Source organism: Snuella lapsa (genome assembly GCF_039539345.1).
Classification (GTDB): domain Bacteria; phylum Bacteroidota; class Bacteroidia; order Flavobacteriales; family Flavobacteriaceae; genus Snuella; species Snuella lapsa.
Genome location: NZ_BAABCY010000053.1, coordinates 1 through 57671, shown reverse-complemented (window position 1 = coordinate 57671; position 57671 = coordinate 1). Strand labels below are relative to the sequence as shown.

Here is a 57671-nt window from a genome sequence, read left to right as displayed (position 1 = left end):
AGTGCTAAACGAATTACTATGGAATGTCGAAATTTCATTAGAATATGCTAATATAAAACATTGCCTACCACAAATATTTTTTTTTGAACTATTCACTACTACCAATTGTAGCTCCAGACAAAACATTTAAACAAATCTTTACCAGATTAATTCCAATTTATAGGCTATTCAAACCTTATAGCCTTAACAGGCGAAATTTTAGTAACGATGTACGATGGCACCAAAAGCATTAATAAACAAAGTATCAAGGTTCCTATGTTTAAAGTCATGATATACCCAAAACTTATGTACACAGGTGCTTCGGACACATAGTAAACATTTGGATCTAAAGGAAATAGCTTAAAATACTTTTGTGTAAACAACAGTCCTAACCCTATAAGGTTCCCCCAAAACAACCCCAAAAGAATTAGATAAGAAGCATTATATAAAAACACCTTTCGAACACTCCAGTTATTACTTCCTAATGCTTTTAAAATACCTATCATTTGCGTACGCTCAAGGATTAAAACCAATAAGGCGGTTATCATATTAATACCTGCCACAAGAATCATGATACCAATAATACCATATATGTTTTTATCAAAAATATTGATCCATTCAAAAATTGAGGCATATTTATCGACTACTGTAAAAGCATCCAATAACGACGGTATTTGTTTATAAACCTCGGGGCCTTTCTCCTCTAGATCGTCATAATTTTCAATAAACACTTCAAAACTCCCGATCTCATCACTTTTCCATTTGTTTAAACGTTGTAAATGACGAATATTCCCGATCAAATATTGTTTATCCAGGTCCTGAAACCCAGAATTATATATACCCACGACACGGCATTTAAGATAACTAGGCAATTTTTCGGGATCATCTTTAGCAAACACCATTTGAAATTCGTCCCCTACCTTAAATCTTAATCTCTTGGCAAGATATTCTGAAATTAGAACTTCTTCGCTCCACTTCTCTTTGAACAGCGGCAACCTGCCTTCAATAAGAAAATCGTTAAAGTAACTCCAGTCATAATCGTCTCCTACTCCTTTAAAAACAGGAGCTTCAAAATCGGTTTCGGTACGAATAACTCCAAACTTTGTCGCTACTGCCTGTATATGCGTAATGCCTTGAACCGACTTAAATTCTGGGTAAAAACTCTGGTTTTTTGAGACTGGAAAGATACTCTCCTGGGAATTATTGCTATCGTAATTGGTTATAGTTAAGTGCCCATTGAAAGCAACAACCTTATCACGTATTTTTTGCTGCAAACCAATTCCGGTAGCTATGGCAACCATCATTACTACCAACCCAATTGCGATTGCTGCAATGCCTATTTTTATTATTGGTGCCGATATACTACTTTTATATGCTTTACTACCAATAATACGTTTAGCTATAAAAAATTCGTAATTCAAATTATACCATGGGGTTTAAGATTTTCAAAAATACAGTTTTATTATTTGTTTTAATACTAATTTCTTGTGCAAACATTTCAAAATCCCAAGCGGACCATCAAAAACAAGAAGACCAAATAAACGAACCTCAAAAAACCAAACCATATGTTGGTGCCAATCAAACAGAAATCTATTTACCTCTATTACAAAATAAACGTGTTGGTATTGTTGCCAATCAAACAAGTGTTATTTTTAAAACGGAAAATACATTTACCCATTTGGTAGATTCCCTTTTACTATTAGATATAAATATTACTAAAGTGTTTGCTCCTGAACATGGATTTCGTGGAAAAGCAGATGCAGGGGAAGTAGTAAAAGACGGCATCGACACTAAAACAGGATTGCCTATTGTTTCCCTTTATGGCAGCAATAAAAAGCCAAAAGAGGAGCAACTTAAAGATCTTGACATTATTATTTTTGACATACAGGATGTAGGTGCGCGGTTTTACACATACATCTCCACCTTACACTATGTAATGGAAGCTTGTGCCGAACAGCAAATCCCTGTTATGATATTAGATCGGCCAAATCCAAATGGCCACTATATTGATGGCCCCGTTTTAGAAACATCCAACAAAAGTTTCGTTGGCATGCACCCCGTACCAATAGTCCATGGTATGACCATTGGAGAATATGCTCAAATGATCAATGGCGAAAAATGGTTAGCAAACGGCATACAATGCAACATAAAAATAATACCTGTTATGCACTACACACATAAGACGCCTTATGATTTACCTATAAAACCATCTCCAAATTTACCTAACCCAAAAGCTATTAACCTGTACCCCAGCTTGTGTTTTTTTGAGGGCACCAATGTTAGTGCGGGTAGAGGAACGAATTTACAATTTCAAATTTTTGGAAGCCCTTTCCTTAACTCCAATATTTATGAGTATCGATTCACACCGACACCCAATGAAGGTGCAAAATATCCCAAGCACCAAAACAAGCAGTGTTATGGCAAAAACTTGACAAAAACTCCTACGTTAAGTACTTTAAACCTTTCTTGGCTAATTGAAAGTTACAACCACACAACAAACAAATCAACCTTTTTTAATGCCTTTTTCACCAAATTAGCTGGCACTAAAAAATTACAACAACAAATTGAACAAGGTTTAAGTGAAGATGTTATCAAAACAAGTTGGCAAAAAGGGCTGGAATCGTTTAAAGCAACCCGATCTAAATATTTAATCTACGACTAATCTTTTTCGGGAATAATGGTTGGCTTTTTATATTTCTGAAATGGCTGCTTTAATAAATCTTTAATATTTCCATTCTCCACCGGATCGGGAAAAACATCTACGCCAAATACTATTTTCTCTCGATCTAATTCCATATAAGTCCCCAAAAGCCTGTCCCAAACAGAAAAAATATTTCCGTAGTTAGAATCCGTATAAGGCAACATATAATGGTGATGTACTTTATGCATATCGGGAGACACCAGTACATAACTTAAAATATGATTTACACCTTTTGGTAAATTTATATTAGCATGGGTAAACTGGGTAGCCACTATAGACATAGATTGATATAACATTACAATACCCATTGGTGCCCCAATTATAAAAACGCCCATCAAGGTAAACACAAATCGAATAACACTCTCTAACGGATGGTGCCTGTTAGCTGTAGTTGTATCGACTTCATGATCTGTATGATGTACTAAATGTACCATCCATAAAAACTTTACTTTATGCTCTACATAATGTGGCAAATAGGCTCCAAAAAAATCCATTAGGAATACGCCAAGGATAAGATACAGCCCCATAGGCATTTCTGGAAGCCAGTTAAGAATTCCAAAATCGTTTGCCATTACCGAGTCGGCCGATTGTAACAATAAAAAGGCCAATACAAAATTAATCACTACAGTAGTGAGCGTAAAGAAGATATTCGGAATGGCATGTCGCCATTTTTTATAATTGAATCTATATAAGGGTACAGCCCCTTCCAACATCCAAAAAAAAGTAAGCCCTCCAACTAAAATTATACTTCTGTGAAACGAAGGAATGGTTTCGAAATAGGTTAATATGGTTTCCAAAGCGTTAAAAATTTGATTTTAAAGATACTAAAAAATCGAAAACGCTATCACTTAGGAAAAGTAACTTTAATCAGTAGTGTATTATACTTTTAAACGTTTCTTCATGGTTTCAACTATATTGAAAGCGGCGGGACATATTGCTACATTCTTCAGGGTTAGATGCGATATTTGTTGAAACTTCTTTCTGTCGGTATGCGGAAACTCCCGGCAGGCTTTTGGGCGAACTTCGTAAATTGAACAATAATTGTCGGCTCCCAAAAACGTACAGGGTACACTTTGCAATACGTAATCATTATCCTCATCGATCCTTAAATACCGATCGATAAATTGCTGCGGTTTCAGTTTAAAAAACTTAGCAATCCTATCAATGTCCTTATCGGTAAACAACGGCCCTGTTGTTTTACAGCAATTGGCACACTCTAAACAATTGGTTTCCCTAAATTCCTCTTCGTGCAATTCCTGCATAACATAATCCAAATTCTTTGGCGGTTTCTTTTTTAATCTTGCAAAGAATTTTTTGTTCTCGTTATGTTTATCTTTGGCCTGTTTCGGAAGGTTATTTACAACATCTTGCATGGCGCAAAAATAATGATTTTGCTGCCTATGAAGTAAGAATTACTAAATAATTAAAGCACCTAACACACTACCGTAATGACTTTTAATAGTCTAAAATTGACATAAACAACTATGAAAGATCTATTTGGAACTGCTTTATTGGATTACCAAAAGGGCCATTATACTGAAGACATTATTACTTCCACCAGTATTTCTGATGATGATATTTTACCACTTCCCTACCTGTTTAGGGATTATAAAGACATGCCCAAACTGGAAAAAAAAGCCTTAAACTTAGCAAAAGGAACTATTTTAGACGTAGGTTGCGGTGCTGGCAGTCATAGTTTGTATTTACAAAAGCAAGGTCTTAAGGTAAAGGCTATTGACATTTCACAAGGTGCCATTGATGTTTGTGCGTTAAGGGGCATTAAAAATACAGAATTGAAACACCTCTTAGATGAAACGGACACCTTTGACACCATTTTATTACTGATGAACGGTACTGGTATTTTCCAAGAGTTATCACAGCTTTCCAAATATTTAATTCATTTAAAAAGCTTATTGAAACCAAACGGTCAGATCCTGATTGATTCTTCTGATATAAAATATATGTATGAAGATGAAGATGGCGGCTTTTGGATAGATACTAATACCAATTACTATGGGGAACTGGACTACTTTTTAAGCTATAAAGATGAAACCGAAATCCCCTTGAAATGGCTTTATCTTGATTTCAACACTCTAAAGTTTGCTAGTGAAACTGTTGGCCTACAATGCGAATTAGTTGTAGAGGGCGATCATTTTGATTATTTGGCTAGATTAAGCTAATTGTTTTTCTTGTGTAGTTAGAAATCCACCAAGTGTAATACATTTTAATTGAACGGATTCCTATCTCTGCAGGAATGACATTATCTTTTCACTGTAAACACCCATAATGTCCAATTATTTTAAAGTCAAATAAGCAATCTTCTAAAACTTGTCCTTTACCAATATTATGAACTATCAAATTTCGTTTTCCGTCTTTGGATTTTATATTAACTACGATCCCAATATGTGTTATTGCTCCACCCAAATTCCAACAAACGATATCACCAGGAAGGTAATCTGTTGGATCTTTGGTTATGCTCTTCTCTAGACCTTTACGTTTAAAGAACACCATTAAGTTAGGCACTCTCCTATGATCAATGTTTTTATCTGTAGTTTTCAACCCCCATATTTTAGGATATAAACTAAAGTTAGCTTTCATATCTTCATGCACTTCCTTTTGCAGATCTAAGCCTATTTTTCTATATGCTCGAATAACCACATCGGTACAAACGCCTTTGTTTTCAGGAACATCACCATTTGGATAATCAATTGAAAAATAGCTAGAATCATAAACAACCTGTTGTTTGGTTAACTGAATTGCTTTCTCTGAAAATACAGAGCACTTAGTAACATTTTGCGCAAGACAAAAATTTATAACTGCTAGAAAAAATAAGAAAAGGCTTTTTCTCATCGATTTATATCAAAAATCAAACTTATAAGTAGCCCCTGCTAAAAACTGAATGCTTTGTACTGGAAAATTCTGCCAACGTTGATAACTGTTATTGGCTATGTTATTAGCTTTAGCAAATACTGAAAACTGCTCGTTAATGTGATACCCTACATGGGCATTGGCATCAAAATAGCTATCGAGATTAACCGTAAACGGTGAAGTAATAGTCCCATCGTTTAAATAAAACTGATCTTTACGCTTTCCTACATAAAATATATTTGCACCGGTAAACCAATGTGCATTAATTTGGTAATCCAAAAATAAGGATCCTTCTATATCTGGTAAGTTCCATGCTTCGGTTTCTGTGTCTGCATTATATGTGTAATAAGCTGCTTTTATGGCCAATGTGAAATTCCTATTCATATCAAAGCTCAATTCGCCTGCAAGACTAAAGGTATCAACATCATCATATACAATTCCAAAAGAATTACCATAGGAATAATCTTGTGAGGTGTTGGTTATTTCATTATTTCTGAACAATGCTTTATTCCTGTCTGCCAAATAACGCCCACTAATATTATAACTCATATTACTGGAAACTTTTCCCTTCAAACCTATATAGGCATTATACAATTGATCGGTTGGCATAATAAACAGAGTCGGTGACACAAACGGATTCTCGTTTGCAAAGCTATAATAGGAGTTCTGAACCAAACCGCCTTCTATACCTCCGTAAGCAATAAGGATATCATTAACCAATCGGTACGAAGCCGTTACTTTTGGATAAATATAAAACTTACTTTCTTTTGCCTCCATATCGTTCAAATAATAAGCAGACACTCCCAAATTTACTGTAAGATCATCTTGTTTTAATTGAAAACTTGGCGCTATTCCTATCTGAAAATTTCCGTATTTCAATTCTTCATCAACACCATAAGCTCTTTCAAAACTCCCGCCTAAATAATCAAACGTTATCTCTGTTAATACTTCTTCCCTGTTGATAGGTACATCTACAATAGCTTTAATCTTAAACCTATTTTCTCCAGATCCCTGATTGTCACCAAAACGTCTAAATAACATATTACCTGAATTAACATAGGTATTCTCGAAAGCCAAGTCACCTCCTAAATAAGCATTATAAAAAGCATGACCAACATCGATATTTGCAGATGTAGCATCGTCTATTTGCGACTTAGCCACCCCATACCAATTATAAGTTTGATACTGAAAGCCTGCTTCGGCTGTCCATGACATATCTCTTAGTCTGGAAGTATAATTAATATTAAGTTTAGAATTTGAAAAATCATTATCAAATACTGCATCTTCCACATCGCCTTGCGATGAATGGTGACTTAGATAGCCTCCAACACTTTCTGTACGGCTAATAGCATTGTTTAAATATACCTCTCCTAAAATACTAGTGTAACTACCCACTCCCAAAGTAGCATAATTATCATATAACTTAGCTGGCTTTACTTTTTCAATCACTGCTGCTTTTCCTTTAGCAGGGGTAAAAGTAGAGGCAACTGGAAACGAGAATATATTATATTTTATTTCCTTTTTTGTTTCAGTTGCATCATCATCTAAAGTTGGTGTTTCTTTTACTTTAAAAGCATCTGATATGGACGGGGTATAGGGCTTAACTACATTTATTACTCCAGTTGTAATGGTGTCTTTACTTCTATCTTGAGAAAATGCCATTCCTACTGTAAATGTAAAAACGCCTATTAATATATTTTTGATGTGCTTTCGCATATGTTTTATATTTTTAAATGACTTCTTGCTGAATTTATTTTAATAAAGACATCTCGTGTTTAATTTCCTTCTTGAATGGATGCATTAGTTTTAGCCTCTTTGGACTTAATTTTGGTCAATTCCTCTTTGGCTTCTGAAACAACTTCCTCAAACTCCTTAAAGTTCTCTATAACGCTTTCCAAAATATAAGTTGCTTGAAACGCATCTTTCAGAGCATAGAAATTCTTAGCCATGAGCACCAATCCTTTTGCACTATAAAATTTATACCCTGAAAAATCCTTAGCTAATTCTTGAACCAATTCATTAGAGGCTTCATAACTCGCTTCCTTATTTTTAAAATACGCATTAAAGTACAAGGCTTCGGCTGCTGTTTCTCCTGTTGCTACTTTTTCAACCTTTTCATAGGCTAACTTTGCTTTATCTTCATCGCCAGTTTTCATAGCAGAACGTGCGATAATAACATGTGCATCACTTTTTATCTTATTATCGATCTTTGTATTGGCAAGTACTTTTTCTGCATAAGAGACTGCTTGGTTATAATTCTTTAACTGGTAATTTGCCTTCATTAAATTGGATTGCGCGAAAACCACATGCTGCGGATGGTTAGCTTCTTCTTCTAAGCGTACCAACAATGGCATAGCCTTGTTCCAATCTTTACTCTCCAAATAAAACTGAGACAAACGCGACAGGGCCTCTTCTGTGAACTCATTTTGAGACGCCTCAACCACATATTGGTAATGGGGAGCTGCATTTTCGGTTAGATTCTTTTTATAATACAGCTGTGCTACATAAAAATGGGATTGTAAAGCATGGATTCCATTAGAAAATTGGTTTAGGTAATTGTTAAATTGCTTAATGGCCTTATCGATATTATTGTCTAAATACTGTTTTTCGGCCGCTTCGTAAGCTGCATTATCCAAATCGGCATCACTCACTTCTACATAGTCTAAAGTCCGTACCCAGGCGGCATAATTATCTACTTGCCCCAAATCAATATAAATCAACCGAGCCGTGGCTACAGCCTGAACCGCTTCTGGAGACCCTGGATAGTCGCCCGCAACCTGTTTAAATTTAGTTAATGCCTGTTCATTTTTCCCTGTGTTGTAATACACTAGCCCATGTCTTAATTTTGCTTTAGGCACAAAAGAACTCATACGGTATTCGGATCCCAAACGATCATACAATTGTATTGCCTTTTCTGTCTCATTTATTTTAACATAGGTATTACCCAGCTCATACATGGCATCATCTCTTAATTTAGATTTTTGATAGGTATCGATAAAAGTCTTCAACTCTGATATCTTTCGCGATGTTTCGCCAATATAACCTGCACTTAAAGCTTTTTGAAAGAAGGCGTAATCGGCTTCAATCTCACCAATTTTTATTGCATTATTATAAGCTTTGATTGCATCATTATAATCGCTCGAAACAAAATAGGCGTCTCCCAACCGCAAGTAGGCATCATTCAATCTAACTTCATCTCCTCCATTTGTATCTATAAATCGATTAAAATGGTCAATAGCTTGCGAATAGTTCTTTAGTTTAAAATAGGTATAGGCCAAATTATAATCTATATTATCTATTTCTGTAATCGTTGAAACATTGGCCTGCTGTTGAAATTGTTTAAAACCAACTAATGCATCATCGTAATTTGTTAAATTGTAATCGGCTTCGGCTTTCCAGAAAGTTGCCCTAGCTGTGTAAATATCATCTCTAGGCTCGCTTAAGGATTGGTTAAAAAGTGAAGCAGCTTCTAAATATTTTCCTTCGTTGTAAAGTTCAATCCCCCTGTAAAATGCTACTTTTTGATAGGCTACTTTATTTTCAAAACTTCTTTTGCCTTCCAATAGTTTTAGTGCTTCTTTATAATTCTTGGAAGTAATATACGAGTCTATCAATAAGGTTTCTATTTCGTCCTTATACCCCGTATTGGGATAGCGATCCAGATATTCTGCTAAAACCTGAGGGGCTGACTGGTATGGGTTTCCTATTTCGTAACTAATCTTTGCATAATTGAGCCACGCATCCTCTTGTATCTTTAAGTCATAGGTCATTTGCGAAGCATTCCTAAAGGCATTTAAGGCTTCTTGCTTTTTATCAAGGTACACATAACTTTCCCCAAGATGGTAATAGGCGTTTTGGGCAATGGCATTATCACCCCCAATAATCTTGTTGAATTCTGAAACAGCTTTTTCGTAATCTTTTTGTTTGTAATAAGCATATCCTAGCTGGTAAAAATCGGTATTATTCCATTTTCCTCTATTACCTTGATACGCTTTTAAATAAGGAATCGCTTTCTCATACTCTTTTAGATTGAAATAACTCTCTCCTATTATCTTCGACAATTGTGATGCTTCGCCATCTTGTCTGCGATTGTTTAACTGATCTTTAGCCAACTCGATGGCCTTTTCAAAATTACCTAGCTTAAAATTGAGATCTGCCTGGTAATAAGACAGCCTTTCCTTGTAGCGTTCCTGATCACTTACCTGATCGAAATACTCGTTTGCCTTACTATAATCGTCCCCTTCGTAAGCCATAAAACCAATATAATACTTTGCCTGGGATCCATAGGTCTGAGAACTTTCAACACGACTTAAATACTTTTTGGCATCTTTATACTGCTTCGCCGAAAAGGCAGAATATCCATTGTTAAAATTAAATTTTTCTTTTTCACTTCTAGCTAGACTGGCTTCATCAACTTTATTATACCACTTTCTGGCATGAGCGTATTTCCCATTTGCAAAGTAATAATCGGCAACATCGACAAAGGCTGTATTGCGCTTTGTACTTGTAGGATAATCTTCCACAAAATCTTCTACCAACTGATCTGCATTTTGTTGGTTTAAACGCACCGCACAATTGGCTATATAATAGGCACAATCTGATTTTAAGACCGCTTCTTTGGTCGTTCTTTTTACATTAGAGAACATGCCCTGGGCCGCTAGATACTGTTGGTTATTATAAAGTGTCAATGCTTTTTGATAATCGACCAAACTATTGGTGTAAGCTGCCGATTGTTGTCCGATAATTTGAAAAGTAACACCAAGTGCTACAAGGAAGAAAACGATATTTTTTTTAATCATTAAGTGTCGTTTTTATTAGATTCAAAGATACTTTAATCTTATCCTTTAACGCAATAATCGTGCTATAATTATAAACTGAGTTATTAAATTTTGAAAAAGTTGACCGTATTTTATTAGCTGTATTCAATTTTATCGAAATTGGTTCGTTATTAACTTTTAATCTATAACCTTTAACTTTTAATCAATTAATAATACATTTACGTCAATAAAAAAATAATCGGCTTTCATTTATGTCAAATCCTATCTTACAATTAAAAAATGCTGCCATATATCAAGGTGACAACCTAGTACTTTCTAATGTTAATGTTGAAATGCACAAAGGGGATTTTGTGTATTTAATTGGAAAAACGGGCACAGGGAAAAGTAGTTTCATGAAAACACTTTATGGCGATTTGCCCCTAACAGAAGGTGAAGGCCAAATAGTAGATTACGACCTAAAACACCTTAAGGAAAAGGATATTCCTTTTTTAAGACGCAAACTAGGCGTTGTTTTTCAAGATTTTAAATTATTAACAGATAGAACGGTAAATGACAATCTTCTTTTTGTATTAAAAGCTACGGGCTGGAAGGATAAAGCAAAAATGAACGCGCGTGTGGAAGAGGTTCTTGCAAAAGTAGACATGAAGACAAAAGGGTTTAAATTTCCGCATGAACTGTCGGGTGGTGAACAGCAACGTGTAGCCATAGCCAGAGCCTTGCTAAACAACCCCGAACTGATCCTTGCAGACGAACCTACAGGCAACCTAGACCCGCAAACCAGTGTAGAAGTAATGGAGGTCTTACAAGATATTAATAAAAATGGCAACACCATCCTTATGGCTACGCACGATTATGCATTACTACTTAAATACCCTAGCAAAACGCTAAAGTGTGACGAAAATGAAGTTTATGAGGTGGTGCAGAGGAAGGGGTGATACAACTTCTTCTGTAAGAGACATAAAACTTATTTCTATTGAAGAACATGAAACGATTAGTAACAATAGACGACATAATTGACACTTATATCAAACTCAGATTAAGAGGTTCATCTTTTATTTTGTCAAAATTTAGTTTTAACAACCTAAAAAGAACAAAAAGTGCTTTTAATGACACCAATATAAAATCAGCAAATTGGTCAATAATCCCAATGGTTCATAAACGTTGGAACACCTTAATAACAGGGAATCCGAAATGTAGTTATGAGGAGTTTGTTGTTAAAAATTTTTTGGATTCTTCAACCAAAATAAAAATGCTTTCTATCGGTAGTGGAGTTTGTAAACACGAACTCAAATTTGCTTCTTTTAAGAATTTCGAAGAAATCTTATGCATTGATATAAGTGAGGCCTTATTAAATCAAGCAAAGCAAACAGCAAAACAAAACAATCTTAAAAACATTACTTTTAAGGCTGGAAACATCTATGATCATAAGTTTAAAGAAAACTATTTTGACATTGTCTTTTTTCACGCCTCATTACACCATTTTAAAGATATAGAGACACTCTTAGGAGACAAGCTAAAAAGCGCTCTTAAAAAAAATGGCAAATTAATTATAAACGAATATACCGGACCAAATAGACTTCAATTCCCTAAACACCAAATAAAATATATAAATAGAGCTTTAAAATTAATCCCAAAAAAATTCAGAAGACGGTATGGTGTAAATTTCCACAAAAACAAAGTTTATGGATCGGGCTTAATAAGAGTAATTCTTGCCGATCCATCTGAGTGTGTAGAATCTGAAACTATAATACCAGCTATTCACAAATATTACAACACAAAATATGAAGTGTTCTATGGTGGAAATTTACTAATGCCTGTTCTTAAAGACTTATCTCATCACTTTATTAATTTAACTGATGAAAAAGAGAAAACACTAGATAATTTATTTAAGTTAGAGGATGCATATTTAAAACGCTACAAAAGCGATTATGTCTTTGGAATATATGAGAAGAAAAGTTCCGTTTCATTAACTTATTAAAAAACTAAATGACTTCTTTTTAAAAAAGTTACACCAGGATAAATGAAAATTATTATCTAAACTTAATGAATATATTATGCATTGGATACTACGACAAGCATTCTCGGTTCTTTTTAGCCATAAAAAAAGAACTCAGTAATAAAGGGCTTTACTTAAATTTTAAAATAGGAAGCATCTATTTAAGTGGATTCCTTTATAATTGTTTTAGATTTAATCTTAATTATTGGTTACCTTTCAAAGCATGGCTAAGTGTAATAAAAAACAAAAAAAAGTATTTAAGAATAATTAATTCTAAAGATATCTACAAAAATGTTCCTTATAAAGAACTTTTCAATTTTCATGTTAAGCTAAACAATGAGATCCCAAAGGAACGTTTATTAATACAAACTTTAGCATATTTAGACCTTTTTGACAAGTATTTTGCAAAAAACAAACCAGATATTATTCTATTAATAGGTGATTCCAGACTATGCATTGAATCCTGTGTCGCCCTAAGCAAACTCAACCATATTAAAACATATTATATCGAGCAAGGACCCTTCGGCTCTACTATCTTAGATCCAAAAGGAGTTAATGCCAATGCTTCAACAAGGGATTTTGAACTTAAAAAAAATGAGAGGGTTACAGAGAAACAAAAAAAGAAAGTTTATGATTTTTTAAATAGTCCAAAATCAATAAAATACAGAAGATCCCCTCTTTATCGGGGATTGGACTTCATTTTTGATTTCTCTCTAAGCAAAACCTTTATATATCCACCCGATTTAAAACATACTGACACCTTTCCTTTCATTACTTTCCCTAAAAGATCTAAATCTAGTTATTTAAAAGTAGCTGATAAAAAGACCATAACATATCTATTGATTTTACAAGTACCCATGGATGTTAATATGATATATCACAGCCCCCATTTTAAAAATCACTATCAAATACTGAAAGCCATATATGAAAACTTACCTCAAGGTTCGCACTTATTAATTAGGGAACACCCTCTCTATAAAGGCAAATATGAACAAAATCTATATGAATACGCTCAAAGAAATAATATTCCTTTTGACAACATCCCGAACCTAAAAGCTTCATTAGACTTGGCAAGAGTAGTTGTTATAAACAATTCTACCGTTGGCATTGAGGCTATTGCCTTAAAAAAGTCAGTTGTAGTTTTAGGAAATTCTTATTACGACAATCCAAAACTATGCATTAAATACACTAACAATTCTAATTTAAAAACCATTTTAAAAGAGGCCGTGGATTTTTCTCCTTTAGAAAATGATATAAACACTTTTTTATATAATTTTATTGAAAGCAATTTAATAAAAGGCTCTATAACCGGCCAAAAATTAATTGCAGCCAAAACGATCTCTCAAAAAATAATGTCTGAATTCAACATGTGTTAGCCTAATGCCTTTTTTTTCTGTCATCATACCCTTATACAATAAAGAAGATTATATAGAAGCAACTATTAATAGTGTTCTTGAGCAGTCTTTTAAAGATTTTGAAGTTATTATTGTTGATGATGGGAGTACAGATAATAGCTACCAACTTGTTTCCCAATTTAAAGACCATAGGATATGTATAATTCAACAAAAAAACCAAGGCGTCTCTTTGACACGTAACCATGGGATTCATTATGCCAACTCCAAATATATTGCCTTACTGGATGCCGATGATCTTTGGAAACCAAACCATTTAGAAGTCTTTTATAAAAGCATTCAAGCTTTTCCAGACGTAGATCTTTATTGCAATAACTATGAAATTAATTATAATAAAAAAATCATAAAACCTGCTAACCACAACTTTAAAGACGAACAAATTCCTCTCATAATTGACGATTTTTTTAAATTGAATAAATCCGATTCATTAATCTATACTTCTTGTACTTGTTTAAGGAAAACTTCTTTAATTAATCTAGGAATGTTTAAAAAACAATATGATGGTGCTGAAGACCTCGATATATGGATAAAATTCGCTATTAATCATAAAATGGTCTATAATCCAACAGTTACGATGACATACAGCAGGTATATCTCAAATAGCCTTTCAAAATCAAATCTTAACTTAAACCAATTTAGATTATTTTATTCACTAAAACATAACGAAAAAAAGTATCCACATATGAAGTCCTTTGTAGATTTGAAACGTTATGGCTTAGCTTTAAGGTCTAAAATAAATGGTGATAACAACATTTACTTCAAGACGATTAAAGACATTGATTTCAATAATTTATCTTTTAAACAAAAAACACTCTTAAAACTCCCAGTATCAATACTTAAATTTTTAAACCACATGAGAACTTTGGTCTTAAATAATAGTATCTATTTAAGATTGTTTAAATGATAAAAAATCATCGTAATTTCTAATATAATCTTCCTCATTAAATTTAGAAGAGGCTAAAACCAAACATACTGCTCCTGATGAAAAATTATCAATTTCCCTCCATATACCAGGTACTATTAAAAGTCCTTTATTGGGCTTATTAAGCAATATCGTTTTTTCCTGAACGCCATCTTTTAAACATACTTCAAAACTCCCACTTAGAGGGATAATAAACTGATATAGTTCTTTGTGTGCATGCCCTCCTCGATAAGCATCGGATGGCACATCATACAAGAAGTAAACCCTTTCAATTTTAAAAGGAATTATATCCCCTTCTATAACAGCCAAAGCACCTCTTTTGTCATGTACCTTAGGAATGCTAATACTAACTATATCATGGATGGTTTTATTTTTCATCTATTCAGCAATTAATTTTCCCCATTCTTTAGCTACATGCTCTATATCATAAGAACGGACACTTGATTTCGCATTTTTTTTACATCTTTTATATAACTCCTCATCTGTAACAAATGTATTAAACGCATCTGCTAATGCTTTAACGTCATTATTTTTAACCAACAGTCCATTATAACCATGTTGAACTATTTTATTGTTTCCTTCATTATAATCTACGCTAACTACTGGAATTCCACAGGCTAGTGATTCTAAAATTGTCATAGGCAGTCCTTCGTACCTACTAGACAACGCAACAAAAATTGATTTATTGATATATGCAAAAGGATTTTTAGAAAATGGCAATAACACTATATTACCTTGTAAGCCTAAATTGAAAATTAATTCCTTTATTTTATTTTCATCCTTACCACTACCCATTATAATGAGTTTTATTCCTAACAATACTAAATCCGACTCTTTATAGGCTTCTATTAAAAGTTTTATATTTTTTTGTTCATCTTCCAGTCTACCGTACCAAAAGATATACTTATAATTAACCTTAAGCTTTTCACTCTTATTGCTATTTATAAAATCAAAATCTATTGGGTTATAAATTGTCCTTACATTTTTTAATCGATAGACATCTTTTACCTTTTGTTCTATCTGCGAAGAAACTGCTACAATACACTTTGCCTTTTTGTTGACAAATCTGGTTACTTGCTTAACTGACGGAAAATATAAATCAATCTTGTAATTATGAACTATATAAATAACTTCTGGCTTGTATACAAAAAAAGCTATCAATACCTCCAATAATGGCCTACTCCTAACTCGATGATCAATTATAACATCTATTTTATTGTTATTTATAAACTTCCTGAATACTAATAATCTTTTTATTTTCCCCAGAAAGTTATTATTGTTGTCCTTTAGTTCTCCTAGATTCAATAAAATTCCCTTATACGGATACTTAATGTAGTTACAAAAGGAAACCACATATACTTCATAACCTAAATCACTCAAAAAAATTGATTGTAATGAAGCCACTCGATCAGCCCCTCCTTCTCCTAATGAGCGGGCAACTATACAAATCCTTTTTTTATTATTATTTTGCATAAATATAAAATGACATGGTAAATATATATGAAAATTTTACTCTTTGGAGAATTTAACCGTACACATTGGAATATTAAAGAAGGGGTACGCCATTTAGGACATGAAGCTCATGTTGTAAGTACCAGGGACGGATTTAAAAAAGTAAATGTTGACATTGAAATAAAACATTATTTTGAAGGGTATCTTTTAAAAAAGCTGAGACGTCTTTTTATAAGATTCTTCAATATTGACATACACGCTATTTCTGTAAAACACCAAATACTAAAAAATAAAAATAAACTGTCGGGTCACGACATTGTACAATTTATTAATGAAGCTCCTTTCGACTTTTCCCGTCAAGATCAATTACACATTTTCAAACAAATATCTAGTTGGAACAAACACAGTTTTCTGCTTTCAGCTGGTTTAGATTATCCAAGTGTTAAATTTGCTTTTGACAAGCAATTCAGATATTCTATACTATCTCCTTATTTTGAAAAAAAAGGCTCTAAAAAAGACTTCTCTCCTGCATTAAGTTATTTGACTCCCCAGCACCTTATTCTCCATAATTACATTTTTAAGACAATAAAAGGTGTTATTTCTAACGATTTAGATTACCATATTCCTCTAAAGGGGCACAATAAGTATTTGGGAATGATTCCTCATGCCATAAACTGTAATGAAGTAACTTTTAACCTTATAGCTCCTACTAATAAAATAGTAATTTTTCACGGCATTAATAGGCAAAACTATTACAAAAAGGGGAACGATATTTTTGAAGCTGCCTTGGATATCGTTAAAGAAAAACATGGAAATCTTATCCGGATTAGTACGGTAGAAGACTTACCGTATCATGAATACATTACAAAATTCGATGAAGCTCATATTCTTTTAGACCAGGTCTACGCCTACGACCAAGGCTTCAATGCACTGGAAGCTATGGCCATGGGCAAAGTGGTTTTTACTGGAGCTGAACAAGAATGGTTGGACTATTATAATTTAAAAGAAGATACGGTTGCTATTAATGCACTTCCAGATACTAATGATATTGCCAATAAACTAGAGTGGTTGATTTTAAACCCAAAGAAAATTCAGGAAATTTCGCATAATGCTCGAGAATTTGTAGAAAAGCACCATAATTACATTGATATTGCCAAACAATATTTAGAGAAATGGCAATCACAACTTTAACCTTTTACTTTAGGGAATCGGAGCTCTAGCGAAACTCTAGTAAGGTCTTTATTTAAATTTGCAGCAGCACCATGAATTAAATATGGCGTAAAAACTAAAGCTTCTCCTTTTATGGGGTTTGGCCTTACCATTTTTATGACACCTTCTTTAGTCTCAAGAATACAAGGAACATAATAGGTATTTCCATTAATTTTTGCTCCCTTACTCGCTGTTCTTAAAATTTCGTTTTCAGGAATTAAATGGCTTCCAGGAAAAACAGGAAGCGATGATTTCTCATTACACCCGACTATTGGAATCCAAACATTAATAATATCATGCCAATAACTTAAATAACCGTCTCTATGAGGTGGATTAATATCTAAAGAGTTTGGTCTGCTAATCCTGATTTGTATATGAGTCTTTTGAAGTTCTTCGACCCAAGAAGTTAACTTGCACCCCAAAACGACACCTAAATTGTTTGCCAATAATTCTATGTCAAAATCAAAATCCGAATTTTCTAAGTTTCTGGTAACATTAATTACTTTATTATGTAAGTCGTCTGTTTTCACTACTTTATGATAATCCTCCAATAAAAATGTTCTTTCATTAAAGTCGACATCATTTAACTTTAAAGCGTTAATAACATTTTCCCTAATGGAATTTTTCAACTTTTCAAATTCATCTTCTGAAAATGCTTTAACAATATTAAAACCATCATCCTTCCATGGCATTTTGGAGATCACATTACCTTCTTCCTTAAACAACAATTCCTTCTGTCCCCAAAAAAAATCCCCTTCCACATTAAAGTTATAGACATCATCATCTATTATTAATGAGCATATTCTATCCATTGTAAAAACTATTCATATTAATTTTATAATATCTCCACACAGCAAACACTACAACTCCAAAGTAAACTATATATCTATAAAAATGGGCCATTACCACTCCTTCTGCCCCATAGACAAGCACTAGGCTTTTGGATAAAAAGTAAAATAAACCTAACGAAATTAGTTCAGTTACAATAAAACTTTTGGTCATTTTCTTTGCTAAAAATTGATGTGAGACCACTAAAGTAGCTAGCCTAATAAAATCTCCCAACAATTGCCATTTAAACAATGGTTCCATCCCTGTGAAATTAGGATAAACAATCGTTATAACAGTTTCTCTGAATATATACACCAATAACATCCCCAAACCAAAAATGGGGAGTAAGGTTTTATAGATATAAACAACTTCTTTCTTGAATCTACTACCATCATATATTTTTGCAAATCTTGGGATTACATAAAGTGTAAAAACTCCTGAAGAAAATACCATGTAATTTTTTGATATAAATCCTATAGCTGTCCAATAACCTGCTTCCTTTTCACTAATCTGATTAGTTATGGAAGTCCTGATATCAATCTCAATATAGTTAATAAGCACAGTCGACACAAACGACATAAGTGCAAATCCTAGTAATTGTTTATAGTAAGGTATTTTAAAACGAACACTATTAACCTTTACTATTCTCCTTAAACCAGCTCCAAAAATGCTCCCTATAACTCCAAGTTGTATAACAGGCGTTAAAATAATAGCCAGTAAAACACCCTTAAGACTGTAAAACTTAAGAAAAAGTAAAAGCAACAAGGTTGACATTACATAGGTAATTAAATCGATCTTGGCATATTTTTTATATTCGGAAAGTCCATTAATTATACCATTAAAAAAGCGTATTAAAACCAAAACGGGCATGAGTACTGCCAAAATAACAACAACATCGCTCATCTCTTCGGATCCAAATAATTTGATTGCCAAACTATTTGACACAAAAATTAATACCGTAGATGTTATAACTGATCCTATAACACCAAATACATAAGTGGTACTAAACACCCTGTCTAATTCCTCTCTACTATCCTTAAATTCAGAAACATACTTTATAATCCCATTGAAAGTCCCCAATGTAGAAACACTTTTTAATATTTCTACAAGATTTCGAAGCTGTCCTACTTTTGCAATTCCAGCTTCTCCTATGGTTAACGCCAAAATACGTTGGACAAATACAGAAATAACAAGTCTAAACCCTATCACGACCGCATTGACAGAGGTTATTTTTAGCAAAAGATTATTTCTTATATATCGGAATATCAAATTGGTTTATACCTGATTTAGCAATTAAAATATAAACGTCCTAATTTAAAACTCATTGACTACAGAGATCACTTTATCCACTTCTGTTTCCGTCATTACTGGACTTATCGGTAAACTTATAACCGTATCATGAATGGCTTCGGTAATTGGAAACCTTAAATAATTGAATCCAGAAAGTGCTTTCTGTTTATGAGGCGCTATGGGATAATGAATTAACCACCCTACACCATTTCCATCTAAATGTTTAATGAATTTTTCCCTTTCATCCACTCGAACTACAAATGTATAAAACACATGATTCTGAGAATTATTGTAATAAGGCAGTGTTATTTGTTCGTTGTTAATTTCATTAATATACCTAACTGCAATCTCTCGTCGTCTCACATTATCGGTATCCAAACTCTTTAACTTAACATTTAAAAAAACGGCTTGTATTTCGTCTAATCTACTATTGAAGCCAGGATTTTCATTTTCGTATTTCTTTAAACTCCCATAGTTTCTGAGCTTTTTAACACATTCTGCAAGCTCGACATTATTGGTCACAACAGCTCCTGCATCGCCTAAAGCTCCCAAGTTTTTAGTTGGGTAAAAACTGAAAGCAGCTGCATGTGACAAATTCCCAGCTTTATTGCCATTCTTATAAATAGCTCCATGGGCCTGTGCCGCATCTTCAATGACTAATAGTCCGTATTGACTGGCTATTTTATTTAAGGCATCCATATCACAAAGTTGTCCATAAAGATGCACAGCCATAATAGCTTTCGTTTTATCTGTAAAAACCTTAGAGACCTTGTTCGGAGCGATATTAAAAGTTCTTTCAACAGGTTCTACCAAAATAGGTTTTAAACCAGCATGTAAGACTGCCAACACAGAAGCTATAAATGTATTAGCTGGCAAAATTACCTCGTCCCCTTCTTTTAATTTTCCTAATTCTTTATAAGCTTCAAGAATTAAGCGCAAAGCATCCAGACCATTTCCTAAACCAATACAATGGCGTACACCACAATAATTAGAAAATTCATTTTCAAACTTTAATACTTCATTTCCCAAAATGTAATGTCCTGCTTCCAAAAACTGTTTGAATTTCTCCTGAAATTCCAAATCGAAACGAGCATTAACTTTTTTTAAATCTAAAAATGGTATCATTATAATTTTAGCCTGAAAAAATCTTGCGTGTAAATATCGCAACCTAACTCTTCCTTTTGTTTTAAAAGTCCTTGATTGAACTTCAATTCATTATCCTCGACAACTGTTCCCATTGAAAAAAACTTTTTACCTACTAGTTTATATTCTTTTATTAAATGTAAAAACAAATAATCAAGAGCTCTAAACCTTTCGCCTTCTTTAGTTGTTGCTCCATATTGGGATTTTACAACAGTAGCAGTTTCAAAAACAGTTAAACCAGCCAAAATACGGTCTTCGTAATAAATATTAAATTGTTTTATTTTATCGGGGAAACGACTATACAAAAGCTGTATTTCATTGATCGAGTGTACTGGCTTAGCATTGTGTTTAGTTAATAATCTTGGCTCTAAAACTTGACTCCAAAAACTATCGAATTTAGTTTCTTCTTTAATTGTCAAATTTAAATTCTCTGCTTTTTTATAGTGCTTTAATTTAGTTTTATGAATATTTAATGGCTTAGCGTAATCGATTGCCAAAACCATATCTCTCCTGTATAAATTTGCACTTTGACCTAACACATAAGCTATTTCGTTTGTGGCGCTTTTACAATAAATTTCAGGTATCTGCTTTATATGTATTTCTTCAATATGATTTACTTTCAAAAAACTAACAATAGCGTCAAAAATTGAAAACACATTAATTGCCGACAAGGCATAAGGTAAAATTAGCCCTCCATAGGTTAATCCTTGATGTGAATAAACAGTATTACCTTCCTTGTTGGCAGGCAGCAAGGCTACAAGTTTTTCTTTCTTATAAACTAATAATGAATAATCTTCAAATCTATCGGAGTGGTATTCCATAAAACTACGATGGAAAAGAAACGTCCCATTTTTTGATGCTGAAACAAAGTTGTTCCAATCATCCAATAAATTTAAATTGTATTTTAAAACATTAAACAAAGATTATACTTAAAAAATAATTAGTCCTTTGGTGTTGCTGGCTTAAAGATAATATTATAATCCTTATCAATACATTTATAAAAACTATAATTACCGTTTTCAAAATAAGGAATGAAACTAGTGTCTTCTAACGTCTTTTTTTCTAAGTTTTTATTCTCTGTTAGACTATAAAATACATTTCTAAATAAATTCACATTACTTTTAAATTTCAAACCTTTAGAATTAATTTTTTGCGGCCATTTTATACTCAACATACTACTAAAAGCAGATTTTATTTCAGTAGGATTCAACTTTCTATTAACTGCTTCTAGAGTATATTCTAGTCCAACATAGCCGCCATGGTCTGCGACAATAACAACAAATGCTTCTTCATCAAACTTCTTAATCTTTTCAAACAGCCTTTTAATCCACTCATTTGCTAATTCTAATCTATCCAAATATTCAATGCGTTCTTGGCTTATGCCTTTTGACAAACGCTTACTATACATAACATGACTAGGTAGCGTTTTTTCTATAAAAAAGAAATTTTTATTCTTTGACAATGTATCAATGATACTCTCAAAATCAGAAATAATATCAACCCCTTTAACATTACCGGTATCATAATAAGATACCTTATTTAAAGGTACATTACAATAATCATAAACCAACGGAGTCCTGTTTATAAGAAAATATGTATTGTCTGTAATCAAATGAGTTTTATAATTATTATTCTTTAAAATTTTAAGTGTATTGTTATCTTTTCCAACTATGGCCTCCAAGGCATTAAAAGTTTTCAAATTACTCCTATTCGTATTAGAATAATAATGATGTTTCATTGCGAACATTGACGCATTTGAAGTCAATGTCGAATAATAATTACTCCTAAAATTGGGATAATTTATAAAGCCGTTTTCAGATAACCAGCCATAAAATGTTGAGTTATCAAAGTTGTACGGTGGCAAATTAATTTCTGAAATATTAACATAACCATCAGGTTGTATAACAAAAATATTTGGAGTTTTATCGAGTTTTACACTTATTAATTCATTAGAAAGCTTTGTCCAAGTATCATTATCCTGGTTAACAGCAAAATACAAACTAGGCATTAAAACAAAACAACTTGTTATTGCCAAAATGAACTGTATTATAATTACTTTTTTTAAATGATTATAAATCAGCATTGACACACATACACATAGAATCGCAATGACCAACGAGATCCATTTATTAAGATGAAAAATCAATATAATTAAAAGTGATATGAATATACCTATATTCAACACGCTAAGCCTAAACTTTTCAAGAAACTGAAGCCTAAGAAATTTTAACACGGACGGGCTAATTGCAAAAATTATCTGTGGAAGTATAAAACATAGTAATACTAAAAACAATAATTGAGAAAAGGAATCAGCAATAGACAAATTACTACTATAATAATGCAAGAAGGGATATAATCCTGATGCAAAAGCAGATATTTTAGGATAATCTTTGGTACTGTTTAAGAATTCCTTTATTCTAGACATCATGAGTTTTTAATTTTAAAAAATACAATACTCTTTCTGAATTATGTATAGGCTGTTTCTCAACAACATCAAAATAATTAGTATAATGCTTTTCAAAGTTTTGAATATTATAAAACTCAAAATGCGCTTCAAATGCCCCTTTTGTTTTAAGTAATCTTTGTACCCAAGAATCTTCCCTTTTTGGAAACTCTATAATTAAATACTTAGAAAATGACGCAAAAAAATTAGCTGACATATCAAAAGTTACATTTCCCGAAAGAGACATATGATGTATCAAAGCTAGCGCTAGCGTAACATCGGGAGCGAACTTTTTTATACGTTCAATGAAAGACTGTCGTTCTTCATTATTAAAACCAATGGCTGCAGAGGGGTTTAACACGTCTAAAACAAAAGGTAAAATGTGACGTTCCTTATTATCTCTAACTATCGTATAATTAAAATCTACCGCATTATTATCAACATCGCACACTAAAGCTTGTTCAATTTTTGAGTCAATCCCCCTGGTAAATGTACCATCATTACCTCCTATATCAATTAAAGTCTTTGCTTTTAAAATAGACACCCATTTATTAATTAAATTACTTTTTAATTTAAAAGCATCTTCCGTATAATTCGTTTTGTTATAATAATCTTGCCATTCACTAGTCTCTTTTAATGAAAGCTCCTTAATATAATTATAAAGGCTCTCTATCATGTTAAGCTGTCCTTTTTTGGACAGAAAAGACTTTTGAGCATTTCCTGAATACGAATCACTATGCTTATCTTCAAACTTAGCTAGCAGATGAATATTGGAATACAATACTGGATTTAATTTGGTTTTAAATGGAAGCATGGAAGCTAACATTTTTACTGGAATACCATCTATAAAATTACTCATCAACTTTAAAGCCTGAGCTCCATGATAATGTGCTAAGACCAATGGCCCTAAAAAATGCATAATGAACTGCCTAAATCCTCTCCAAGGCTCATTATCATTATAAAAATCGAATGACAAAGTATCTATAAAAATAGCTATTCCCTTATGAAAAGCAACATTAAATGCGGAGGCATCTTTAAGGCTAAAATTATGTTTTAAACAGTAAGCTTGGAGTTTTAATGTTAATAATGCTGCTTCCTTATATTGATTAAAACTCCATTCATAAGGATACGTTATAAATGAAATTCGCTCAGGTTGTATTATAATTTCTGTTTCCGCCTCTAAAAGCTCCTTATGGGGTATCAATAATTTTGACTCGAAGAGCTTGGTATAAAAACCAGAAGCTTTTAAAGCTTTGTATTGTTTAAAATAGATAGCATTAACAACACGTTTTAAAACATTTTTGTCCCAAAAAATATAACCAGAAGGGTCTCTAAATGAAGATGTATGAAACCGTCTATTATTTATCCCGAACATCCTTGCTTTTTACATCAGAATCTTTAACGTTAATATCATAAAACAGACTATCCCTCTTTACTATTCCAAAAAATGATTTGACTTTATACATTAATTTTTTTGAAAACAACACAATACCGGCTATAGCTGCGACAATAGCCTGAACTACCATCGCTCCTAATCCTGGATCAAAATACAAAAAACAGATATTCATATTAAATTATTAAGTTATTAAACTTCTGTCGCTTACTTTTAAAAAGCAAAAAAATTAGCTCTTTTCTTCTATACCGTGCTTATCGTCCCCCTCCACCCCAAAAAGCGAACTTCCAAATATCAACAAAATAATGCCATAATACATTAAATAACTTACAAAATGTGCAATAACAGCACCTTTTACACCAAATACATCTATGAAATAGATACTTGTTAGGTATAAAATGGCAATCAAAAATGATTCAGTTAAGATGTAATGCCAAAACATTTTTTTAGCTAAAAACTGATATGCAATTACAATGGAGAGAACTTTAACGAAGTCCCCCAACAACTGCCATAAAAACAGATCTTCTACAGGATCAAACGCGCTTGAAAAAACAATTCTTACAATATATGATCTCAAAAAATAGATAACCAGCAGACCTACCAACAAAACTGGTATAATCGTTTTATAAAAGCCAAAAACTTCCTTTCTAAAAGCTTTTACGCCTTCTATTTCTGAAAATCGCGGCAAAATATAGAGCGTCATTAAAGAACTCACCAACATTAAATAATATTTGGAAATCCTTGTCATAGCTTCCCAAAATCCAGCATGCTTAATTCCTACATGTTCAATAATATAAGAACGGATAGCGATTGCTACAAACGGCAAAATAATGGCTGTAACAAGTGCCATTAAAGAATATGTTCCCATATTTTTTAAAACACTTAAACGAACCCGCCCCACTTTAATAAGCGGCACTAAACTTCGTCTGTTTATAATCCCTACCAGTGTAATTAAAAATATAAGTGCTTCAGCTATCACAACAGATATTAAAGCTCCATCTATCCTATTTTGATATATTAAAAGTAGCGTAATAGATAGTCCTAAAACCTGACCAATAATATTGATAATAATTAGAATTTTATACTTTGAAAATCCGTTCATTATTGAAATCGAAAACATATTCAACGCATAAAATGGCAATACGGCTGCAAAAACTTTAATTACATAAGCATAATACCCCCAATTAGGGAACAGCATATTGTTTATGGCTTCTGCGTTAAAATAACATACAAACGAAACTAGAATCGTTGTCACAAAACCTACGTAAAATACTGTAGACAGTGTTTTACTCAAAGCTACCACTTCTTCCTTAAAGTTAGACACATACTTAACCATACCATTATAAAAACCTCCTATGGCAATGGTTTGCATGGCACTAACAAAATTCCGTAAGTTCCCTATTAAGGCTAAGCCTTCTGCTCCTATAAAAACTGCTATAGCCTTAGACGTTAATAATCCTGCAATAATTTTTGTAAATACCGAAGCGGCTTGGAGTGAAGCGATCTTAACTAAAACGTTCTTATTTATGTAATCTAATAGTCTTTTCAATCGATATGGGCTTCGCCTTACTTAACAAGAAAAATTAAGGCCTGGGTTCAAATTCCATGAACATGTCTTGCTTCTGCATGTCCATCAAATATAATAAAATCATCTTATAATACCATTAAACTTTCCCTTGTCGCCTCTTTTGAAACAAATAGTAAAGATTAATACAAAGTATCGCTATATTGGTAATAATAATTGGCAAGGAAATTGGCTGTAACAAAACCCCATAAAGCACAAATAGCAAACAGCCCAAGCTGTTTACTATTCGCAGTTTAACTATCGATTTCATTAAGAATGACACCAGAACTGTGGCCATGGCCAGATAACCAACCCATTCTGTATATGAAACTCCTAACGATTCCACTTTTATATGGATTTATTACGCTTTCTATCTACTTCTTTTAAAAATATTTTACGCAAACGCAAATGATTTGGTGTTACCTCAACATACTCATCTTTTTGAATATACTCTAAGGCCTCTTCTAACGAAAACTTAATTGCAGGAACAATTTTTGCTTTATCATCGGCACCAGCAGAACGTACGTTACTTAACTTTTTTGTTTTGGTTACATTAACCGTCATATCATCACCACGAGAATTTTCCCCAATAACCTGGCCTTCATAAATATCTTCTCCCGGATCGATAAAAAACTTACCACGTTCTTGTAATTTATCAATAGAGTAAGGAATGGCTTGACCATTTTCCATAGAAACCAAACTTCCATTTTGTCTTTCTGGAATACCTCCCTTTAATGGTTGAAACTCTTTAAAGCGGTGTGCCATAATAGCCTCACCCGCTGTCGCTGTTAGCAACTGGTTACGTAATCCTATAATACCCCTTGAAGGCACAATAAATTCGCATACCATTCTATCTCCCTTAGCTTCCATGCTTAGCATTTCACCTTTACGCATAGTAACCAACTCAATAGCCTTACCTGAAACCTCTTCAGGTAAATCGATGGTCATTTCTTCAACTGGCTCACATTTTACACCATCAATTTCCTTGATGATTACTTGTGGCTGTCCAATTTGCAATTCATAACCTTCACGACGCATCGTTTCAATTAAAACCGATAAATGCAATACGCCTCGTCCATAAACCATAAATTTATCAGCACTATCGGTTTCTTCAACTCTAAGTGCTAAATTCTTTTCTAATTCCTTGGCTAAACGTTCTTTTATATGACGTGATGTGACAAATTTTCCGTCCTTACCAAAAAACGGTGAATCGTTAATGGTAAATAACATACTCATTGTCGGCTCATCAATGGCTATTGTTTTTAAGCCTTCAGGAGCTTCAAAATCTGCAACCGTATCACCAATTTCAAAACCTTCAAGACCAACTAAGGCACAAATATCACCTGCTTGAACAGCATCAACTTTTTTACGTCCCAAGCCTTCAAACACATGAAGTTCTTTTATTCTGGACTTAACAATACTCCCATCTCTTTTCACTAATGAGATATTCTGCCCTATTTTAAGTTCGCCTCGCGTTAAGCGTCCAATAGCAATTCGTCCCGTAAATGATGAAAAGTCTAACGAGGTTATTAACATTTGAGTTGTTCCTGCTTCAATTTTTGGTTCAGGAATATGTTCGATTACCATCTCCAACAAAGGTTCAATATTTTCGGTCTCTACTTTCCAGTCATCACTCATCCAATTGTTCTTTGCCGAACCATATACTGTTGGAAAATCTAACTGCCACTCCTCTGCTCCCAGTTCAAACATTAAATCAAACACCTTTTCGTGTACTTCATCGGGTGTACAATTTTCCTTATCTACCTTATTAATAACCACGCAAGGTTTCAGACCCAAATCGATCGCTTTTTGCAACACAAAACGCGTTTGGGGCATTGGCCCTTCAAAAGCATCCACTAACAACAAAACACCATCGGCCATATTTAACACACGCTCTACTTCTCCTCCAAAGTCGGCGTGACCAGGTGTATCAATAATATTAATCTTTGTATCCTTATATATAACCGAAACATTTTTAGACGTAATAGTGATACCTCTTTCTCGTTCCAAGTCATTATTATCCAAGATTAGATCTCCTGTGTTTTCGTTTTCACGAAATAACTGGCAATGGTACATAATTTTGTCTACCAAGGTTGTCTTACCGTGGTCTACGTGAGCAATAATTGCAATGTTTTTAATATTAGCCATAATTGTGCCTTATTTTAAGCGTGCAAATGTACTCATAATTAATGGATAAATTATATAATAATATTTTTTTGACCAACTACCTGTATGCAAATCCATTAAACACCATTAACGCACACTCTATTATACTCATTTTCAAATACAAAACAAAAAAAACAAACACTTTATAAACTTTCTATTTTTAGCTCCTTACAACAATTACCAACAAAAGCAACATCTAAATTGAATACAACTCTGATAGATAAATATTCAGTATAAATAGTATCTTTGCAGCCTATAATTTTTCGAAACTAAACCGTCATGAATCTTCAGGATATTCCAAAAATAAAGCACACAAATTCTAACAACTTCTTTCTTTTAGCTGGCCCTTGTGCCATTGAAGGGGAAGAGATGGCTTTACGAATTGCAGAAAAAGTAGTTACTATAACCAATAAGTTGGAGATTCCTTATGTTTTTAAAGGAAGCTTTAAAAAGGCCAATCGAAGTAGAATAGACAGCTTTACGGGAATAGGCGATGAAAAAGCCCTGAAAATACTCAAAAAAGTTTCTGAAACATTTGATGTCCCTACTGTTACCGACATACACGAAGTCTCTGATGCTGCCTTTGCTGCAGAATATGTTGATGTGTTGCAAATTCCTGCTTTTTTAGTGCGCCAAACCGATTTAGTTGTTGCTGCAGCTAAAACCGGAAAGGTAATAAACTTAAAAAAGGGACAATTTATGAGCCCTGAAGCCATGAAGCATGCCGTTCAAAAAGTAAAGGATGCAGGTAACGACAAAGCTTGGATAACAGACAGAGGCACTATGTTTGGCTATCAAGATATGATTGTGGACTTTAGGGGCATCCCAACTATGAAAAACTATGCCCCAACTGTTTTGGACGTTACCCATTCATTACAACAGCCTAATCAGAGTAGTGGTGTTACTGGTGGACGTCCAGATATGATAGAAACTATTGCAAGAGCAGGAGTAGTAAATAATGTGGATGGTTTATTTATTGAAACACATTTCGACCCATCGAATGCTAAAAGTGACGGTGCCAATATGCTACATTTGGATTACTTGGAAAAACTGCTCACCAACTTAGTCGCTATTAGAAAAACGGTTAATGGCTTAAACTAAATAAACCAAGCCTTTTTACTTTGCCTTATTTGTTCTGCTGCAACACACAAGAGCTCCTGAAAATGTTCGTGGTCTAAATCTTCTATGGACTTTAATTGGATGGAACGTACTTGTTTACGTTTATTGTCATTTTTTAAGATAGGAAAATCTTTTTCCAATAAAACACCTTGCACAAAAGCTACATCAACATAGTCCCTTCCTTTTAAAATATTTAAATACAACATTGGTTTTTTGCCAATATTATAAAATGGAATGTTATAGCTATAACGCTCCACTACATCTGGCAAAGTATTTAAAATAACCTCCCTAACATAAAGCATAATAGATTGATAGGGTTCTTTTTGATTAAGAAAATAATTGTCTACAGGTTTCATAGCAATAATTTAATCCGTTTAAACAGTTTTACAAGTTTAGTAAATACTTCATTCTTTTTGCCGAATTCAAGTTTAAAATTTATTGGTATAATTCTTGTAGCAAAATTACTATAATCAATTCCGAATTTTAACCTTTAAATCAATCAAAAAATGAAAAAATCCACAATTTATTTAGCACTAGTAATAGTGTTGGCTCTTTCTTCCTGTAAGAAAGAAACTAAAAGTACAGACTTGACTATTGGCAATTTAACAATAAGTCCCTCTCATTTACGTGCAGGTGAAATGGCTACTATTAATTACACAGGAAAAGACAGTCTAACTGAATCTATTTTCTACTATATGGTAAACAACAAGACCTATCCTGTAGACATCAATTTCTCTGAAGAAAAAGCAGCTACAGTGCATATTCCAGATTCTGCTCAGGCGCTTGCCTTTCAATTTCAAAAACATGAAGGCTTCGACAATAACAAAGAGCAAGGTTATTTGGTTACCCTACTTAATGCTCAAAACAATGAAATACCCGGCAGCAAAGCAGCTTTGGCAAACTTTTGCTTATCGTATTGGGGGACAAGACAAGACATAAAAAAAGATAAGGACTCCTTAATATTAGATATAAAACAAGCTATTGAAAAACATCCAGAACTAAAAGACACCTGGTATACTACTTATCTATCCTATAATTATAGAAATAATCCAGAAAGCGGTAAAGCCCTTATTGATGAGCAGATAAACACTATTTTACAAAAAACCGATGCTACCGAAGTAGATTTAAAACAAGCCATTTCTTTAAGTGGCACCATAAAAAACAAAGCTTTATCTGATTCTATTACAGAAATTACTATTTCTAAATTCCCTAATAGTGAACTAGCAAATATAAAGTTGTCCAATTCCTTCTTTACAGAAAGAGATCCCGACAAACAATTAAAAATATTTGAGGAATCTGGACATAACTTCGACAATCGATATAAAGATTATGCATTATCTACAATAACCAGAAACATGGTGAATAAAAGAGATTATGGAGGGTTCACAAAATATGCTTCTCAAATTTCAAACAAACAGTCACTCGCCATGACCTATAACAATTTTGCTTGGGACTTGGTACAAAAAGATGAAAATTTAGAGTTCGCCGAAAGCATATCGAAAAAATCAATCGACATCATACAAAACCTTAAAAACGATTACAGCTCAAAACCTGAGTACCAAACCAAGAACCAATACAAAAAAAGCCTCCAAGGCAATTATGTCATGTTTGCCGACACTTATGCCTGGATACTATTTAAATTAGGAAAAGTAAAAGAAGCTATTACCTATCAAGATGAGATTACCCAAAATTTGGAAATTGGAAAAAATGACCCCCATAATCTAAAACAAAGGCTCATTGAATTTTTGGTGGCCGACAAACAATTTGAAAAAGCCCAAAAAAAAGCTGAACTGTTCATTAAAAATGCTGCTTCAAACGACAAAATGTTACCTTTTTACAAGGAAGCTTATGTAAATAACAATGGATCTGAAGATGGGTATGAAACGCATTTGAAAGGTCTTAAAAATGAAGCTGAAAGCATTGTTTTAGATAAATACAAAAAAGAAATGCTCGACGAAGAAGCGCCCAACTTTAAATTAAAGAATTTAGAAGGGAAAGAAATTGCATTAAGCAACTTAAAGGACAAAGTTGTTGTATTGGATTTTTGGGCAACATGGTGTGGCCCATGCAAAGCATCGTTCCCGGGTATGCAAACCGCAGTAAACAAATACAAAGACAATCCTAATGTGGTTTTCTTATTTGTAGATACAAGGGAACGGGGCACTCCAGAAGAAATGCTTAAAAATGCTCAAGACTTTATAACAAAAAACAAGTATACTTTTAATGTTGTTTTAGATACAAAGACAGAAGCTACGGATGCCGATTTTGAGGTTGTTTCCAATTACAAGGTTAATGGAATCCCTACCAAAATTATTATCGGTCCCGATGGCAGAATTAAATTCAAATCGGTTGGATATAATGGCAGTCCAGAAAAATTGGTGAACGAATTGGATATAATGATCGGGCTGGCACAATCTTAATTAAACTCATGATATATTAAAAAGGCAACTTTCTTTGTTGCCTTTTTAATTGTATTGACTCGATAATCAAAATTTAAATGCACCGAGGTAGTTTAACTTATGATTTATATCAGAATTTATAATTAAATCCATATGTCCCATAAATTAATTGTTATTATAATTACTCTCATTTCTCTTCATTTATCTTCTCAGGGGTATAATGATATAGATGAAGTTGTTTCGAACTTCCCAACTAAATTTAAATCGATACAAGATTTTGCTACTAAAATAAATGAAAGTTTCTCAACAGACCTTGAAAAAACCAGAGCTGTCTACTACTGGATTTCCAACAATATAGCTTATGATTTTGAAGCACTTAAAAACAAAAAAAACTACTTTTCTTATGATTCAGAAGACGAATTAATTAATAAAATGAAAATATTATCTGAAAAAGTCTTGAAAAGGAAAAAAGCTGTTTGTGAAGGCTACTCTCAATTATTAAAATTCACATTGAAAGAATTAAATATTGAATGTGAGGTCATTAATGGGTATGCAAAAAAATACACCACAGATATAGGCAGAAAAAGAAATGGCTCAAACCACGCTTGGAATTGTGTGAAATTAAATGGGAAATGGCAACTCATTGATGCCACTTGGTCAACTGGGTTTTCAGATGAAAACAACAAACACTTTAAGTTCAACGACATGTATTTCTTGATAGACCCAGAAAAATTAATTCTAACCCACCTTCCAAACAATCCAGAAAGACAGTTCTTAAATACACCTATCAAGAAAGAAAGCTTTTTTTCACTACCCGTGTTTTTTTCTGAATATTACAATTCTGGATTAAAAATAAACCATAAAACAATGGGGTTAATTAAAGCAAAGGAAAATGACACAATAAAGTTAATTTTTGATAAAGCAGATGAAAATAGATTCTATAGATACGCCCTCAAAAACAATTCTTTCACAACTCCTTTTTTATTTGAACGAGAACAAGATGGTTATACAGCATTTATTCCTATAGAATCAAAAAGAAGTACATCTCTTACCTTATATAATGATAATGGATTTGCTATTTTAGAATTTAAAATTCTAATTGAAAAATAATTGTATAGAAAAATTTATTTTACTTACTTTGTAATTCAAAGCACTTTATTATGAGCAACGAAGATTATTTAAAAAATATAAGCGAGATAAAGCATTTGATGAACAAATCATCCCGCTTTATTTCCCTAAGTGGTTTATCAGGAATACTAGCTGGTGTCTATGCTTTAATTGGAGCTGCAATTGCTTACTGGCTGGTAATGGAATACAGTAATGGCACGCTCATTTTAGACGGAACAATTTACCAGTTAGTTATGCTCGATCTATTTTTAATAGCGCTCCTAAGTATTATCACCGGTATTTTTCTTACTACCAGAAAAGCTAAAAAACATGGAGAAAAAATTTGGGATGCTACTTCTAAAAGACTTGTTGTAAATTTTTTAATTCCTCTAATAGTTGGAGGCCTGTACATTCTTATCATATTAGGTCAACAGAAGTATGGACAAACAGGTGCATTAATGCTTATTTTTTACGGTCTGGCTTTAATAAATGCTTCCAAATACAGTATTGGGGATATTCGTTATTTGGGCTTTGTACAACTAATTTTAGGATTAATTTGTGCCTGGTTTCCAGGTTATGGATTTTGGCTATGGGTGTTAGGTTTTGGGATTATGCATATTATTTATGGCACCTGGATGCATTTTAAATATGACGTTCAAGGTTAATAGATGCTTATATTTACAGCTATATATAAATGCATCAACTTTTAAATAGTTAACTTGAGTATAATTAACAATATAAATAAGGTTTTTGACCACAGAATCAGATTGGGTATCATGTCTATTTTGATGGTAAACGAGTTTGCCGATTTTAAAATGCTAAAAGAATTACTTGAAGTAACAGACGGTAATCTGGCTAGTCACGCCAAAGCTTTAGAAGCTGCAAAATATATAAAAGTAGAGAAACAATTTATTGGCAGAAAGCCCAATACACGCTACAGTACAACAAAACTGGGAGCCCTTGAGTTTAAAAAGCATATAGAAGCGCTTGAAAAATTAATTAATAAACAATAATATTTTTTTACACATTTACTTTGTATTTCAAAGTACTTTTAAATCTATTAAATCATGGAGAACTTAAACGTACAACAGCAAAACAAATTTGGACATTGGCTTAAAACATCCATCACAGCAAGAATGCTTATGGTTGGTTTCTTAATTATTATACTCTTAATCCCCCTTTCGTATATAAACAGTCTTATTAAAGAACGTTCTTTTCGACAACAAGACGTTGTTAATGAAATAAATGACAAATGGGGCAATAATGTTCTGGTCTATGGGCCTATTCTAAAAATTCCTTATAAAACCTACACAGAAACCACCACCTTTAACGAAAAGACAAAAACCTATTTAAAAGAGACCAAAGCACACATAAATTACGCATATGTATTCCCCGAGGAGCTAAACACCAATGTTGATGTTAACTCGAAAACCTTAAAAAGAGGCAACTTTGAATCGGCTGTTTTCACAACAGACATGCAACTTTCAGGGTATTTCACCCCTACAGACCTCAGCTCCAAAGACATAAAACCAGAAGATATCATTTGGGAAAAGACCTCTGTGATTATACAAACTTCTAACCTTAAGGGTATAAAAAGTGAAGTCCTTTTAAAACTTAACGCTAACACTTACCCTTTTCAGACCAACTATAACGACAACTCTAAAAATAACGGAAACCATCTGGACGTATTGGAAAGCAACTTTATCAATGCAGATGCTATTTCAAAACAGGAAAATGCCAGTTTTAACATCTTAATTACATTTAACGGTAGTAAACAAATAGAAATTGTACCAATAGGCAGAACAACCACAATGAATATGTCCTCAAATTGGGCAGACCCCAGTTTTATAGGTAATTATCTCCCTAACGACGAAACAAAAAACATAACAAAGGATGGCTTTACAGCCGATTGGAAAGTACTCCATATTAACAGGGCATTTTCGCAACAACACTTAAATAAGATTCCAAACCTTAAAGAATTTGCCTTTGGTACAAAGTTCATGGTTATGGTAGACGAATACCAGAAAAGTGAACGTTCGGCAAAGTATGGTTTCTTGGTAATCGCCCTTACCTTTCTCATTTTCTTTTTAATTCAAACCCTTAGTAAAATAAACATCCATCCTTTTCAATACTTAATGATAGGACTAGCCTTAACCATGTTTTATACCTTGCTAGTATCTATTTCTGAACACAGTAACTTTTTAAATGCATATTTAATTGCTGGTTTGTCGGTAATATTACTTATTACACTTTACTCAAAATCTGTTTTAAAAACCTTTAAATTCCCTGTATTTATTGGCACCTCATTAACAGCGCTTTATGCCTTTATATATGTAATTATTCAGTTGGAAAACTACGCCCTCTTAGTTGGAAGTATTGGTCTTTTTGCAATACTGGCCATTATCATGTTCGTTTCAAGGAAAATAGATTGGAACAATGGTTAATTTTATTAGTAGTAACGCATTGGTGCTACCCTGAATTTAAGGTAGCACTAAGCGTTCCAATCTTTAACTTTTAGCCATACTACAATTGCTAACATTAATACAACACAATGAAAGATTTAATACTTTTAGGAAAAGGCTTTGCTCTTTTAAGTTTCATTATGGGAACCTCTTTATTATCTCTTTACTTATATTTCGACAAATCTTCTACTATCAGTTCTATAGGCTTTTATTTTGTTATAGCTGCATTTTTAATTAATAGCTTATTGTTTATCATTAATGTTGTGGGTATTCTAACAAGTCCGAAACACCAACTGGAACTAATCAAAACCTGCGGTATTATGTTGCTTAACGTTCCTGTTGCCATTTTGTATCTCTACATAGTTATATCTATAGAAGTACCTTCAAATTTTTAAACAAAAACCCTTAAATTAATGTCAACCATTAAACAATACTTCTTTAATAGATTCTCTAGCTTTTCGTTGGTAGGCACGTCTATGCTTTTTAGCCTGATACTGCTTATGATAAGAATGAAACTCACACATTCCTTTTTTTATCTGTTTTTGGTTTGGAATTTGTTTTTAGCAACAATCCCGTTCTTAATTACTAGCTATTTAGCAAGCTTAAAAAAACTCTATAAATTTGGTTTTGCTTTAGCGTTCTTCACTTGGTTAGCTTTTTTACCCAATGCCCCTTACATCATAACTGACTTAATGCACTTAAGGTTAAAAACCAACTCTTATTTATGGTTAGACATTTTGGTAGTAACATCTTTTGCTCTTAATGGTATGCTCTTATTGTATTTATCTGTTTTAGATATCACAATCCTTCTCAAACCATATGTAAACAACCGATTTATTAAGTATGGAACTGGTGCCATTTTCTTTTTATGTGGCCTTGGTATTTATTTAGGCCGTTTTTTACGATATAACTCTTGGGAAATTGCATTAAACCCTAAACCTATTATACACGACTTATTTCACATGTTATCTGCCCCTAACCAAAATAAAGAGGCTTGGTTATTTACGCTCCTGTTTGGTGCCTTTTTAAATATTGGGTTTTGGATGTTTAATACCATACATAGAGTAACACTTAAATGATTAAACTTTCACCTAAGGTCGGGCTACAACAAACTAATTCCTATTCTTCTCCTGTATTTTCCTAACAATTGTAGCGGCAGCATTTCTAGATACCAATCTTGGTAAGATTGCCAAAAACTTATTAAATCTACCCGGAATAGCATAAGCTTTCCCTTTTAGCATGGCTTTATAACCATAAGCTGCCACCGTTTTAGCAGAAGCCATATTAAAGGTTATCTTATTATCACTAGCATCGGCTGAAACGGTTTCTTGAAATGCTGTTTTAGTTGGCCCGGGACAAAGGGCTGTTACTGTTACACCAGTGCCAGCCAGTTCATTTGCTATCGCTTCAGAAAATGATAGCATGTAACCTTTAGAGGCATAATAAATAGCCATTAAGGGACCTGGTTGGAAAGCAGCTAAAGAAGACATATTCAATATTTTCCCTTGACCACGTTTTACCATACCTTCCAAAACCAACTTTGTTAAATGGGTTGTTGTTAAAATATGTACATGCAACATTTCGGACTCGCGTTCCCAATCTGTATCTACAAATGAACCAAACAACCCAAAGCCTGCATTATTTATTAAAATATCGATAGGCTCATCGCCAATAGCATTCATAATTTCTTTTGCAACGTTTTGAACACCCAGATCTTTAACTAACGTTACAATATCTACATTGAAGGTTTTCTTTAATTCTGTTTTTGCATGAGACAGGCTTTCTGCATCAATATCTACCAAAATTAATTTGCACCCGTCTTTTGCCAATAAGGTTGCCAATTCATAGCCCAATCCAGATGCTGCTCCAGTAACTAAAGCTGTTTTATTCATAAAATTTACTGCGGTAAGGATGTAAGAAACACAAATCTATTCCTTTTCATCCACATAATCCTGCAAATAGGCAAAACGTTTGGTAAGTTTTCCATTTTTAGTAATCCTGGCGCGTTCAAGAACACCACCTTTATCACCATTAAAGAGAGCAGGAATAACGTGTTGCAAAAACTGATCTCCAAACCCTTCACTAGCATCTTTAGGAAGTTCGCAAGGCAGATTATCTACTGCCATCACTACAATGGCATTTTGGTCTTTGTAATCAACTTCCACCTCACGTTCCGGATCATACCCATAAACAGGATCTGCAATAGTAGAAGCCCTTAAAGTAGACGCTACAGGTCCATCCACATCGCAACTTACATCGGCTACAACCTTAATATTAAAATCGTTCGATTTTGCATCTTCCCTTGTGTATAGATAAGGTGCACCATCACCATAAAAATGGCCAGCAATATAGAAATCGGTTACCTTAGCAAAACGCATAAAATCCGATTCGTATGCGTCAGGATTATTGAAAAAATCAAAATTATCTATAATACGACCATCTTTACGTTTATTATAATCTAGTACATCAATAAGGCAATACACGGGCTCATTAAATGTATTGTTTAGATAGTCGTTTACCGAAACACATTTAATCTGCATCGCATCTAACATTTCCTTTGCCCCCCTGGCAACCTTACCACTTCCACTCAACAAAATCTTTATATTGGGCACTGTAATATTCCTTAATTCATTAATCAAAGCAGCTTGATCGGTCAATGTTTCTGCTTTTGGCAACTGCCATGTATCGAACTTTAGCCCCCAGGCCCTAAAACCATTATAGGCCCCTACAATACCAGCATACCTTCCAAAACCTATTAATCGAAACCCTTGCGAATTGATCACCGTTTCATGATCATATAGTTCAATATTCTTTTCTAATATCGCTTTCAACAACTTACGGTTATAGGGCTGCTTTTTTATTGTATGGGAAAAGAAAAAATATTTTTTATTAGGAACTAAAGCTTCAATGGGAACTTCTTTCACCCCTAACATCACATCACAATCGCTAATATCGGTTACAACATCAAACCCCGCCGCTTCATATGCCGCATCCGGGAATACGCGTATATCACTAGACTCTACCTTAAAAATGGCTTCTGGAAATGCACCTTTAGCTTCTTGTAATTTTAATGGAGAAAACACAACACGACGATCGGGTGGGTTTTTGCGTTCTTTTATAATGGCTAATTTTATGTTCATCTTTTTAATTATTGATTTGTTTACTGACATTCAGCAAACTTGGTATAAATTTTGAACTAATGTAATAGGAATTGTAGGGGTATGCAAACTTTTTGATAACTTTGCCTTTGCATTGGTATTTGATCTACATGTTAGTTTTTTTTTCAACTAGCTATATTTAGGAAAACACCAAAAATTAATACTGGGGTCGACTGGTTTTGACAGCGAGATTAATTGAACGGTAAGCACGTCGTGTAATGACTTTGAAACACGTAAAAGGCTAGGTCGAACTTTAAACGGCGAGAATAACTACGCTTTAGCTGCTTAATCTGAATTATAGTAAGATTTGCCTAGGTACACAAGGTGTACAAGCTAAATGTCTCCGGAAAGCCTTGGTTAATGGCGTTCCTTTTAGAGGCATCGTAAATATTAACTAAGATAGTACAGCGCTTTGATGTGCTTTCGAGATTTAAAAGCTAAGTTATAAGTAGGTTGTCTTTAACCAGCTTATAATCGAAAAACCAAGAAAAGAATAAACGTGTAGAAAGCCCTTTGGTTACTTGTTTGGACGAGAGTTCGATTCTCTCCGACTCCACTTACACACCCTGTAAAACACTGATTTTACAGGGTTTTACTTTTATTCTAGTCAACATATAGTCAGTAAATTTAATTTCCTAACCTAAATGTTCTTTGTAGGGCTGAACAATTGAATCAGTGTCACGTATCCAATAAAAAAAGTAAGAATAGCACTTATATATGAAAAATATGCAATTCTAAAATCAGTTAGCATCTTCAAAATCCCATAACCTTCAAAGCAAAATGGTAACAACACAAATATAACAAACATCAATGCGGTTGGAATTTTCAGGAAACCCTTAACCCTTTTATTAGAGAGTTGATAATAAGACACATGTTGAACCATTGAAAAAGGTTTAAGTATATGAACAGAATCAGTTTTAAATCCTAACCCATACAACTCTTTACTTATGTTACTAAAAACACTATACAGATTTATATTGTGATTCCAAATAGTAATATTTTTAAAAAAGAAAAAAGAAAAAAAAACAGGAATAAAATTAAAAAGCAGATTATTATCATTAATGGTGCCAAAGGGCAAATTAATCCTTGATATGGAGTTTCCATTAGTTAAGATTAATATTTTTCAAAATGAGATTTCTAAAGAATATGAGTTGAGAGTAACAGTTGTCAATGGAAAGATCTTTGCTGCCAAAATAGATTCTCAATCAAACGACAATACAAAACTCGATTGGAGAAAAGGAAGATTAAAGTTTTCTAGATATAGATTACCTCAACACATAGAAGAAATGTGTTTAAGAATCACTTCAAAATTGAATCTAAATTTTGGGGCAATTGATCTAATAAAAACAAAAAATAATTATGTCTTTTTAGAAATAAACCCCAACGGCCAATGGGTTTGGATTGAAAATGATACAGGACTAAATATATCAGATGAAATAATTAATTTTTTAACCAATTAGATATGTCTGAAAAAAACAAAAAAAAGGAAACTCATCAAAAAAATCAATTACTTGATGATAAAATCAGTTACTTACTTAGACTTTTTGAAAATGAAGACAAGAGGTTGACAATTATAGAAAATAAAATAACCCACTTAATAGGTCAATCTGGTTTAATAATTTCAATAATAGCATTCATTATCCCCTTATTCTACGACAAACTCAACAACATTAATATTTGCACAAAAATAGGTCTAGGTTTAATCTTCATATTAACCATTATTTTGCTCGGTCTTTCAATTTATAAAGCCAGTGAAATATTTAAAATAAACAAATTCCAATATGCCGATTGCTCCCCAGAAACAGTAAACAAAGAATTTAGGAAAATTAAAGATTTTAAAATAGAATACATATCTGATTTAGATTATTGTATAAATAAAAACAAAGGTCTGAATAATAGAAAAGGAAGTATTTTGATTGAAGCCAATCATTTATTCATATATGGCATATACACCCTGACATTATTAGCTATATTGCTAACATTCACCTATTTATTTACCTCTTAGAATAACACTATATTAAATACATTTGACACATACAGTGTAAGATGGTCTATCTCATTTTGCAAGCTTCACAAAATTAAGATGCAGCTAAATCTTGATCTCCGTCACCATTAAGAACCTTAAAAAAATAAAAATCTACTCATTTCACTATATACGACAAACCCATGTATCATAAGGACACATGGGTTTATTTTTTTACAGAAATAAAAAACGTTTATTCCTCCATCATTTCTTCTTCAGCGGCATCATTATGATGTAAGTGCATCATCAAACCTGTAAAGTCTCCATAGATCTGTTGGTAAACAATTTTACCTTCTTCATTAAAATCGAAAGACTCATACAATTTGATAACTCCCGATTTTGCTTCGGTAGAATCTGTTGCTGGCAACGTTACTTCCCATTCGCTGTAATGACGCACAGAACCATCTGGTTCTTTTGTATCTACATTTACACCTGGCAACAGGACAGGAGGGTTGGTAAGCATCTTAAAATCATAATTTGCCCATAAAGCCTTATCCGATTCCTTCATCTCCTGAAGACTTAAAGAATCTTTAGCGGCTCCAAATCCGGTTTCCTTCATCACAAAATCTTCTGCATACTGGGAATAATCCAAGCTTTCGTTTTGCCAGGCTTCTAAATTGGCTAACACTGTTTTTGAATTTTTTTCGAAAGCCTCTTTGGCAGAATTGTCCGGCTTTGGTTGGCAGCTTACAACAAGTAAACACGCACAGAAAAGAGAATACATTGTTTTCATAATACTGTTTTTGAATTAGTTAAAACAATTAAATTTACAAAAAAACGCTTACAGCATAACGAATCATCTATAATATTTGTTATTTAATAAATTATACTACAATAAAAAACACAAAACCAAATAATACTATATTTGGATAATGGCTTTGAACATGTTTTTTCTTAAGCAAAACAAAATGCTCCCTATTTTGGTTGTGGTGAGCGTTATGTGTTATGTCATTTTTGCATACAATTTGGCTCGTACAGAGTACACTAAGCTTGTTATTCTTTATACCGCATTGTTTGCTTTGTTTTATAAAATCCTTACGCTATTAAGACATAATACATTATTACTAACATGGCTAGCTTTTGGTTTTCGGGGGTTGTTCATTTTAGCAATACCCAACTTATCACAGGACTTTTATCGCTTTATTTGGGATGGACGTATGATTCTAGAAGGTTTTAACCCATACTTATATACTGTTGAATCATTTATAAGTAATGGGGAGTTTCCGATTCTTCAAGCTCAAGAATTATTTGAAGGTATGGGAACACTTAATGCTAGTCATTTTACCAATTACCCTCCTATAAATCAGCTTTGTTTTGTAATTGCCGGACTCTTTGCTGGTAAAAGTATTTTAGGGTCGGTTGTCGTTATGCGTTTATTAATTATTGCTGCCGATTTTGGTACTTTATTTTTTGGTAAAAAACTTTTAGACAATCTCAATATCCCAACATATACTATCTTTTGGTATTTATTAAATCCCTTTATTATTATTGAACTAAGTGGAAACCTTCATTTTGAAGGCGTGATGATTTTTTTCCTTGTGTGGAGCCTCTATTTAATCCACAAAGGCAAATGGGTAATTGGTGGTGTTGTATTTGCACTATCTGTTTCGGTAAAACTCATTCCCTTGATCTTCCTTCCCTTATTTTACCAATGTTTTTTAAAGCGTTACAGATTTCAAAACAACAAATCTTCCAAACTAGTAAACGCCAGTGAAACTGCTACGCTGGACCTTCCTTCCATATTCAAATTAATCGTATTTTATGCCATTATAGGCGTAACAACATTATTTCTTTTTGCTCCTTTTTATGCTTCGCAATTTATAGATAACTATGCGCAAACCGTTGGTTTATGGTTTCAGAATTTTGAGTTTAACGCGAGCATCTATTATATCGCCAGAGCCATAGGCTATTATTTTAGAGGGTGGAATGAAATTGCAATTATTGGAAAACTAATAGCCATTACAGTACTTATATTTGTATTGATTATGGCTTTTTTAAAAAAACAAAAAACCTTTACCGACTTGTTAACTGCCATGCTTTTTGTGTTAACATTTTATTACTTTACAGCTACAACAGTTCACCCTTGGTACATTGCAACGCTTTTAATACTATCGGTATTTACTGGCTATAAATTCCCATTGGTATGGAGCCTTGTTATCATTTTAAGCTATTTGGCCTATGCCAATGCTAACAATACCGAAAACTTATGGGTCATCGGACTGGAATATGTTATTGTTTACGGAGTATTTATCTGGGAAGTGTTCTTAAAAAAACAAACGCGTTATAAACACATCGATCACTTCGATTACAATTAAGATAATAATGATCCACTCAAGGCGACTGCTTTCCTTATGGTCCATTATATCTTTGAAAAGCTCCAGATTTTCTTTAATAATATCAACCCTGTCCCTAATTAATTTGTAACGGTCCTTAAGATCGAAAGTCGCTTTTAAATCGCTATTTAGTTTATTAAGTTGTTCGTCTTCCCAAACAATATCGGGGGAATCAAAAATATATAGGTTTTCCGATATCTTATTCTTTATGTTTAAAACCTTACCTATAAACCGCTTTAATTTATATCCCGAAATATCCAGACGCCCTTTCTTCTCCAGATACAAAGTATGCTGATTGGTTTCGGTTAACAGTTGCTCGGTAATTTCTGAATACAGGTTTAACGCTACCGATTGCGACGCATTTAGCATCACAAGCCGTATCATTTCCTCACTAATACTAGGTAAAATAATCTTATCAAATTCTACCTTTAAGGTATTTGCAACAACATTAACCTGAACCTCCTCTGATATCTGCTCTGAAATATAGTTAGCACAAAACGGTTTTATGTAGGCCAATGCTTCGTCAATTTCATTTTTGGTAAGGTTAAAAAAGCTGACCATGCCATAATGAAATATGTAAATAAATTTATTGGGAGCACTTGAATAGTACAGTTCGTCACTATCCTGAAACAACAATAACCATTTTGATTGTTGTTTTATCTCTTTTATGTTAATAGTACTAGCAACCTGATAAGCAAAAGCAGTATACATAGCTTAATTATTTAGTAGTTCTCTTTATCAACCACATTTTAATAAACCACCTCGCGGATTTGCCGCGAGGCATTTATAGGGAAAAACATTTGAATTTTGACTTGTGATAGCCCGGATGTATCGCGGTGATTTTAAAAGTATCTACCTCAACATATGCTTATTGGAATTATAGTATTTAATCTGAATCCTCCTCATTAGACAAATCAGGTTCTTGAATCGCATCGGAATCGTTCCCTTCATAGTCTTCGTAATCATCCTCATCGTAATTCTCCATGGTCATAGCCAGTTTCTTACTCACTTTAACAAGATACTTGGTGTCACTGGTCGATACTTCTACAGCTTCAATAATTTCATTACTGGCATTTCTAAATGAGATAATTTGATCTTCATCGTATCCATCGGGATATTTTTCAACAAGTAACGCTAAAATCTCTGGTGTTAGTTTTTTAAAATCTACAATGACTCTTTTTAAATGGCTGTCTCTGTTTTTCATTTGTTTGGTTTGAATGCTGTTTAAAAATCACATGCCTAAGATATAAGCAAATATTAAAGGCGCAACGATAGTCGCATCACTTTCAACAATAAATTTTGGAGTATCAATATCTAATTTACCCCAGGTTATTTTTTCGTTAGGAACTGCTCCGGAATAGGAACCATAACTGGTAGTCGAATCACTAATCTGACAAAAATAACTCCAGAACGGGGTATCCACACGTTCCATATCCTGATATAGCATAGGGACTACACAAATAGGAAAATCGCCAGCAATACCGCCTCCTATTTGAAAGAATCCAATACCCCTTTCTGAATTTTCGGTATACCAGTCGGCTAAAAAGGTCATATACTCGATACCCGATTTCATGGTACTAGCCTTTAATTCGCCTTTAAGCACATAACTTGCAAAAATGTTCCCCATAGTACTGTCTTCCCATCCTGGAACCACTATAGGTAAGTTTTTTTCGGCTGCAGCAAACATCCATGAGTCTTTCAAATCGATTTCATAGTATTCTTCCAGCACTCCAGACAACAACATTTTATACATATATTCATGCGGGAAATAGCGTTCTCCCTTAGCTTCGGCATCTTTCCAAATTTCAAAAATGTGCTTTTGCAATCTCCTAAAGGCTTCTTCCTCAGGAATACAGGTATCGGTTACCCTATTAAGGCCTTTCTCTAATAAATTCCACTCTTCTTGAGGGGTCAAATCACGATAATTTGGCACTCTTTTGTAGTGTGAGTGTGCCACTAAATTCATAATATCTTCCTCAAGATTAGCACCTGTACAGGATATGATTTGTACTTTATCCTGACGTATCATTTCTGCAAAACTCTTACCTAGCTCAGCCGTACTCATTGCTCCTGCTAAAGACACCAACATTTTTGCACCAGCATGCAACTGATCCTCATAGCCTTTTGCAGCATCTACCAATGCCGCAGCATTGAAGTGCAGGTAATGATGTTCTATAAAATTTGAAATAGGTCCTTTAGTACTCATCGTTATCACTGAATTTTGAAACGTTATTTTTTTGTTCTGCTTTGCTATAGGTATTATCGTAATCTTCGTCGATAGCTTCGTTCATAAATTTATAACTAAGCATTTTATAATACAACTTGGCTGCTAAAAAATCTGAAGATTTCTCCTTGTCATTAGGGCACAATTCAACTATATCGAAACCAACCACATTCTTTTCGGCAAACACCTGTTTTAAAAAGTCTAAGGTCTCATACCAAAACAACCCTCCCGGCTCAGGTGTTCCTGTAGATGGCATAATAGAAGGATCTAAGGCATCCAGATCGAATGTAATAAATACATTATCGGTCATTTGATCTATTGCCGAATCCATCCAGGAATCATCTATCGCCATCTCATGAGCAAAATAGGTTTTCTCTTGATCCATAACGGTTTTTTCTTTCACATCCATGGAACGAATCCCTACCTGAATTAAATTGGTTGTTTGACTTGCTTCATATACAGCACAGGCATGGTTACAGGTAGAACCTTCGTAGGTTTTTCGTAAATCGGCATGTGCATCGATATGCAACACTGTTAAGTTGTTAAAAGTTTCGTTAAACGCACGTATGGTTCCTATAGAAACCGAATGCTCTCCTCCAAAAATGGTAACAAACTTATTCTTTTTAATATACTTTTTAGTCACTTCATGAACCGCTTGCACCATTGTTTCTGGTGATGCATTTTCTGTAACAGGTTCCGCTAAAAAAACGCCCTGCTGGTATACTTCCGTATCGGTTTCGATATCGTAAAGCTCCATATTCTCTGAAGCATTTAAAAAGGCTTCAGGCCCTTTATCAGCTCCTTTTTGCCATGTACTTGTACCATCATAAGGTACGGGTATTAGAACTATTTTTGCTTGCTCTAATTTTGCAAATTCTTCTGGTATCCCAGCATATGTTTTAGTTTGCATAACCTAAAATTTTAAGTAAGTCTTCACTTTTTTGTTGTTCACTAAATAATTTTGTTGTGATATTACCATCGGCATCCCTATCTATCAGGATATGCTTAGGAGATGGTATTAAACAGTGTTGAAGCCCTCCAAAACCTCCAATAGTTTCCTGATAGGCTCCCACATTAAAGAAACCTATATATAAGGGTTTATCTTTATTATACTTAGGCAAATAAACAGCATTCATGTGCTGTTCGCTATTGTAATAATCGTCGCTGTCGCAAGTCAAACCGCCAAGCAAAACACGCTCGTAAGTATCATGCCATCTATTTACGGGCAACATAACAAAGCGCTTATTGATAGCCCATGTGTCTGGCAATGTTGTAATAAACGACGAGTTAATCATATTCCATTTTTCGCGATCGTTCTGTTGTTTTTGGTATAATACCTCGTAAATGGCACCGCCACTTTCACCTACTGTAAAACTACCAAACTCTGTAAAAATATTTGGAACATCTACTTCCTCTTCTTCACAAGCCAGTTTTATTTGATTAATGATCTCATCGACCATATACTCGTAATCGAATTCGAAAGCCAACGAATTTTTAATGGGAAATCCACCACCTATATTTAAACTATCCAATGAAGGGCATATTTTCTTTAGATTGGTATAAACCTTTAGACACTTGGACAATTCATTCCAATAGTAGGCATTATCCCTAATACCCGTATTAATAAAAAAGTGCAACATTTTAAGTGTCACTTTTTTATTGTCCTTGATCTGATTTTTATAGAAAGGCACTATATTTTTATAACCAATACCTAATCGCGATGTATAAAACTCGAACTTAGGCTCTTCTTCTGAAGCAATACGGATACCTATATTATAATTACCTTTAATTTCTTGAGACAACAAATCGATTTCTTCATAATTATCAATGATTGGAATGCAATTGTTATGACCGTTGTTAATTAAACGCGCAATGTTAGTCACATACTGTGCCCGTTTAAAACCATTACTAATAACGTAAGTATCGTCAGTTATTTTTCCTTCTTTTTTTAAGTTTTCCACAATATCAATATCAAAAGCCGAGGATGTTTCAATATGAATATCGTTCTTTAAAGCTTCATGTAACACATGTTTAAAATGAGAACTTTTTGTACAATAACAATAATTGTAATTCCCTTTATAAGCGTTATTCTTTAAAGCGCTATCAAACCACCCTTTTGCCCGTTGTATGTTGTTGGATATTTGAGGTAAATAAGTAAACTTTAAAGGAGCCCCATAAGCTTCGACCAACTCCATAAGATCGATATCATGGAACATCAATTCTTTGCCTTCCAATTTAAACTCCGGTTGCGGAAAATCGAAAGTCTGATTGATTAAATCAATGTATTTAGTATTCATTATTATTTTTAGAAATATAAATTATTTAAATAGAAAAACAGGGATGTATGTTTTAATACAAACAATAATGAACAGGTATCAAATCTGGATTTGGTTTTGTGTAGTAGGTACAAAACCATATATATGCTGACTGCAATAAATTGTATTAACGGAAGTTAGCTCTAAAATTCGGTTACTTAATCTAAAAGCTGCTTTTGAATTTGACTTCCTAATCCCCAAAAGCCCGAACATAAAAACACTTTTCATAATGTTCAGCTAAATGCTGATACAAATGAAATACAAAAATTTTAATTTCAAAGATTTTTGAGTTTTTTTTTAAGTTATTTTTTTGAAGTATCTTAAATTAACTACAAAAAACTCCGCAAACGTGCAGGAATACAACATTTTCGCAACCAAACGGCTAACCTTAAAGCATTTTGAGGCCGTTGACCTCCTGCTCGGTCAAGTGTTTCCAGTGTCCTCGTGGAATATCTTTTTTGGTAAGCGATCCAATGGCCACACAATCAAGACTTACAATATCGTATCTTAAATGTTCAAAAATAGTACGGATAATACCATTACCTGTATTCTTGATCTTTAAACCTATCTCTTTCTTTGACGCACCATCTATATAGCTTACCTCCTCAACTGTTACAAGCCTATCATCTACTTTAAACCCATTTTCAATTTTCTTTAAATCTTCATGCTTTAAGTTTTTATCCAACTCAATATGGAATAAACGGGAAACGCCTCGTTTTGAATTGGTAAATTTTTCTATGATAGTTTCATCGTTAGTAAACAACAACAATCCTTTAGAGTTTCTTCCCAATCGTCCAATAGGCTTAATACGGGAGTTTGTTGCATTGGCAACCAGATCCATTACCGTACGGCCTTTCCCTTCACTTGTAGTTGTTGCAAATCCTTTTGGTTTATTAAGCAAAACATAAGCCTTCTTCTCTGGGTTAACGCGCGCACCGTCATAACGTACTTCATCTTCTAACTTTACCTTATATCCCATCTCCGTTACCACTTTACCATTAACGGTAACCAAGCCCATAGCAATATACGTATCGGCTTCACGACGTGAACAAATCCCAGAATTCGCAACATATTTATTGAGCCTAATCTCTCCTGAATTAGCTTTATTGGCAGAGGTTCCATTTGATGAAATTCCTGATCTTGATCCTCCAACTTGCTTTTTTACAGGCGCATTACCCCTTGCGTAACTTTTAGCACGCGAGTTGTTACTTCCTCGTCCTGATGGTTTTCCTTTTCCGTTCCTCCCTTGTTGCCTACTCATGATTAATATTTTTATGCAAAGATATGCTTATATCATTTATTATTTGAAATTACGATTGTAGATTTTTGATATTGTACTTTTTAAGGCGCAACTATTTCTGGGGTAATCTTAAGATTATTTATTAAAAACGCCATTATAATAACTTCCCATGTATGATCCCCATTTAATTTCACTACTAACAGGAAAGGTCGTGTCAATTCTGTTAACACGCAGTCCGTCAAAAGTATAGGTTTCTTTTACATTGGTTCCATGAATATAAACTATATCCAGATAACCATTATTGTCAAGATCTCCAATCCATGGCGTTGATGAAATATTGCTCCCCTCGTTGTGAAGATCTAACTCGACAGCTACATTTTCCGAGAACCCAATAGCCATTATATTATTATGAAAAAACTTCATATGAAATTCATTACGAACCACATAGTTTATAGGCATTAAAACATCATCTTGTCCATCACTATTCAAATCGGCGACAACTGCTGAACTCATTTGATAAAACCCCAGTGTGTCTTCGAATTCTATTTTTCCGTTACTTCCGTTTACCATAACCTGTTTGGACCATTCAAAATCAGGCCAGGATCCCTGTCCGTAAGAAACAAAAAAGTCAGGAATCTTATCCTTGTTAAAATGTCCGATTGCTACTGAGCTATAGGCCTCGGTTCCAGAAACTTCAACCTTCCAAATAGACCGATGGGTTTTGCCATCGAAAGCCAACAACCTACCATCGGCGGCATTGGCAACAATATCATGAATACCATCATCATTTATGTCGACCCATGCTGGCGGTCCTACAAAGCCATTTGTAGTACTGCTATCAAGCTTCACAGCCCGAGATAAATCTCCGGACTTTATTTCAGAAATCGAAGTAACAAAAAGATTCCCACCCAAAGTTTCTCCGCCGGTACCAAATATCACATTCTTAAACGTGAGTGGCTTATCGGGTAATACGGCCACAGACATATAGGTCTCTTTGCCATCTGGCATTGGCGCTCTTGATATTACCTTACCATTCTGACCATTTAAAATTACCAAATGTCCAACGGCTCTATTAGAATCGTAAGGCTTTGCCAGTACATCGCCACCGTTAGAAACCAAAATATCATCTCTTCCATCCTGATTCTGATCTGGTATAAATTGTGGGTTGTAAAAGTTGAACCATTCTTTTTTCTCTCCCTCGGGTACGGCAAACCGCCAAATGACTTCTCCCAATTTTCCATCAATGGCAATTAACTCAGCGGATCGTCCATTAATAAAAACATCTGGAACACCGTCGCCAGTAATATCCTTGAGGGTTGCCGATCCAAATATTTGATCTTTAGCAGAAACTTTCCAAAGCATCTTGCCCGTTTTTCCATCAAGTGCAACTACTGCAGAATCGCATGCATGAAATTCCTCCCTACCTGTACCAAGTATGATATCCCCAATATTGTCATTATTCAAATCGGCTACTCTGGGAGACGAAAAAGAACCTATACTGGGCAATACCTTAGTCCATGATTCTTGCGAGAAAAGATTACCAGAAGCAACTAATCAAGGCCAGAAAAATTAAATGCTTTATTGGTCTACAAATAATAGCCATTCAATGCCTAATTTAAAAATCATTTCCTACAACTACCTCGTCTGCTTTCACCAAGGCAGTTTACAGTTAAATACAAATGTAATGATATTTAAGAACAGATTAGAAAGGACAACTAAATGCATGATAGAAAGAACTAAAGCGCAAGTTAAATCCGATTTAAAACCACATCAACATTTATCAATACAATACTAAACACTCCTACTACAATAATAAATTTTAGCATGTTATGGAGTATCAGGTAATGGGTTTTGGTTTGGGACTTCCAAAGCAAAATTAAAAACAAAAAGAGCATGAACAAACTCAGATAAAAGAACAGATACATATATCCTATCTCAAATGTATATAACAGCAAATAGGTAGGCACTAATGCCAAAACACTCAATATGGTAAGCATAAGTTTAGACACCTTTTCCCCATAAACCACGGGAATAGTTTTGTAACCAAGTGCCAAATCTCCTTTTATATTTTCCAAATCTTTGGTGAGTTCCCGCATTGAAATCATTAAAAACAAAAAGACAGCATGTACAAAAATGACCGTTTCGAAATTTTTATAATACATAAATATGGCAAAGAAGGGTGCTATGGTTAATATTGAAGCTGTTAAATTCCCAATAAAAGGCAACTTTTTCAATTTGTGCGAATAAAACCAAATACAAAAAATGTACACCGAAAAGAACACTACAGCACGAAACGATACATAGCTAGCCATTATAGCTGCTATAAAATTCAACACAAAATAAAATGAAAGCTTGGTATTTTGGCTTACTAGTCTATCCAATCGTGACTTAATAGGTTTATTGATAAGGTCTTTTTCTGAGTCGTAAAAACTATTAATAATATACCCGCCAGCAATGGTAGCCGCTGATGCTAAAACGATCATCAATAGGTTCAGATCAAAAACAACCTCTTTTAAAGGCTTATTGTGTGCTAAAATGTAAATAGAAGTTAAATATTGGGCAATAACTACAACTAAAATATTGTAGCCACGAACAACAGAAAACATACTAAAAAACTTAAGTAGGATATGTTTCTGTTTTCTGGATAACATCTAAAAAAAATTGAAGGTTTCCTAACTATATTTAGAGGGAACCCTATTTGGGATTTAGAAATTGTAAACCACTTCCAACTTATACTCCGAAAGGGCTTGTTTTGCTTTCTCAATATCCTGGGCAAAGCCTAAAATATAACCTCCACCACCTGAACCACATAACTTCAAGTAATAATCGTTGGTTTCAATACCTTTTTTCCAAAGCTCATGAAACTGCCTTGGAATCATTGGCTTAAAATGGTTCAAGACCACTTTAGACAGCTTCTTAGTGTTATGGAACAACGATTTTATATCGCCTTTTAAGAAATCGTCCACACAGGCATCTGTATGCTTTATAAATTGCTCTTTAAGCATGTTACGAAAGCCTTCCTGCTTCATGTTTTCCATAAAAATACTTACCATAGGCGCTGTTTCTCCAACACTTCCGGAATCCAATAAAAATACCGCGCCCTTACCTTCACTTTGCTGTGCTGGTATACCCGTGGCTTCAATATTGTCTTTAGAATTGATAAGAATAGGAATGCTCAAATAGCTATTTAACGGATCTAAACCTGAAGACTTTCCATGAAAAAACGATTCCATCTCTGAAAAAATAGTTTTTAGCTTTAATAGCTTTTCACGGGTTAGATTTTCTAAGACCGTAATCTTATCGAAAGCATATTTATCGTAAATAGCCGCTACCAAAGCACCACTACTCCCCACACCGTAACCTTGGGGAATGGAAGAATCAAAATACATTCCGTCCTCTACATCATGACGCAACAGTGAAATATCGAACCTTACTAAAGCATTATCTATATTTTGCAAATGACCAACAAACTTTTTAAGGCTTTCATTTGAAATCCTAGCATTTTCCGAAAGTGCCTCATCCTTCTTCAAGGCACCGTTATAAAAGTTATATGGAATCGACAATCCTTTGGAATCTTTTATGATTCCATATTCACCGAAGAGTAATATTTTTGAATAAAAAAGCGGTCCTTTCACTGTCCTAAATGAAAATTAATAGTGCAAAATTACTAATTATTACTTTTAGAACTCTTAATTATACTAATTAAAAGTTCTAAAATTTAAGCGCCATCCTTAATAACAGCAAGATAATGAGAATTTTTGAAATAATCACCAAACATTCACCGCACATCATTCATTACCAACAGGTTTCGCTCCAAAACCAATACTATCGCAAATATATTGCCCATTTTGGCAGTGCACAGCCAACTCATTCTTTACAAACTCGATAACCTGATCCGACACCTTATCGGGATACAACACATGTACATTGGCTCCGGCATCCAAAGTAAAGCAAACGGGGATCCCGGTATGGTTCCGGAAGGCCCATATTTTATTGATGATCTCAAGCGTATTGGGCTTCATCAAAATAAAATATGGTGTACTGGTCATCATCATGGCATGCAAGGTTAAGGCTTCGCTTTCTACTATTTCAATAAACGTATTGAGGTCTCCCGATTCAAAAACAGCAATTAATCGCGATAGGTTGCTACCCGCCTGATTAAATCGCTCCTGAGCAAAAGGATGATTGTACATCAGGTTATGACCTACGGTACTACTCACCTGCTTTTCTCCTTTATCGACCAGTAAAATGGTGTCATGATAGTCTTTGAAATTATCGTGTACCTTATAAGGATATTTTATACCATACAGATCCGAACTTCCTTCAATAGAGGGATGTGCTCCCCAAACCACCAGACTACCTTCAATGCTTCTACAGGCACTTCCAGATCCCAAACGGGCTAAAAAAGATGCTTTTTGAATACGATAATTATTCTTTAGAAAGGTTTCATCAGTACCAGAAACCGGGGTAAGCAGTTCTTGTTCAACACTCATTAAACACATGGCCAAGGCACTCATCCCTGAAGCTGAAGAGGCGATCCCAGAACTATGGGGAAAGGTGTTAGCCGTTTCGATCTTAAAATGATAGTCCTTTAAAAAAGGCATATACAATTCTATACGTTCAAAAAATGTTTGGATCTTTGGTTTAAAATCATCTTGTCTTTTACCTTCCAGATAAACGTCAAAAGAAAACATACCATCATTTTTCTTTTTGGTAAAGCTTAAGGTTGTTACCGTTTTACAAGCATCTAGGGTAAAACTAACCGATGGATTTTCTGGGATTTGATATGCTTTTTTTCCCCAATATTTTACCAGCGCAATATTACTGGGTGAAGCCCAAGTGTAATTACCGCTTTCAACGGTATTGGAATAGGGTTTGGAAATAAAATCTTGTACCGTCATGAATGAATGTTCTGCTAACAAAGAAAAGACTCCAAAAAGTGTTATCCTAGATGAAATGAAGAATCTATATTAAACAACAAAATAAGAATCTTCGCTTCGCCCTGAATGACAAAATAAATCACTTTTTAGACTTCCTCATTTTTGTATAACTGCTAATATTTTTTTGCAAAAGTAAACAAAATCTAATGGGCTTTTTATTTTTCAAAAGACATTGCAATCAACTTCTGCATTGTTTTATAGTTTCTGGTGGTGGCAACGACTTTTAATTTTCGTTCAAAAAAATTATTGTTACACTTGGCACGTCCGTAACCGTTTTTTGAATAAAAATAAACACACTGCTCCTTTATTACAAAGGTCTCATCTGGATAACGCTCTTTGGATATAGTCTCTATGAGTTCTTCCTTTGGTATATCGTGTAGCAACGTAAAATAACTGCCTAACATCTCTTCTTCCTGAAAGGGACATTGGTCTAGAACTTTTAGTAAACTGTTTGCGCTGTGTATCAAAACTGCTACTTCAAACCCAAAAGTGCTTTTAAGCTTATCAAAAATAATCTGTTTCAAAGTATCTCTGTTCGTTTCTAAAGACTGGAACACTACGTTTCCACTTTGTATATAGGTTTTAACTTCCTTAAAGCCGAGATTGAAAAGCACCTCCCGCAGTGTATCCATAGGCACTTTCTTTTGTCCGCTGACATTGATTCCTCTTAGTAATGCTATATAGGTGTTCATCTCTTTAGAATTGCTTGTGCCGCTAGGTAAGCACCCGTCCAGGCATTCTGAAAATTAAAACCGCCGGTAATAGCATCCACATTCAATACTTCGCCTGCAAAATACAAACGGTCATGCAGTTTACTTTCAAAAGTTTTAAAATTCACTTCCCTTAAATCCACGCCTCCTGCCGTAACGAATTCTTCCTTAAAAGTACTTTTCCCTTCTACTTGAAACCTGGCTTGTGTAAGCTGGGTCGCCAACCCTTCGATGTGTTGCCTACTCACATCTGCCCAGCGTATTTCAGCCGTCAAACCAGAAGCCAAAACCATTTGCTGCCAAAGTCTTTTGGGTAAACTAAACTGTGCCTGTTTAAGCACAGTTTTTCTAGCCAAAGTTTGTTTTAATGCTTTTAATGTGTTTATACAGTCTTCGAAGGGCTTCTTTATAAAGTTAACTTCTATCAGGAACTTATACTGTCGCTTTGCCAGTTCTAATGCTCCAAAAGCTGATAGTTTTAAGATCGCAGGAGCACTCATTCCCCAATGCGTAATAAGTAATGGACCTTCGGAATGTAAATTAGTTCCTAAAACGGTTACGGTCACATCGGGCACGACAACACCAGGAATATCTCGAATCCTAGCATCGTTAATATTAAAAGTAAACAATGAAGGAACTGCAGGTATTATGTTATGTCCAAGACTTTTTATAAGCGTCCACATCTTCGGACTACTTCCTGTTGCTATTACAACCTGTTTCGATTTAAAATACCCCTGGTTCGTTTCCAACAGCCACGTATCATCCTGATCTTTATCAATAGCTTTAAGCGTATGGTTGTATAAAATAGTAACGTTATTTTTATGAGCTTCCCTTAAAAAGCAATCAATAATGGTTTGTGACGAATCTGTTTCGGGGAATATCCTACCATCCTCCTCTATCTTTAATGCAACGCCCCGGGTTTCAAACCATGCCATGGTATCGCCCGTCATAAACTGATGAAAGGGGCCTAATAATTCCTTTTCTCCACGCGGATAGTTTTTGGTTAACTCCGACGGTATAAACTCTGCATGGGTTACATTACAACGCCCGCCTCCGGAAACTTTCACCTTGGAAAGTCCTTCTTTACCTCGTTCGAGAATAGCAACTTTTAACTTCGGGTCGTGTTCAGCTATATTGATCGCTGCAAAAAAGCCAGCTGCACCACCTCCAACAATAATTACGTCTTTTTCTATCATACTTTATCAGGCGTATCGGAAATAATACCATCAACACCATAGCGTTTCATACGTACTATAGTTTCGGGGTTGTTGACGGTCCATGTGTTTACTTTATAGCCTTTGCTTTGTGCCTGTTTCACATTTTCTTTGGTTAGTAGCGCAAAATTAGGATGAATAATCTTAGCACTTATGGTTTCAGCAAATTCGATTGCCTCTGCCACACTTGCTTTTGTTAAAACAGCTATAGGTATGCTTTTATTAATTCGAAAAACGTCCTCTAATTCATGATGCTGAAAACTGGACACAATAAAATCGCTGTAATTCCATCCTTTGTTCTCAACACAATCTTTAATGACTTCACATGTTTTTTCGGCCGTGTAACGCCCCTTTAACTCAATATTCAGTATACATTTTTTATCGATAAGATCTATAACTTCTTGAAGTGTTGGAATGCTATAGTGATTATCTACTTTAAGTTTTTTTAATTCTGAAAGTGTGCATTTAGAAAGTTCTCCTATTCCATTGGTTACGCGATCTAAAGTAAAATCATGAAAGACCACTAATTCTCCAGAGGCACAAGTATGCACGTCTATTTCAATACCATCAACCCCAAAATCTAAGGCTTTTTGAATGGATGGCAACGTATTTTCCGCCATATATGCTTTAGCTCCACGATGTCCCATAACCAAACAGGCTTTGTTCATAAAAACTATTTAATCAAAAATATATCCGTAAATTTAAACTATAAATTATGAAAGTCTGCATGCACAAAGCCCTTTTCCTATTCATTTTTCTTTTTAACTCCACCTGTAACACTGGCAATCTAACGATTATTGCTGACCTATCAGGCACTTTAAAGGAAGTCTCCGGCACCGAAACCACCCCCAGTTCGGACTTGATCTGGATGCTTAACGACAGTGGTAATGCGCCTGTATTATTTGGAACAGATCATAAAGGCACCATAGTAAAAGAACTTAAGATCAATGCAAAAAACAAAGACTGGGAAGAGCTGACTTCGGATCCTGAAGGCAATCTTTACATCGGGGACTTTGGCAATAATAGTAATAAACGAAAAGACCTGCATATTTTAATTGTACGTAGTGACTCCTTGAATAACGCCCAAAAAACTGATGTGGAGCGTATTCGCTTTCGGTATCCGGATCAAAAGAAGTTCCCTCCAAAAAACAAAAACTTCTTTTATGATTGCGAAGCTATGATCCATTTTAAAGACAGTTTATACCTTTTTACAAAGAGCCATGCCAAGGGCAATGCCGGACATACCAGCTTGTACAGTTTACCCGCTAAAACAGGCGAATATGTAGCTCGTTTAAAAGGCTCTTTTAACACGGGACAAGACACCGACTGTAAAGTCACTGCTGCCGATATATCATCCGATGGAAAACAAATGATCCTGCTTACCGAATCGGCCGTTTGGCTATTTACCAATTTTAAAGACGCCGATTTTTTTGATGGCTCCGTTACCAAATTACCTTTCCACCACACCTCTCAAAAAGAAGGCGCCTGTTTTAAAGATGACAATACCCTCTATATAACGGACGAAAAAGCACACGGTACCGGGGGGTATTTGTATGCGTTTAAATTAAGATAGCAAGTATTCGATATAGGTTAAGAACACCAAATAGCATGTCGCTTCTCATTCTTATCAAAACGAAATACCTTCTTAATTAATCTTAATCAGCTGCAAATAATCATTATTCTTTGCCAATAAAATTGCCTTAGTACCTCCAACATTTATAAAAGCCGCATCTTTTATATCTCCGCCTGCCCATAAATTCACCTTGTAATTTTCAAGAAGCTCGTAATCGTCATCTCCTTCACCTACAAGCAACATTCCATAACTTGCATCGTTTCGAGGTGTTTCAACCTCAGAACCGTACAAATTCCCAATCATGAACACATCCAATGTATTGTCTTTATCGAATTCGTTAACCAATATATCATTAACCGATGAGGTCTGCACTTCATTACTCAGTGGATGCACGCTAAACGCTTTATTATCTACATTTTCAAATAGGTCGCCGCAAAGGTATTAGCCCTGCACTGAGCCCGCAGGAGGGATCAGACACATAGACCATATCCTTTTTAATTTTATAGACCACCACAAAATGTCTTTTGTTCCAATGGACAATGAGGGGCAAAGGAGCTTCCTTTAATTTGTTAAAATCAATTTTAACCCCTATGCTCTTAAAGCCAATAGCCTCTGTAGCATCGCTTAGTTTCATTAAACTACTACCGACCCTTGTAGTCTCAGATAGATCGCGTATATCCTGTAACGAGATAAGCTTACCATAGTACTTA

At 34.1% G+C, this 57671-nt stretch carries 56 protein-coding genes and 1 other RNA gene (1 of these 57 running past the window's edge); 20 read left to right on the top strand and 37 right to left on the bottom strand.

Going from position 1 to position 57671, the window contains the following annotated elements; all coding sequences use genetic code 11:
- Nucleotides 1–38, bottom strand: the 5' end (the start) of a protein-coding gene (locus tag ABD792_RS09965) for a hybrid sensor histidine kinase/response regulator (RefSeq protein WP_345005818.1). Its footprint begins 2599 nt before the window's first position; only the first 38 of its 2637 coding nucleotides appear in the window; its start codon is at nt 36–38; its stop codon lies beyond the left edge, outside the window.
- 126 nt (nt 39–164) lie between these two features.
- A complete protein-coding gene (locus ABD792_RS09960) occupies nt 165–1400 on the bottom strand; it encodes an ABC transporter permease (protein WP_345005817.1) in 1236 nt (411 codons plus the stop codon).
- A gap of 8 nt (nt 1401–1408) precedes the next feature.
- On the opposite strand from ABD792_RS09960, the gene ABD792_RS09955 reads away from it, so the two are divergent.
- A complete protein-coding gene (locus tag ABD792_RS09955) occupies nt 1409–2641 on the top strand; it encodes an exo-beta-N-acetylmuramidase NamZ family protein (RefSeq protein WP_345005815.1) in 1233 nt (410 codons plus the stop codon).
- Here the strand turns inward: ABD792_RS09955 and ABD792_RS09950 are convergent.
- Together ABD792_RS09950 and ABD792_RS09945 are read right to left on the bottom strand one after the other, a co-directional pair.
- Nucleotides 2638–3477, bottom strand: coding sequence for a sterol desaturase family protein (locus ABD792_RS09950; RefSeq protein WP_345005814.1), 840 nt, complete (start codon nt 3475–3477; stop codon nt 2638–2640). The two genes, ABD792_RS09955 and ABD792_RS09950, sit on opposite strands and share 4 nt — an antisense overlap.
- Nucleotides 3478–3558: 81 nt before the next feature.
- Nucleotides 3559–4053 carry a YkgJ family cysteine cluster protein gene (locus ABD792_RS09945; RefSeq protein ID WP_345005813.1) on the bottom strand — a complete coding sequence of 165 codons (495 nt, stop codon included), beginning with the start codon at nt 4051–4053 and terminating at the stop codon, nt 3559–3561.
- 111 nt (nt 4054–4164) lie between these two features.
- Here ABD792_RS09945 and ABD792_RS09940 point away from each other — a divergent pair, with 111 nt between their 5' ends.
- Nucleotides 4165–4860 (top strand): class I SAM-dependent methyltransferase, encoded by a 696-nt coding sequence (locus tag ABD792_RS09940; RefSeq protein ID WP_345005812.1) that lies wholly within the window; start codon nt 4165–4167, stop codon nt 4858–4860.
- Nucleotides 4861–4948: 88 nt separating this feature from the next.
- Here the strand turns inward: ABD792_RS09940 and ABD792_RS09935 are convergent, their stop codons facing one another.
- The 3 genes from ABD792_RS09935 to ABD792_RS09925 are packed head-to-tail and all read right to left on the bottom strand — an operon-like array spanning nt 4949 to nt 10347.
- The gene (locus ABD792_RS09935; RefSeq protein ID WP_345005811.1) at nt 4949–5530 is read right to left on the bottom strand and encodes a DUF1287 domain-containing protein; all 582 of its coding nucleotides are present in this window, start codon (nt 5528–5530) and stop codon (nt 4949–4951) included.
- Nucleotides 5531–5539: 9 nt separating this feature from the next.
- Nucleotides 5540–7264, bottom strand: coding sequence for a TonB-dependent receptor (locus ABD792_RS09930; RefSeq protein WP_345005808.1), 1725 nt, complete (start codon nt 7262–7264; stop codon nt 5540–5542).
- A 59-nt stretch (nt 7265–7323) separates the two neighbouring features.
- Nucleotides 7324–10347, bottom strand: coding sequence for a tetratricopeptide repeat protein (locus ABD792_RS09925; RefSeq protein WP_345005807.1), 3024 nt, complete (start codon nt 10345–10347; stop codon nt 7324–7326).
- Nucleotides 10348–10577: 230 nt separating this feature from the next.
- On the opposite strand from ABD792_RS09925, the gene ABD792_RS09920 reads away from it, so the two are divergent.
- The 4 genes from ABD792_RS09920 to ABD792_RS09905 all read left to right on the top strand — a co-directional run bounded on the left by ABD792_RS09920 (nt 10578) and on the right by ABD792_RS09905 (nt 14638).
- A complete protein-coding gene (locus ABD792_RS09920; RefSeq protein ID WP_345005806.1) occupies nt 10578–11261 on the top strand; it encodes a cell division ATP-binding protein FtsE in 684 nt (227 codons plus the stop codon).
- Between the two features lie 47 nt (nt 11262–11308).
- Complete coding sequence (locus ABD792_RS09915; RefSeq protein WP_345005805.1) at nt 11309–12304, top strand: class I SAM-dependent methyltransferase; 996 nt, start codon at nt 11309–11311, stop codon at nt 12302–12304.
- Nucleotides 12305–12369: 65 nt separating this feature from the next.
- Nucleotides 12370–13698 (top strand): capsular polysaccharide export protein, LipB/KpsS family, encoded by a 1329-nt coding sequence (locus ABD792_RS09910; RefSeq protein WP_345005803.1) that lies wholly within the window; start codon nt 12370–12372, stop codon nt 13696–13698.
- Nucleotides 13699–13702: 4 nt separating this feature from the next.
- Entirely contained in the window at nt 13703–14638 is a 936-nt protein-coding gene (locus ABD792_RS09905) for a glycosyltransferase family 2 protein (RefSeq protein ID WP_345005802.1), read from the top strand.
- Here ABD792_RS09905 and ABD792_RS09900 read toward each other — a convergent pair.
- Together ABD792_RS09900 and ABD792_RS09895 are read right to left on the bottom strand one after the other, a co-directional pair.
- Nucleotides 14621–15034, bottom strand: coding sequence for a sugar 3,4-ketoisomerase (locus ABD792_RS09900; RefSeq protein ID WP_345005801.1), 414 nt, complete (start codon nt 15032–15034; stop codon nt 14621–14623). The two genes, ABD792_RS09905 and ABD792_RS09900, sit on opposite strands and share 18 nt — an antisense overlap.
- Nucleotides 15035–16129 (bottom strand): glycosyltransferase, encoded by a 1095-nt coding sequence (locus ABD792_RS09895; RefSeq protein ID WP_345005799.1) that lies wholly within the window; start codon nt 16127–16129, stop codon nt 15035–15037.
- Nucleotides 16130–16156: 27 nt separating this feature from the next.
- On the opposite strand from ABD792_RS09895, the gene ABD792_RS09890 reads away from it, so the two are divergent.
- Nucleotides 16157–17299, top strand: coding sequence for a glycosyltransferase (locus ABD792_RS09890; protein WP_345005796.1), 1143 nt, complete (start codon nt 16157–16159; stop codon nt 17297–17299).
- On the opposite strand, the gene ABD792_RS09885 is transcribed toward ABD792_RS09890, so the two are convergent.
- The 9 genes from ABD792_RS09885 to typA form a co-directional block, all read right to left on the bottom strand.
- Nucleotides 17296–18129: a phytanoyl-CoA dioxygenase family protein gene (locus tag ABD792_RS09885; RefSeq protein WP_345005795.1), complete on the bottom strand. Its 834-nt coding sequence runs from the start codon at nt 18127–18129 to the stop codon at nt 17296–17298. The two genes, ABD792_RS09890 and ABD792_RS09885, sit on opposite strands and share 4 nt — an antisense overlap.
- Nucleotides 18122–19384 carry an O-antigen translocase gene (locus ABD792_RS09880; protein WP_345005794.1) on the bottom strand — a complete coding sequence of 421 codons (1263 nt, stop codon included), beginning with the start codon at nt 19382–19384 and terminating at the stop codon, nt 18122–18124. Before ABD792_RS09880 ends, ABD792_RS09885 begins: the two co-directional genes overlap by 8 nt.
- A 75-nt stretch (nt 19385–19459) precedes the next feature.
- Complete coding sequence (locus ABD792_RS09875; protein WP_345005793.1) at nt 19460–20560, bottom strand: DegT/DnrJ/EryC1/StrS family aminotransferase; 1101 nt, start codon at nt 20558–20560, stop codon at nt 19460–19462.
- The gene (locus tag ABD792_RS09870) at nt 20560–21498 is read right to left on the bottom strand and encodes a FemAB family protein (protein ID WP_345005791.1); all 939 of its coding nucleotides are present in this window, start codon (nt 21496–21498) and stop codon (nt 20560–20562) included. Before ABD792_RS09870 ends, ABD792_RS09875 begins: the two co-directional genes overlap by 1 nt.
- Before the next feature lie 20 nt (nt 21499–21518).
- On the bottom strand, nt 21519–22613 hold the full coding sequence (locus tag ABD792_RS09865) for an alkaline phosphatase family protein (RefSeq protein ID WP_345005790.1): 1095 nt from the start codon (nt 22611–22613) through the stop codon (nt 21519–21521).
- A gap of 382 nt (nt 22614–22995) precedes the next feature.
- The gene (locus ABD792_RS09860; protein WP_345005789.1) at nt 22996–24396 is read right to left on the bottom strand and encodes a class I SAM-dependent methyltransferase; all 1401 of its coding nucleotides are present in this window, start codon (nt 24394–24396) and stop codon (nt 22996–22998) included.
- Nucleotides 24380–24589: a hypothetical protein gene (locus ABD792_RS09855; protein WP_345005788.1), complete on the bottom strand. Its 210-nt coding sequence runs from the start codon at nt 24587–24589 to the stop codon at nt 24380–24382. The genes ABD792_RS09860 and ABD792_RS09855 overlap by 17 nt, the downstream gene beginning before the upstream one ends.
- Before the next feature lie 54 nt (nt 24590–24643).
- Nucleotides 24644–25963: an O-antigen translocase gene (locus ABD792_RS09850; protein WP_345005787.1), complete on the bottom strand. Its 1320-nt coding sequence runs from the start codon at nt 25961–25963 to the stop codon at nt 24644–24646.
- Nucleotides 25964–26326: 363 nt separating this feature from the next.
- Nucleotides 26327–28126, bottom strand: coding sequence for a translational GTPase TypA (typA, locus tag ABD792_RS09845; RefSeq protein WP_345005786.1), 1800 nt, complete (start codon nt 28124–28126; stop codon nt 26327–26329).
- A gap of 297 nt (nt 28127–28423) precedes the next feature.
- Between typA and kdsA the strand changes: the two genes are divergently transcribed.
- Nucleotides 28424–29245, top strand: coding sequence for a 3-deoxy-8-phosphooctulonate synthase (gene kdsA / locus ABD792_RS09840; protein ID WP_345005785.1), 822 nt, complete (start codon nt 28424–28426; stop codon nt 29243–29245).
- Here the strand turns inward: kdsA and ABD792_RS09835 are convergent.
- A complete protein-coding gene (locus tag ABD792_RS09835; protein WP_345005784.1) occupies nt 29242–29619 on the bottom strand; it encodes a DUF1801 domain-containing protein in 378 nt (125 codons plus the stop codon). The two genes, kdsA and ABD792_RS09835, sit on opposite strands and share 4 nt — an antisense overlap.
- 150 nt (nt 29620–29769) lie before the next feature.
- On the opposite strand from ABD792_RS09835, the gene ABD792_RS09830 reads away from it, so the two are divergent.
- The 7 genes from ABD792_RS09830 (at nt 29770) to ABD792_RS09800 (ending at nt 36310) form a co-directional block, all read left to right on the top strand.
- Complete coding sequence (locus ABD792_RS09830) at nt 29770–31683, top strand: TlpA family protein disulfide reductase (protein WP_345005783.1); 1914 nt, start codon at nt 29770–29772, stop codon at nt 31681–31683.
- 132 nt (nt 31684–31815) lie between these two features.
- Nucleotides 31816–32772, top strand: coding sequence for a transglutaminase domain-containing protein (locus ABD792_RS09825; RefSeq protein ID WP_345005782.1), 957 nt, complete (start codon nt 31816–31818; stop codon nt 32770–32772).
- Between the two features lie 50 nt (nt 32773–32822).
- A complete protein-coding gene (locus ABD792_RS09820) occupies nt 32823–33434 on the top strand; it encodes a hypothetical protein (RefSeq protein ID WP_345005781.1) in 612 nt (203 codons plus the stop codon).
- Nucleotides 33435–33488: 54 nt separating this feature from the next.
- Nucleotides 33489–33782 (top strand): winged helix-turn-helix domain-containing protein, encoded by a 294-nt coding sequence (locus ABD792_RS09815; RefSeq protein WP_345005780.1) that lies wholly within the window; start codon nt 33489–33491, stop codon nt 33780–33782.
- A 54-nt stretch (nt 33783–33836) separates the two neighbouring features.
- Nucleotides 33837–35213, top strand: coding sequence for a cell envelope integrity protein CreD (gene creD / locus ABD792_RS09810; RefSeq protein WP_345005778.1), 1377 nt, complete (start codon nt 33837–33839; stop codon nt 35211–35213).
- 107 nt (nt 35214–35320) lie between these two features.
- Nucleotides 35321–35626: a hypothetical protein gene (locus tag ABD792_RS09805; RefSeq protein WP_345005777.1), complete on the top strand. Its 306-nt coding sequence runs from the start codon at nt 35321–35323 to the stop codon at nt 35624–35626.
- 18 nt (nt 35627–35644) lie between these two features.
- Nucleotides 35645–36310, top strand: a complete 666-nt coding sequence (locus ABD792_RS09800; RefSeq protein ID WP_345005776.1) for a DUF1361 domain-containing protein — start codon at nt 35645–35647, stop codon at nt 36308–36310.
- Nucleotides 36311–36343: 33 nt separating this feature from the next.
- On the opposite strand, the gene ABD792_RS09795 is transcribed toward ABD792_RS09800, so the two are convergent.
- Nucleotides 36344–37123 (bottom strand): SDR family NAD(P)-dependent oxidoreductase, encoded by a 780-nt coding sequence (locus ABD792_RS09795; protein WP_345005775.1) that lies wholly within the window; start codon nt 37121–37123, stop codon nt 36344–36346.
- Between the two features lie 36 nt (nt 37124–37159).
- Nucleotides 37160–38365, bottom strand: a complete 1206-nt coding sequence (locus ABD792_RS09790) for an NAD(P)-dependent oxidoreductase (RefSeq protein ID WP_345005832.1) — start codon at nt 38363–38365, stop codon at nt 37160–37162.
- 189 nt (nt 38366–38554) lie between these two features.
- Between ABD792_RS09790 and ssrA the strand changes: the two genes are divergently transcribed.
- The 3 genes from ssrA to ABD792_RS09775 all read left to right on the top strand — a co-directional run bounded on the left by ssrA (nt 38555) and on the right by ABD792_RS09775 (nt 40394).
- Nucleotides 38555–38948, top strand: a transfer-messenger RNA (tmRNA) gene (ssrA, locus tag ABD792_RS09785).
- A gap of 532 nt (nt 38949–39480) precedes the next feature.
- Complete coding sequence (locus ABD792_RS09780; RefSeq protein ID WP_345005774.1) at nt 39481–39849, top strand: MvdC/MvdD family ATP grasp protein; 369 nt, start codon at nt 39481–39483, stop codon at nt 39847–39849.
- Nucleotides 39850–39851: 2 nt separating this feature from the next.
- Complete coding sequence (locus ABD792_RS09775; protein ID WP_345005773.1) at nt 39852–40394, top strand: hypothetical protein; 543 nt, start codon at nt 39852–39854, stop codon at nt 40392–40394.
- 211 nt (nt 40395–40605) lie between these two features.
- On the opposite strand, the gene ABD792_RS09770 is transcribed toward ABD792_RS09775, so the two are convergent.
- Nucleotides 40606–41145, bottom strand: coding sequence for a hypothetical protein (locus ABD792_RS09770; RefSeq protein ID WP_345005772.1), 540 nt, complete (start codon nt 41143–41145; stop codon nt 40606–40608).
- A 175-nt stretch (nt 41146–41320) separates the two neighbouring features.
- Between ABD792_RS09770 and ABD792_RS09765 the strand changes: the two genes are divergently transcribed.
- Nucleotides 41321–42727: an MptA/MptB family glycosyltransferase gene (locus tag ABD792_RS09765; RefSeq protein ID WP_345005771.1), complete on the top strand. Its 1407-nt coding sequence runs from the start codon at nt 41321–41323 to the stop codon at nt 42725–42727.
- Here the strand turns inward: ABD792_RS09765 and ABD792_RS09760 are convergent.
- The 13 genes from ABD792_RS09760 to ABD792_RS09700 all read right to left on the bottom strand — a co-directional run bounded on the left by ABD792_RS09760 (nt 42677) and on the right by ABD792_RS09700 (nt 56056).
- Nucleotides 42677–43456 (bottom strand): RMD1 family protein, encoded by a 780-nt coding sequence (locus ABD792_RS09760; protein ID WP_345005770.1) that lies wholly within the window; start codon nt 43454–43456, stop codon nt 42677–42679. The two genes, ABD792_RS09765 and ABD792_RS09760, sit on opposite strands and share 51 nt — an antisense overlap.
- Nucleotides 43457–43631: 175 nt before the next feature.
- Entirely contained in the window at nt 43632–43949 is a 318-nt protein-coding gene (locus tag ABD792_RS09755; protein WP_345005769.1) for a hypothetical protein, read from the bottom strand.
- A gap of 27 nt (nt 43950–43976) precedes the next feature.
- The gene (locus ABD792_RS09750) at nt 43977–44951 is read right to left on the bottom strand and encodes a deoxyhypusine synthase family protein (protein WP_345005768.1); all 975 of its coding nucleotides are present in this window, start codon (nt 44949–44951) and stop codon (nt 43977–43979) included.
- Nucleotides 44941–45879 carry an agmatinase gene (gene speB / locus ABD792_RS09745; protein ID WP_345005767.1) on the bottom strand — a complete coding sequence of 313 codons (939 nt, stop codon included), beginning with the start codon at nt 45877–45879 and terminating at the stop codon, nt 44941–44943. Before speB ends, ABD792_RS09750 begins: the two co-directional genes overlap by 11 nt.
- Entirely contained in the window at nt 45869–47266 is a 1398-nt protein-coding gene (locus ABD792_RS09740; protein ID WP_345005766.1) for a type III PLP-dependent enzyme domain-containing protein, read from the bottom strand. The genes speB and ABD792_RS09740 overlap by 11 nt, the downstream gene beginning before the upstream one ends.
- Before the next feature lie 406 nt (nt 47267–47672).
- A complete protein-coding gene (locus tag ABD792_RS09735) occupies nt 47673–48545 on the bottom strand; it encodes a pseudouridine synthase (protein WP_345005765.1) in 873 nt (290 codons plus the stop codon).
- Between the two features lie 114 nt (nt 48546–48659).
- Nucleotides 48660–50030, bottom strand: coding sequence for an outer membrane protein assembly factor BamB family protein (locus tag ABD792_RS09730; RefSeq protein ID WP_345005764.1), 1371 nt, complete (start codon nt 50028–50030; stop codon nt 48660–48662).
- A 242-nt stretch (nt 50031–50272) separates the two neighbouring features.
- A complete protein-coding gene (locus tag ABD792_RS09725) occupies nt 50273–51175 on the bottom strand; it encodes a geranylgeranylglycerol-phosphate geranylgeranyltransferase (protein WP_345005763.1) in 903 nt (300 codons plus the stop codon).
- 54 nt (nt 51176–51229) lie between these two features.
- Entirely contained in the window at nt 51230–52159 is a 930-nt protein-coding gene (locus tag ABD792_RS09720; RefSeq protein ID WP_345005762.1) for a mevalonate kinase family protein, read from the bottom strand.
- A gap of 153 nt (nt 52160–52312) precedes the next feature.
- A complete protein-coding gene (locus ABD792_RS09715) occupies nt 52313–53425 on the bottom strand; it encodes a diphosphomevalonate decarboxylase (protein WP_345005761.1) in 1113 nt (370 codons plus the stop codon).
- Between the two features lie 194 nt (nt 53426–53619).
- On the bottom strand, nt 53620–54156 hold the full coding sequence (locus ABD792_RS09710; RefSeq protein ID WP_345005760.1) for a DUF1697 domain-containing protein: 537 nt from the start codon (nt 54154–54156) through the stop codon (nt 53620–53622).
- Nucleotides 54153–55370, bottom strand: a complete 1218-nt coding sequence (locus tag ABD792_RS09705; RefSeq protein WP_345005759.1) for a BaiN/RdsA family NAD(P)/FAD-dependent oxidoreductase — start codon at nt 55368–55370, stop codon at nt 54153–54155. The genes ABD792_RS09710 and ABD792_RS09705 overlap by 4 nt, the downstream gene beginning before the upstream one ends.
- A complete protein-coding gene (locus ABD792_RS09700) occupies nt 55367–56056 on the bottom strand; it encodes a glycerophosphodiester phosphodiesterase (RefSeq protein WP_345005758.1) in 690 nt (229 codons plus the stop codon). Before ABD792_RS09700 ends, ABD792_RS09705 begins: the two co-directional genes overlap by 4 nt.
- Before the next feature lie 47 nt (nt 56057–56103).
- Here ABD792_RS09700 and ABD792_RS09695 point away from each other — a divergent pair, with 47 nt between their 5' ends.
- On the top strand, nt 56104–56961 hold the full coding sequence (locus ABD792_RS09695) for a hypothetical protein (RefSeq protein ID WP_345005757.1): 858 nt from the start codon (nt 56104–56106) through the stop codon (nt 56959–56961).
- Nucleotides 56962–57033: 72 nt separating this feature from the next.
- Here the strand turns inward: ABD792_RS09695 and ABD792_RS09690 are convergent, their stop codons facing one another.
- Entirely contained in the window at nt 57034–57354 is a 321-nt protein-coding gene (locus tag ABD792_RS09690) for a hypothetical protein (RefSeq protein WP_345005756.1), read from the bottom strand.
- A gap of 25 nt (nt 57355–57379) precedes the next feature.
- On the bottom strand, nt 57380–57671 hold a 292-nt coding region (locus tag ABD792_RS09685), incomplete at its 5' end, for a cysteine peptidase family C39 domain-containing protein (RefSeq protein ID WP_345005755.1).

Coding starts and splice junctions, on each gene's coding strand:
- ABD792_RS09955 (WP_345005815.1), top strand. CDS start 1,409: ATGGGGTTTAAGATTTTCAAAAATACAGTTTTATTATTTGTTTTAATA.
- ABD792_RS09945 (WP_345005813.1), bottom strand. CDS start 4,053: ATGCAAGATGTTGTAAATAACCTTCCGAAACAGGCCAAAGATAAACAT.
- ABD792_RS09940 (WP_345005812.1), top strand. CDS start 4,165: ATGAAAGATCTATTTGGAACTGCTTTATTGGATTACCAAAAGGGCCAT.
- ABD792_RS09935 (WP_345005811.1), bottom strand. CDS start 5,530: ATGAGAAAAAGCCTTTTCTTATTTTTTCTAGCAGTTATAAATTTTTGT.
- ABD792_RS09930 (WP_345005808.1), bottom strand. CDS start 7,264: ATGCGAAAGCACATCAAAAATATATTAATAGGCGTTTTTACATTTACA.
- ABD792_RS09925 (WP_345005807.1), bottom strand. CDS start 10,347: ATGATTAAAAAAAATATCGTTTTCTTCCTTGTAGCACTTGGTGTTACT.
- ABD792_RS09920 (WP_345005806.1), top strand. CDS start 10,578: ATGTCAAATCCTATCTTACAATTAAAAAATGCTGCCATATATCAAGGT.
- ABD792_RS09915 (WP_345005805.1), top strand. CDS start 11,309: ATGAAACGATTAGTAACAATAGACGACATAATTGACACTTATATCAAA.
- ABD792_RS09910 (WP_345005803.1), top strand. CDS start 12,370: ATGAATATATTATGCATTGGATACTACGACAAGCATTCTCGGTTCTTT.
- ABD792_RS09905 (WP_345005802.1), top strand. CDS start 13,703: ATGCCTTTTTTTTCTGTCATCATACCCTTATACAATAAAGAAGATTAT.
- ABD792_RS09900 (WP_345005801.1), bottom strand. CDS start 15,034: ATGAAAAATAAAACCATCCATGATATAGTTAGTATTAGCATTCCTAAG.
- ABD792_RS09895 (WP_345005799.1), bottom strand. CDS start 16,129: ATGCAAAATAATAATAAAAAAAGGATTTGTATAGTTGCCCGCTCATTA.
- ABD792_RS09890 (WP_345005796.1), top strand. CDS start 16,157: ATGAAAATTTTACTCTTTGGAGAATTTAACCGTACACATTGGAATATT.
- ABD792_RS09885 (WP_345005795.1), bottom strand. CDS start 18,129: ATGGATAGAATATGCTCATTAATAATAGATGATGATGTCTATAACTTT.
- ABD792_RS09875 (WP_345005793.1), bottom strand. CDS start 20,560: ATGATACCATTTTTAGATTTAAAAAAAGTTAATGCTCGTTTCGATTTG.
- ABD792_RS09860 (WP_345005789.1), bottom strand. CDS start 24,396: ATGTTCGGGATAAATAATAGACGGTTTCATACATCTTCATTTAGAGAC.
- ABD792_RS09855 (WP_345005788.1), bottom strand. CDS start 24,589: ATGAATATCTGTTTTTTGTATTTTGATCCAGGATTAGGAGCGATGGTA.
- typA (WP_345005786.1), bottom strand. CDS start 28,126: ATGGCTAATATTAAAAACATTGCAATTATTGCTCACGTAGACCACGGT.
- kdsA (WP_345005785.1), top strand. CDS start 28,424: ATGAATCTTCAGGATATTCCAAAAATAAAGCACACAAATTCTAACAAC.
- ABD792_RS09835 (WP_345005784.1), bottom strand. CDS start 29,619: ATGAAACCTGTAGACAATTATTTTCTTAATCAAAAAGAACCCTATCAA.
- ABD792_RS09830 (WP_345005783.1), top strand. CDS start 29,770: ATGAAAAAATCCACAATTTATTTAGCACTAGTAATAGTGTTGGCTCTT.
- ABD792_RS09825 (WP_345005782.1), top strand. CDS start 31,816: ATGTCCCATAAATTAATTGTTATTATAATTACTCTCATTTCTCTTCAT.
- ABD792_RS09820 (WP_345005781.1), top strand. CDS start 32,823: ATGAGCAACGAAGATTATTTAAAAAATATAAGCGAGATAAAGCATTTG.
- creD (WP_345005778.1), top strand. CDS start 33,837: ATGGAGAACTTAAACGTACAACAGCAAAACAAATTTGGACATTGGCTT.
- ABD792_RS09805 (WP_345005777.1), top strand. CDS start 35,321: ATGAAAGATTTAATACTTTTAGGAAAAGGCTTTGCTCTTTTAAGTTTC.
- ABD792_RS09800 (WP_345005776.1), top strand. CDS start 35,645: ATGTCAACCATTAAACAATACTTCTTTAATAGATTCTCTAGCTTTTCG.
- ABD792_RS09795 (WP_345005775.1), bottom strand. CDS start 37,123: ATGAATAAAACAGCTTTAGTTACTGGAGCAGCATCTGGATTGGGCTAT.
- ABD792_RS09780 (WP_345005774.1), top strand. CDS start 39,481: ATGGAGTTTCCATTAGTTAAGATTAATATTTTTCAAAATGAGATTTCT.
- ABD792_RS09775 (WP_345005773.1), top strand. CDS start 39,852: ATGTCTGAAAAAAACAAAAAAAAGGAAACTCATCAAAAAAATCAATTA.
- ABD792_RS09770 (WP_345005772.1), bottom strand. CDS start 41,145: ATGAAAACAATGTATTCTCTTTTCTGTGCGTGTTTACTTGTTGTAAGC.
- ABD792_RS09765 (WP_345005771.1), top strand. CDS start 41,321: ATGCTCCCTATTTTGGTTGTGGTGAGCGTTATGTGTTATGTCATTTTT.
- ABD792_RS09760 (WP_345005770.1), bottom strand. CDS start 43,456: ATGTATACTGCTTTTGCTTATCAGGTTGCTAGTACTATTAACATAAAA.
- ABD792_RS09755 (WP_345005769.1), bottom strand. CDS start 43,949: ATGAAAAACAGAGACAGCCATTTAAAAAGAGTCATTGTAGATTTTAAA.
- ABD792_RS09750 (WP_345005768.1), bottom strand. CDS start 44,951: ATGAGTACTAAAGGACCTATTTCAAATTTTATAGAACATCATTACCTG.
- speB (WP_345005767.1), bottom strand. CDS start 45,879: ATGCAAACTAAAACATATGCTGGGATACCAGAAGAATTTGCAAAATTA.
- ABD792_RS09740 (WP_345005766.1), bottom strand. CDS start 47,266: ATGAATACTAAATACATTGATTTAATCAATCAGACTTTCGATTTTCCG.
- ABD792_RS09735 (WP_345005765.1), bottom strand. CDS start 48,545: ATGAGTAGGCAACAAGGGAGGAACGGAAAAGGAAAACCATCAGGACGA.
- ABD792_RS09725 (WP_345005763.1), bottom strand. CDS start 51,175: ATGTTATCCAGAAAACAGAAACATATCCTACTTAAGTTTTTTAGTATG.
- ABD792_RS09715 (WP_345005761.1), bottom strand. CDS start 53,425: ATGACGGTACAAGATTTTATTTCCAAACCCTATTCCAATACCGTTGAA.
- ABD792_RS09710 (WP_345005760.1), bottom strand. CDS start 54,156: ATGAACACCTATATAGCATTACTAAGAGGAATCAATGTCAGCGGACAA.
- ABD792_RS09705 (WP_345005759.1), bottom strand. CDS start 55,370: ATGATAGAAAAAGACGTAATTATTGTTGGAGGTGGTGCAGCTGGCTTT.
- ABD792_RS09700 (WP_345005758.1), bottom strand. CDS start 56,056: ATGAACAAAGCCTGTTTGGTTATGGGACATCGTGGAGCTAAAGCATAT.
- ABD792_RS09695 (WP_345005757.1), top strand. CDS start 56,104: ATGAAAGTCTGCATGCACAAAGCCCTTTTCCTATTCATTTTTCTTTTT.